This window comes from Aeromonas sp. s7(2024), assembly GCF_040907825.1.
GTDB classification, from domain to species: Bacteria; Pseudomonadota; Gammaproteobacteria; order Enterobacterales; family Aeromonadaceae; genus Aeromonas; species Aeromonas veronii.
On record NZ_JBFOCM010000036.1, the window covers coordinates 1 to 56,046 of the forward strand.

Below are 56,046 nucleotides of genomic sequence, written 5' to 3' on the forward strand. Positions count from 1 at the left end.
CTGATCCCATGCCGAACTCAGAAGTGAAACGCGGTAGCGCCGATGGTAGTGTGGCATTCGCCATGCGAGAGTAGGACACTGCCAGGCACCCAATTAAACAGCGATGTGCACATCACGTCACTGGCTGCGAGGATGACACCTCATAAGAAGCGGCAACCAATTTAGCGCAAGCTAACCGAATGCGGAGCGGTAGTTCAGTCGGTTAGAATACCGGCCTGTCACGCCGGGGGTCGCGGGTTCGAGTCCCGTCCGCTCCGCCACTAATTTGAAGGCCTTCCCGATTGGGAAGGCCTTTTTGCTATGGGCGGTTTGCCCATAAGACCCACAGATTTGCATACCAGAACGAATACAAAAGCCCGGCTTCACGACCGGGCTTTGGTGTTTTTAGCGTGTTAAACAGCCAGTGTTAGCATTTATCTAGAGGAAGAGAACTAAAACCCTGTCATCTCCTCCATTTCCTATCTATATCAAGCCCTTATCTGATGAATTACTGGCCATTTTAACTGGTTTACTTTTGGCCAAACTCTGTTCATGGCGCGTGATTAGGGTTGTATCTCGCTTATAACTCGGTAGAGTAAGGGCATCTTGAGTTTGCCTGTCCCGTGCCGAGTTTGCCGGGTTCCAGGTGTAACTTGGCCAGTTTTTATCAACCTTAAGTCAGTGGTATCGATATGGAACAAGTAAACAAGTCCACCTTCAGCGATGTACTGGAATATGTGCGTATGTCCCGTCGCCAGAACAAACTCAAGCGTGAAATTGCGGATAATGAGAAGAAGATCCGTGACAACCAGAAGCGCGTACTGCTGCTCGACAACCTGAGCGACTACATCAAGCCGGGCATGAGCATTGATGATGTACAGGCGATCATCGCCAACATGCGTGCCGACTATGAAGAGCGCGTGGATGACCACATCATCAAGAACGCCGAGCTCTCCAAAGAGCGTAAAGAGCTGAGCACCAAACTGAAGGGCATGAGCTCTCACAAATAAGCGTTGCGCTTTCGCTTAAGAGACACCGGCCACAGGCCGGTGTTTTGTTATCAGCTCGGATCTCTGCCACTCCTGCAACAATCGGCTCCCCTTTTTAGAATTGCCCTGTTACCATCACCACAAAGCGGTCAATAGTTTCAAGCCATTGACTTGAAAAGACTAAGCTTGAGTGAAACACAATAAATTGCGCAACCATGGTGGGGCTGATATGGGCGCATCAGAACAGACGGATTTGACACAAGTGGCATCTCAAGATTCATCTGTCCAGACCTCGGACGGGAACCCAAAGCGCAAGCGTCGTCCCTGGTGGCGTTGGCTGTTCTGTTTTCTCTTTTTATTGTGCCTGGGGGCGGTGATCGCTCTGGTTGGCTATGAGATGAAAACCTCGAAGCTGCAATCTCAGGAGATCTCCCGCTATGCCGCCAAGCTCACCTATCAGGTCGAGCCTGGCCAGAGCAAGCAGATCGCTTTCCCTGAGGATGGCCCGTTCGACAAGCGGCTCGGCTATGTGCAACTGCCGATGATGCAGGAGCGCCTGCTGCAGCGGGGTTATGAAGTCAGCAAACAGGTGCATTTCTCCGACGCACTCTATGACTACGCCAGTCGTGGCTTCTTCGTGCCCTATACCGAGAAGGTGCAGGCCGGACTGACGCTGCACGATTGCCGCGCTGAGCCCTTCTATCAATTCAAGTATCCGGCCCATCACTATCCGGATTTTGACTCTATTCCACCGCTCGTCATCCAGTCGCTGCTGTTTATCGAGAACCGCGACTTGCTGAGCAACGAAGAGCCGTTGGCCAACCCGGCGGTCGACTGGCCCCGTTTTGCCAAGGCGGCGCTTTCCCAGGTGGGCAAGGCGCTCGATATGCAGGATCAATCTGCCGGTGGCAGTACCTTGGCGACCCAGGTGGAGAAGTATCGCCACTCGCCGGATGGCCTGACCCTGTCGCCGACCGAGAAGATCCGTCAGATGGCCTCTGCCAGCGTGCGGGCCTATCGTCTCGGGCCGGAAACCCTCGAAGCGCGCAAACTGGTCGCCTGGGCCTACCTCAACTCGGTACCGCTCTCGGCTGCGCCGGGATATGGTGAAGTGCATGGTCTGGGAGATGGTCTCTGGGTCTGGTTTGGTGCCAACGTCGATGACGTGAACCGTCTGCTGGATCCCGCCCGCAACCAGAACGCACCGCTGGCCGAGCAGGGGCTTGCCCTGCGTCAGGTTGTCTCGCTGATGATTGCGCACCGCCGTCCCTCTTACTATCTGGCTCAGGGGCGAGAGGCATTGGCTACCCTGACCGACAGCTATCTGCGCCTGTTTGTGCAGGAGGGGATGATCACGCCACCTCTGATGGAGGCGGCGCTCAAGGCCAAGATTACGTTCCGTGACTTCCTGCAGTCCCCGGCTATCACCCGGGTGAACAATAACAAGGGGTTGCAGGTTGCCCGTACTCGCTTGAGCCGCCAGCTCGGGGTGCAGCTCTATGACCTCGACCGGATGGATCTGACCGCCGATACCAGCCTCAACATGCCGTTGCAGAACGCAATCTCCCGTTATCTGCAACAGCTGGCCGACCCGACGTTTGCCGCCCAGGTAGGGCTGTTTGGTGAGCGCCTGCTCTCGCCGGAGAAGACGGGCGATGTGCGCTACAGCTTCACCCTGTTCGAGAAGTCGCCGGAAGGGTTCAAGGTGCGGGTGCAGACCGACAACACCGATCAGCCGTTCGATATCAACGAAGGTTCCAAGCTGGAGTTGGGCTCAACCGCCAAGTTGCGGGTGCTGACCACCTATCTGGAGATCGTGGCCGAGCTGCACGACAACTATGCCGGGATGCCGGTCGAGAATCTGCGTAAATTGGCTGCAGTCTCTCAGGACAACCTCAGCCGCTGGGCCATCTCCTATCTGATGACTGCTCAGGACAAGAGCCTGCCTGTGATGCTGGAAGCAGCGCTGGATCGCAAATACTCCGCCAGCCCCAACGAAGGGTTCTTTACCGGTGGTGGCATGCACACCTTCAACAACTTCCGCCGCGAGGATAACAATCGCATTCCGACGTTGCGTGACTCTCTGCGTGAGTCGATTAACTTGCCCTTTGTGCGGTTGATGCGCGATATCGTGCGCTACAGCCTCTACAAGGAGGGCAACCGTGCCCAGTTGCTCAAGGATGACAAGGATCCCCGTCGTCAGGAGTATCTGGCCAAATTTGCCGACAAAGAGGGCCAGACCTATCTGCTGCGCTTCTGGCGCAAATATCGCGGCAAGACTCCCGAGGAGCAGCTCGATACCTTCCTCGACGGTCTCAAGCCGAGTGCGGTACGTCTGGCGGCGGTTCACCGCTACCTGATGCCGGAAGCCAGCGAAGCCGCATTTGCTGCCTTCCTGGCGGAGCGGTTGCCGCGCGAGAAGCTGAGTGCGAAACGGATCAATCAGCTCTATGTGAGCTATGGCCCGGGCAAGTATTCACTGCCGGATCAGGGCTACATCGCCCGGGTTCACCCGCTGGAGCTGTGGCTGCTGGCCTATCTCAAGGAGTTCGACAAGGCGACCTTTGCCGACGCGGTGGCGGCCAGTCGTGACGAGCGGCAAGAGGTTTACAGCTGGCTGTTCAAGACCCGTCATCGCAGTGCCCGTGACAGCCGGATCCGCACCATGCTGGAGGTTGAAGCCTTCCTCGATATCCATCAGCGCTGGGCCAAGCTCGGTTATCCGTTCGACCATCTGGTGCCTTCGCTGGCGACTGCCTTGGGCAGCTCCGGTGACCGTCCGGCTGCACTGGCCGAGCTGATGGGGATTATTCAGAATGGCGGTGTCCGCTCGCCAACCCTGCGTATCGAGCACCTCTCGTTCGCCAAGGGGACGCCCTTCGAGACCGAGTTTGAGCCGCAGCACACCGAGGGTACCCGGGTGATGCCAGCAGAGGTGGCGGCCGCCCTGCGCAGTGCGCTCTCCAAGGTGGTTGAAGGGGGCACGGCAAGACGTATCGCCGGCGCCTTTACCCTGCCGGATGGCACTGTGCTGCAGATGGGGGGCAAGACCGGAACCGGGGATAACCGGATTGAAACAGTGGGCCGTTATGGCAACGTGACCAGCTCGCTGGCGCGCAACCGCACCGCAACCTTCGTCTTCTATCTGGGTGAGGATCACTTCGGTACCCTGACCGCCTATGTACCGGGTAGCCAGTCTGACAAGTTCCGCTTCACCTCGGCGCTGCCGGTGCAGGTGCTCAAGGGGATGGCTCCCCTGCTGACGCCTTACCTGCAACCGGGTTCCCATACCCAGTGTCTGGCGAACCAGTGATGCGAGCGAATTACCGCTCATCACGCAGATAACTAACCAGAGAAAAAACGGGGAGGCTGACAGCCTCCCCGTTTTTATTTCCTCATCGGGCGCAGCGGCGCTCGATTGCGATCAGGCGTTCAGTACGAACTGTTCGATCACCTGAGCTACACCATCTTCATCGTTGCGGGCAGTGGTGTGCTGGGCGAGAGCCTTGATCTCGTCGGTGGCATTGCCCATCGCAACCCCGAGACCCGCGTACTCGATCATGTGGCGATCGTTGCCCGCATCCCCGACGCAGATAACCTGATCGGCGGTCAGGCCCAGGTGCTCGGCCAGTGCGGCCACGCCTGTTCCCTTGTTGCTCTGCTTGTTCATGAACTCGAGGAAGAAGGGGGCGCTCTGTACCACGGTATAGCGCTCATAGAGCTCTGCAGGCAGTCGCTCGATGGCGCGGGAGAGCTGGGGCGGCTCGTCGATCATCATCACCTTCATGATCTGCTCGTCGGCAGGCAGGGTAGCGAAGTCGATCAGATTGATCGGCATGCCGATCAGGCGAGATTCGTGCTCGGTGTAGGTGCTGACACGGGGACTGATCAGGCCGCGGGTGACCGAGAAACCGTGAACGTTCACCTCCAGCTCGTCAGCCAGTTTGGCGACGGCGCTGGCGTCACTGCCGGTCAGCAGCTGGCTGCGGATGATGCGCTGATCGGCCACCTGCTGCACCAGGGCGCCGTTGTAGCAGATGACGTAGTCATGCTCTGTGGTGAGGCCGAGCTCTTCCAGATAGCGGCTCATCCCTTCCAGCGGGCGGCCGGAGGCCAGCACAACGGTTACCCCTTTGGCGCGCGCGGCACTGATGGCGGCGTGGGTGCGGGGAGTAATCTGGCCCTGCGGGTTGAGCAGGGTGCCATCCATATCCAATGCGATCAGCTTGTACATCTCTCACTACCTGAGTCTGGGTGGCCCGCCCGGTGGGGCCAAGGAAGTGGCGAGTGTAGCGAAAATCGGCGGCGGGATCACGGCCGGTTCAGCGATGGGGCCGTGCCGCTTGAGCTATTTGTGCCCCTCGTAAGGGGTCATCTCCAGGGTTTCATCATGGATGGTCAGGCGGGTAGGGCCTCGGGTGATGGTAACCTTGCGTTTGAAGCTGGCCATCTCGACCTCGATGCCGGAGTAGAGGTGTTGGGTGGCAATGACCTCCATCTGAGCCATCAAGTTTCGCAGCTCCTCCTGGTTGGCGGTGAGCTGCTCATCGAGCTGGGCCAGTTCGGCCAGCTGATGGTCCCGGATCGGTTTGAGCTTGCGCAGGGTATCCGGATTGCGCTTGTCGCCGGGTAGTTGCAGCAACTTCATGACCAGCTCCTTGATTTTCTCCAGCTGTGCCTGACACGCCTGCTGGCGCAGCTTGAGCTGGTGTTCCTGCTCCTTGTGGGTGAAGTAGCCGCCGAGGATCTGCAGCCGGGTATGGTTGGCGGCCTCTGCTCCCAGGCTGGGAGCCATGATCAGGCGATTGGCAATGCTGGTGCCCCCCAGCAGAGTGCCTTTACGCATGTTGCTATCACCCACCTTGATATCTTGTCCGCTGCGGGAGTAGCAGTGGCTGAGCTGGCTCTGGATCTGGATATCCCCCCCTGCTTCCAGTTGGGCATATTGGGCGTAGCTGGCGTGGATCTCCCCTTGCGCATTGAGCTGGCAAAGGTACTCCCCCTGTTCGTTGCGGCGGCCAATGATGCCGTGGCGTACCGTGATGCTGCCCCCAGCTTCGATCCAGCCCCCTTCGATAAAGCCGCCAATCACGATGTCACCGCTGACCCTGATCTTCATGCCCGGGTTGACGTCGCCGCTGACGATTAAGCCCCCTTCAAAATCAATGTGGCCGTGGCGGGCATCCACCTGTTTGACGCTGAGCACCTCGTCCACCTTCATGCCTGCTTTTTCCTGACAGGGCAGGCCAGCCCGACCGGCAATCAGCAGGTCGGGATCGTCGGGGGAGATGAAGGTGCCCTCGCCAGCGCTCATCGGACTGTCTTTGCCATCTTTGGCGGGCAGATCCTGACCGGTCACGGTAAAACCGGGTACCCCGACGGTGGCCGGATGACGGCGCATCAGCGGAGCGCCGGCCTTGACGGTGACGATGGAGCCGAGATCCCGCAGGTCGACCTTGCCATGCCCCAGCTCCTGCGGTTTGAGGATCCGTTCGGCCGGGGTCTCCACCAGCCGCTCATAACGAGTGTCCTGACCATTGACGGCAGGCTGGCCGTTGGCAATCACCAGCTTGAGCTGACTGCCGGGGGCGGCCTCCTTGGCCGACTGGATGGCAGCGGTGAGCAGTTGCTCACTCACCCCCTGTTTGATTTCGCTGATGGCGATCGCCTCTTTCAGCTGTTCCAGCGTCACATACTTGCCCCCCCAGTCGGCAGTGATCTGGGCGATGGCGCTCATGCGATCCTTCTCCACTATTACGGCGAGTCGGGCATCCTGACGCTTGCCGACAGGGATGGGGTTGGCGGGGACAGGGGCGGCAGGGTTGGTGAGCAGGGTATTGAGCAGGCTGATAGCCTGTTTGATCCCCTCGGGCAGCGGCTGATAGCGGCGACAGTTGGAAGCGAGCAGCAGAGCCTGCACATCCTGTTCCGTGACAGGTTTGGTGAGACCGGCGGCAATCCGCAGGCAGACCAGTTCCATATCGCTTGATAGCAGCAACCACTCTTTGCTTAACACCGCATCTCCTTGCTGGATGAGAACGGAACGATCGGCTCGCTCCTCTACTGTCATTTAATCTCTCAATGATTAATAAAGCGAGTCACCAACCCTGAGAGTGGGCAGTATTCAGATATTTCCTCTGAATGGTCAATGAATTGAAGTCAAATCGGTGATGGCGGCCGGATAAATGTGGGCGCTGTTTGGCAATGGAGTGAAAAGGCGGATCGCAGCGCCAGCAACATAGGGTCGCTGGCAGGGGCGGTGGTTATCAGCTGCTCTGGGCTGTTCTGGCCAGGGTGAGGTAATCGCCGAGCACCGGCTCACCCAGCATATGGCGGCGCAGCATGTCGAGGGCGGCAAAGGCGAGGATCTTGCGGCGGCTCTCCGGGTCGGGGTGGCTGACCTTGACCGTCTGACCGATGTGTTTGCCATCGGTGCTGAGCAGCAGTGGCACCCCCTCTGGCCCCTCTAGCCCTATGGTCAGTTGCAGGCCCGCATCGGCGGTCGGCAGTTGCACCAGATCATCGGCCAGTTGCGTACTGAAGTTGGCCTCCAGTCGGGGATGGCCGTGACAAAGCGCCAGCAGGGCGCCGCCACTCTCTCCCTCCAGCAGAGCCAGAGGCTTGCCTTGTAGCAGCGCCAGGATCTGCTGCGCCGGTTCCGTATCTCCGCAGCCAACCAGCCAGGGGTGGATCGTATCCAGCAGCCGGCGCTCTGCACTCTCCATGTCAGCAGTACTGGCGCCGTGGCCGATCAGTTTCAGCTCGATAAGGGGCATGGAGGAGCGGTAACCCAGCTCGATGCTGGCTGGCCAGGGTTCGGCATCCAGCATATCGCTGAGGGCGGATTCCGAGATGCCGAAGGTGTAAAAGCGACGCAGCTCGGTATCGACTTGTGCCCCGGCCAGCTGTTTGAGGCGCGGCAGAATTTGCTCGCGTACCATCTGCTTGAATTCGAACGGCACGCCCGGGGTGAAGAAGAGCTGGCTCTGGCCACTTCGCACCACAAAGCCGCAGGCGGTGCCGACCGGGTTGTCGAGGATTTCGCTCCCCTGCGGCAGCCATGCCTGTTTGGCATTGCTTTGTGCCATGGGGCGACCACGGCTGGCGTAGCGGGCTGTGATGGTAACAAGCCAGTCGGGGAAAAGGGTGAGCGGCTGTTCAAAGGCTTCAGCTGCCGCCTGAGCAGTGAGGTCGTCGGCAGTGGGCCCGAGCCCGCCACACACCAGCACCACCTCGGCGCGGCTGGCACTCTCTTGCAGCACCGTTTTCAGGTCGGCGAGGTTGTCCCCTACCGTCAGGCGACGGCGCACCTGCCAGCCCTGCTCCAGCAGCAGAGCGCTGAGCCAGGCCGCGTTGGTATCCACCACCAGACCCGTCACTATTTCGTCTCCGGTACTGATGATCTCGATACGCATAGCAGGCTCCTTGGATTAAACGGGTGGCAACGGTTGGCCTCGGGCCAACACAATCAGGCTTTGTTGTGCTCGAAGTAGTAGCTGATCCGGGTACGCGGATTGAGGTACTCGAACACGGCGGGCGGCAGCCGTTTGGGGTGGATCACCTTGGCGATCGACAGTTCGGCTTGCTGCAGGTCGATGATGGCCGCTTCCTGACGGGGAATGCGCGGATCGTAGACCAGCACCGAGGGGTAGAGCAGGCGGGAAGCGTTGACCGACATCACCAGCCCCACCTGACCGTTGGAGAGTTGCACCACGCTGCCGGGGGGATAGATCCCCATCAACCGGATCAGCATGCTGAGGTACTCCGGATTGAACTGCGCCTTGCGCTGCTTGTAGAGGCCGCTCAGGGCCGAGTAGGGCACCTTGGCCTGCATGTGGCAGAGGTTATCGTACTCGTTGATCAGCGACACCATCTGGGTCAGCGGATCGAGCTGACCACCCTTGAGCCCTTCCGGCCCGCTGCCATCGAGATATTCATGGTGATGGAGCACGATCCCCTTCGCCTCGGCCGGGAAATCCTTGGCCAGATTGAGCAGATCCAGCCCATAGCGCGGGTGCTGGGCCATCAGATTCTGCTCCGGCTTGGTCAGCGGCTCGGTCTTGCGCAGGATCTGGCTAGGGATCTTCAATTTACCGATGTCGTGGAATAGGGCCCCCATGCCAACCTGACGGATCTCGTCTGCCGTCATGCAGCACTCCTTGGCCAGCAGCATGCTGAGCACGCTCACATTGAGGGAGTGGAAGTAGAGGTTGTTGCCATCCTCGCTGTCGGAGACCAGATGGAGCACCATCTCGTCCACCGAGAGCAGTTGCTCGGTCATGGCGTTGACCAGCTCCTGCGCCTCGCCGATAGCATTGAGGGGGCGGGACTGGATCTTGCTCATCACGCTGCGCACCTGCGCCAGCGACTGCTGGAACTGTTTCTCGCACTGCTGCAGGTTGCGGCGATAGAGTTGCAACTGCTCGATGCGGCGATCCTTCTCCTGCTGCATCTGGGCCTGGCGCTGGGCGGCGTCTGCGCTCTCTTGTTGCTGAGGCTGTACCTGATTGAGGGGCTTGGGCGGAACGTCGCTCTTGTCGGGAATGATGGTGACCAGTTTCAGGCCGAGACGGCGGATCAGCTCGATCTCTTCTTCACTTTTGATCTTGAAGCTGGAAAACAGGAACGGGTGTTCGCGCCACCCCAGTGGCAGGGAGACATAGTTGCCGACTTGCAGTCGATCTACGGAAATCTTGATACCGGTCATTATCTTGGAAGCAGGAGACACACTGAGCCGTATGCTAGTCAAAGGCGGGGGTGAATACAAAAGGTATCTGATGACAGGGCAGGAGCTTTATTATAGGCTTCTGGATGTCCAGACATATTTACCGATGCAGTACAGGGAGTAAGCATGCCGATCAAGATCCCGGATCAGTTACCCGCCGCCGAAGTGCTGGGGCAGGAGAACATCTTCGTGATGACGGAATCCCGGGCCGTCACCCAGAACATCCGCCCGCTGCGGGTGCTCATCCTCAACCTGATGCCAAAGAAGATTGAGACCGAGATCCAGCTGATGCGGATGCTCTCCAACTCGCCGCTGCAGGTGGATGTGGATCTGCTGCGCATCGATGACAGGGAGTCAAAGAACACGCCGCAGGCCCATCTGGAGAACTTCTATCACGACTTCGAACAGGTGCGTGGCAATAACTACGACGGCATGATCATCACAGGGGCGCCGCTCGGGCTGGTGGAGTTCGAGGAGGTGGTCTACTGGCCGCGTATCGTCGAGATCATCGAGTGGTCCCATCAGCATGTCACCTCCACCCTGTTCCTCTGTTGGGCGGTGCAGGCGGCGCTGAAAGCTTTGTATGGCATGGAGAAGCAGACCCACGGCGAGAAGCTCTCCGGGGTTTATCGCCACCATCGCCTCGATGAGCACGAGCCACTGCTGCGCGGTTTCGATGACGAGTTCGTCGCCCCCCACTCCCGTTACGCGGCGTTTGATGGCGATCTGATCCGTGCCCAGACCGACTTGCAGATTTTTGCCGAGTCAGAAGAGGCGGGGGTCTATCTGGCGGCGACCAAGGATTGTCGTCAGGTGTTTGTCACCGGGCACCCGGAGTACGATGCCCTGACGCTGGACGGGGAGTATCAGCGGGATCTGGCGGCAGGGCTCGACCCGGCCATTCCGGTCAACTACTACCCGAATAACGATCCGGGCAAGACCCCGCGCGCCAGCTGGCGCAGCCATGGTCATCTGCTGTTTGCCAACTGGCTCAACTACTACGTTTATCAGCTCACCAGCTATCGGGTGGAAGATATCGGCAAGGTCTTCACCTACGACCAGGGAGGCAAGTAGTCAGTCGCCCTGCGCCAGCCGCTCGGCCAGCTGGTCGAGCCACTGGCGGTGGCAGGCCAGGGTAAACGCCTTGGGTCTGTGGGCCTTGATGGCGGCCATCGCCTCTTGCTGTGGCTGGCCGAGGGTCATCAGCAGCGCGGCGGCGACCAGACCGGTACGACCGCTGCCCCCTTTGCAGTGGATGACCAGATGTTTGCCATCCCCCAGCAGCTCGCGCAGCTGTGGCAGCGCCTGTTGCCAGGCAGCCTCGAAGTCGGTGTCGGGGGCCAGATCATCCTCGATGGGCAGATGGAACCAGCGCATCCCTTCGTGCTCGACCTGCTGGCCGAGCTGCGCCAGTTCGAGTCGGATCAACTCGGCGCTTGTCATCAGGGTCACTACTCCGTGGGCACCGGCCAACCGCAGTTGATCGAGCGCCAGGGTCAGCGGCACCTGCTGGGTGCCGGGGCAGGGGGTCAGCAGCAGCTGACCGTCGACACGGGGAACCTCAAGGCTCCAGAAAGGGTGATACGGGTGCATGGCGGATCCTCGCGTGGTGGCTGCAGGGCTGCGACCGGTGAATGGCGCCAAGGATAGGCGGGGCAGGGGGGATGTCAATGGCCGTTGTGTTTGCCCCGGTTTACGGGCAGAGTCTAAAAAATTGAGCGGTTCAAGGAGTTAAGATGAGAAACCTGGATCAACTGGATTTGGATATCCTGGCCCATCTGTTTCGGGATGCGGGCATGACCAACAAGGATCTGGCCGCGCTGGTGGGCGTTGCCCCCTCCACCTGTCTGGAGCGGGTGCGCAAGTTGCAGCAGGATGGCGTGCTCAAGGGAGCGCACTGCGAAGTGGATTATCAGGCCCTCGGTGGCCATATTCAGGCCATGGTCTCCCTGCAGCTGGCCCGCCACAGCCGCCAGATCATCGATGCCTTCCGCGATGCCATTCTGGCGCTGCCCGAAGTGATCAGTCTGTTCCACATGGGCGGCAAGGATGATTTTCTGGTGCACCTGTGTGTCTCCGATACCGAGCACCTGCGCAACTTCGTTTTTGATCACTTCACCTCCCGTGAGGAGGTGGTGCACCTCGAAACCTCGCTGGTATTCGAGCACAAGTTCAGCCGCTCCCTTCCCTGCTTTCCCCAGCCATAACGGCCTGTGGGCCGACGGTATGGATAGATGGAAAAAACCGCCAGCTGGCGGTTTTTTCCATTCTGCTATCGGCTGAATTAGTACGGGGGGCTCAATTGGCGGCGGTGCGTTCATCCTTGGCCGTCTGATAGAGACTCTTCTGATAGGCCATGCTGCCCCACAGGGCAAGACCAAGCGCATCTTCCTTCAAGGCGTCCGGCTGCGCCGCCAGAGTCAGCTTCTCCCTGGCATTGTCGTAGACATAGCCCTCTGCCGCCCGTTCCGGTTGCAGGATCACCACATCCTTGCCGCGCATCAGGGCGAAGTTCTTGTCGTACTGCATGATGGCGCGCCCCGGCCAGTCGGCGGGCATACGGGTCAGATCCTTGCCGAGCATGGGATAGTCGGCACTGATCCCCATCAGGGAGAGAAGAGTCGGCGCCATGTCGATCTGGCTGACGATGCGTGGATCCTTCTTCGGCGTTATGCCGTCACCCACAATGACGCCGGGGATATGGAAGCGGGGGATGGGTACCAAACTGGCGCCACCGACCCGGCTGTCGTGGTCGGCGATGACCAGAAACAGGGTGTCCTTCCAGTATTCGGACTGTTTCGCCTTCTTGAAGAACTCGCCGATGGCGTAATCCGCATACTTTGCCGCGTTGTTGCGGGTCTGTTTGGGTTGCTCGAACAGTTCGATGCGGTTGTCCGGGAATTCGAACGGATCGTGGTTGCTGGAGCTGAACACCAGACTGAAGAAGGGTTTGCCTTCCTTGTGCAGCGCCTTGAAGGTCTCGTCGGCCTTGGCCATCAGATCCTCGTCGGAGGCGCCCCAGGAGCCCTTGAACACCGGATTGTCGAAATCCTTCTGCTCGACGATGGTGGTGAAGCCGTTGCCGAGGAAAAAGCTGCGCATGTTGTCGAAGTGACTCTCGCCGCCGTAAATAAAGCTGGTGTCGTAGCCCCGCTGTTTGAGCAGATCCGCGATGGTAAAGAAGTTGGTCTGGCTCTTGCCGAGTTTGACCACCGCCTGTGCCGGGGTCGGCGTGAAGCCGGTCAGTACCGCCTCGATACCGCGCACCGATCGGGTGCCGGTGGCGTAGAGCTGCTCGAAGGCCCAACCCTGCTGCGACAGGGCATCGATGTTGGGGGTGAGCGGCAGGCCGCCGAGGGAGCCGACAAACTGGGCGCCCAGACTCTCCTGCAGCAGGATCACCAGATTCTTCGGTTTACCCTGGAAGCTCGCCTGGTTGAAGGTCTGGCTGGGCAGTAGATCGGAGTTGAAATCACTGGCCGGACGACCACTCTCCTTGCGCATGACCTCGAGCACCTTCTGCTCCGTCATCTCACCGTAAAACTGGCCGGCATCCTCCTCGGCGCCCATCTGCTTGATGGCAAAGAAGAGGGAGTAGGCGGAGTTGACGGTGAGCGAGTTGACCAGCGGATCTTCGGCAAAGGCGACCATGGCCGGGTTCAGGGCGCGGTGGCCGAGACTGGAGCGGGCACCGAGAAAACCTATGGCCAGAATGAGCAGGGCGAAGGCCGGACGCAGATACCCGCGGGGGAAGCTGAGGCCACGCACCAGGAGGCCGCTCAGCCACCAACCGCCGGTCAGCACGGCGCCACTGAAGAGTACCGCCAGCAGCAGCTCGGCTTTGCGGCCCGCCCACAGCATGGCGAATACCTCTTTTGGATAGATGAGGTACTCCACATAGAGGCGGTTGGGGCGCACGCCATACTCGGTGACAAACGAGGGGGTGGAGATCTCGAGGAACAGCATCAGCCAGAGTCCGACGGTCAGCCACACTCGCATCAGTTGCAGCCAGCCGCGACCGATGGCATGGGGGCCTGCCAGCAGCAGAGTGAGCATGGCGGGGACACCCCAGACCCAGCAGAGGGTCGCAAAGTCGACCCGGATCCCTTGCAGCAGCATCTCCTGCCAACCGGCCACGGCATCCACCCGTTCCAGTTGCCATATACCGAGGGCAATTCGGCTGAAAGAGAGAGAGAAAAGCGCGAGCGCGCAGAAGATGGCGAAGGGCCAGAACGGGCCGAGTCGCTGTTTTAGATCTGTCATGTTTGTTCCTGAATGAGACTGTAAGCGCCTGTCCACAGACGTTTTTTACTTGTTGTGAGGTTATGACAGATCGAATTGGTTAAGGTTGCATTCAAGTTTGTTAAAAGTCGGCATTAACACATTTATCATCTAAAAATGTGATGTCGCGCCACTAATGAGCACAGCATAATCTGCTGGGTAAAATGTGAGCCGCAGCGTGTATGGATGGAGCGCTGGTGTTTATAATTGCCGCGAATTATCTCAATCGGAGCCGAAGGGATGCCGGTCTTTATCGATGTCGAGTATGTGCGGGGATGGCGCCTGTTTCTGGTGTTATCGGATGGCACCACGGGGGTGCTGGATCTGACCCCCTGGCGAACCCAGCCGCTGTTTGCAAAGCTGGAGAGCGAGCGTCACTGCGCCCGGGTCTTCATCAACCGTCACCACCAGCTGGAGTGGCCTGTTGGCTGCACGCTATCCGCCCATGAGGTCTATCACCTCATCTCTCCCATCGATGAGCGGGAAGCCTTCAGCTAATCCCCATTTTTTGTGAGCCAACGCCAGATTCCTGTTACTGGAATGTTTGCCCGTTTGCCTTTCTGAGCCAACTTGGGTAAAACCTGCGCAACATTTTGCCAACTTGCCTTCGCTTCACCTGACAGAGGCTTGCCGCTTTCGCGCCGCAGGCCTTTTTTGCGGCCAGATGGCAAACCTTTCCCTTGCTGAAAGGTTTGGTTGGTTGAATGAAAATAACAAAACAAACAAATACATAAGGAAAATGTATGGCTTGTCATATGCGCACACCCCTTGCCCTGCTGGTTGGTGGGCTCGCCTGTCACGGCGCTGCCGGTCAGGAATCGGTTCAACAGCTAGACCCTATGGTGGTGGTGGCAACCCGCCCCGCCAGCACCCTGGAGGTAACACTGGATCCCAAGAAGCCCGGTTCCCCCATGCCCGCTGCCGACGGCGCCGGTTATCTGAAGAATGTCACCGGCATGAGCATGGTGCGCAAAGGGGGGCTCGGTGGCGATCCCGTGCTGCGGGGGATGGGGATGTCCCGCCTCAACGTGCAGATGGATGGCGGCATGCTGGCCGGTGGGTGTGGCGGCCGGATGGACCCGCCCACCGCCTATGTGTTCCCCCAATCCTTTGACCGGATCCGGGTGCTGAAGGGGCCGCAATCCCTCGAGCAGGGTGCCACCCTGGCGGGAACCGTACTGTTCGAGCGGGACAGGCCCGAGTTCACCGCACCGGGCCTCAAGGCCGATGCCTCGGCCCTCTATGGCAGCTTTGGCCGTGATGATCAGATGGTGGATATGACGGCGGGCTCGACCGACGGCTATCTGCGCGGTCAGTTCACCCACTCCGATAGCGACGATTACCGCGATGGTCACGGTAACAAGGTGCGATCTTTCTATCGCCGCGAGAACGGCACCGCCCAGCTGGGCTGGACGCCGAGGGAGCACACCTGGCTGGAACTGACCGCCGAGCGCAGCAACGCCCGCGCCGCCTATGCGGACCGCACCATGGATGGCCCCATGTTTGATCGCGAATCCTTCGGGCTGAAGCTCAAGCAGGAGCAGGTCACCACTCACTGGCAGCGCAGCGAGCTGACCCTGTGGGACAACTACATAGACCACATCATGGACAACTTCAGCCTGCGGCCAAACAGCGGCATGAAGATGCTCTCCAACCCGGATCGCCGCAATACCGGCGGGCGCTGGGCCAACGATATCGCCCTGCCTGCCGACTGGCTGCTGACCGCCGGGCTAGACAGCAACCGGGATCAGCATCGCAGTCGGAGTGGGGTCGACTATGCCACCAAGGATCGCCAGCGCACCCTGCGTTTCGAGCAGCAGGGTGGCTTTGCCGAGCTGGGTCGTCAGCAGGGGGCTCACAGCTACAAGGGCGGTTATCGTCAGGATAGGGTAGAGACCACCCGCTATGGCGCCGGTGAACAGACCCTCTACAGCGATACCCTGAGTCTGAACAGCGGGTTTGGCCGCTACGAGTACCAGTGGTCGCCCCGCTGGTCCAGCTATCTGGCCTGGGGGCAGGCAGAGCGGGCGCCGGACTACTGGGAGCGCAGCAAGGACAGTACCCCGTTCACCCTCAACCCGGAGCGCAGTCGCCAGTGGGATGCTGGGTTGGCCCTGCGCAGTCGCGAGCTGGACCTGACCCTCTCCCTCTTTAGCGCCGATATCAAGGACTACCTGCTCTATAACAGCAAGTCGAACCAGGTGCGCAATATCGATGCCCAGACCCGGGGCGGCGAGCTGGAGGGGCGCTGGCAGTTTGCCGAGCAGTGGCGTCTCGATGGTGGTCTGGCGGTGGTCTACGGCGAAAACCAGAGCGACAACAAACCGCTGGCCCAGATGCCGCCCCTCGATGGCAAGCTGGCGCTGGGCTGGCAGCCGGACGAAGCGCTGAGTTTCACCCTGCTGGGGCGCGCCGTGGCGGCGCAGGATCGGGTAGACGTCGGCTCCGGCACGGTCGCCGGTCAGGATCAGGGGGAGACTCCGGGCTTCTTCACCATGAACCTGAGCGGCGCCTGGCAGTTTGCCAAGGGGTGGCAACTCTCGGCCGGGGTGGACAACCTGTTCTACACCTTCTACTACGAGCACCTCTCCAAGTCGGTGCACGCCAGCCAGGCCGGGTTGGGCTATGAGCAGAGCGGCCGCATCCCCGAGCCGGGTCGCTCCTACTGGCTCTCGCTCAACTACCGTTTTGCCTCGGCAGGGGTGCTCTAACCAGTTGAGTCAGATAACGTTTTCAGTCACAGACACCGCTGTGTGAGCATCGCTATCATGGTGAAAAACAGGCGTATCAGACGCCTGCTCTCACAGCGGGAACATAACAATGAAACAGGGAACGTTACGCTATGGCGGCCTGCTCGGGGCTGCCCTGTTACTTGCGGCTTGCGGCGGCAGCGGTAGTTCAGGTGGGGAGAGCGCTCCCCCCGTCGTCAATCCGCCGGTCACCCACCCTCCGGTCGCCACGGCCAGTCGTGCCTGCTATGGCGACGATCAACCCGCCTGCAACCTGCGCATCTATCAGGTGATGGTGGAGTCGTTTGCCGATGGTGACGGCAGTGCCAACTACGGCGTCGGCTATGGCCCCTCCCAGCACAACGGCGATCTGCAGGGGATCATCGACAGTCTCGACCACATCAAGAGTCTCAACGTCAACGCTATCTGGCTCACCCCGGTGTTCGACTCCTGCGCGGGGCAAGGCGGCGATAACAAGCTCGATGCCACCGGCTACTTCGCCTGCGACTTTTTTACCGTGGATCCCAACTTTGGCAGCAATGCCAAGCTCAAACAGCTGGTAGACGGGGCGCACCAGCGCGGCCTCTATGTCTTCCTCGACGGGGTGTTTGGCCACGTCAACAAGGTAGGGGTGAGCAAGCCCTCGCCAGAGGGGCGTCTGCCAGCCCTCACCAGCGGTGGTGCGGGTTATCCCGGCCAGCTGGTGGATTACAGCAAGCCGGAGAGCCTCGCCTACTTCAAGGAGGTAGCCCGCTATTGGGTCGAGCAGTACGGCATCGACGGCTGGCGCCTCGATCAGGCCTATCAGCTTGGGCTGGATGATTGGCGCGCCATTCGCAGCGAGGTGGAGCAGGCCAGCGCAGCGCGCAAGGCGGCAGGGCAGCAGTGGGGCACCCTTGGCTATATGGTGGGCGAGGTGTGGAAGGGGGCTGATGACATTCGCGCCCAGGCTTACGGCAGCAGCGACAATCCGGCGCTCTCCTCGGCCTTTGACTTCCCGTTGCGCTACGGCATCGTGCAGGCGCTGGCGGTGGAGGAGTCTGGCAAGGGCGGGCAGGGGGCCAGCGTGCTCGATGCCAGCTGGAACAAGGTGGAGAACTACCCGAATCACGCCATGCCGAACCTGATGCTGGGCAACCACGATCTGGTGCGTTTTGGCGATCTGCTGGAGCGGGGCAACTTCAAGTCGACCGAGTACTGGCAGCGCCACAAGGCAGCCTTCAGCTTTATGGCGGCCCGCTCCGGCCCCATCACCTTCTACTATGGCGAGGAGTTTGGCGACGAGGTGCCGGGCTTTGCTGCCAAGGTTGGTGGTGACTGTGCGGCGCAGGGCTTGTGCGATGATCATGTGGCCCGCAGCGATGGCAAGGTGCCTGGTGTCACCGGCTTTGTGCCAAGTAGCGAACAGGCTGAGTTGAAAGAGTGGCTCGTCCAGCTGCTGGCGATGCGTGCCGCCCACCCCGCTCTCTATCAGGGGGAGCGAGTCAAACTGGTGGCCGATGGCAGCCTCTATGGCGACATCAAACAGACGGCTGGCGAGCAGATAGTCTACCTGCTCAACCTCTCCACCACGGCGCTCAGCTACAACCTGCCGGCGGGCAAGTTGCGCAGCGGCAGTGCGCTGGTAGACCTGCAAAGCGGCGAGAGTCTGGCCATCGGCGGCAGCAGCGTAACGGTGGAGATACCGCCCTTGAGCGGGCGTTTCCTGCGTCTGCAATAAGTCAGCCGCAGCACGCTTTGATATGAGAGAGGGCCCCATTACGGGGCCCTCTTTGTCATTGTGGGCGACAAAGTCATGGCGGGATTATGCGGTGGTCTGGCCCCGGTTTTCCAGCCGTTGGCGGAAGGCACGGGCCAGTCGCTCGTAGAGATCCTGCGCCTCCTTGTCTTCGATATCGCCGCGGATCCAGGGGTTGTCGACGATCTCCAGCAGCACGCAGTCACGCCCTTGCTGGCGCAAGTCGAGCCCGTAGAGGCCATTGCCGAGCTGATGCACTGCGCGGCGAGCGGTCTGCAGTACCCGCTCCGGCACCTCGTTAAGCGGAAGCGCCTCGATGCGGCTCATGTCGAGGGGGTGCTTGCGGCGGCGAATGCGGTTGCCGGGTTCGGGCCGGTAGCGGCGGCAGGCGAACAGCGGCGAGCCATCGAGAAAGCCGATGCGCCAGTCAAACTCGGCGGGGATCCGGCTCTGCACCAGCAGCAGGGCGGAGCGGCCCAGCCCCTCGTCCAGCAGCCGGGCCAGCTGCTGCTCGTGGCTGGCCATGGCGAGATCGCGCCCCTGCGCGCCGTCGGGTACCTTCACCATCAGCGGCAGGCCGAGCCGCTGCACCAGCTCATCCACATGGTGGCGGCCGCGGCGGGTCACCACCATGGTGGGCGGCATGGGCACGCCGCTGCGCACCATCAGCTCGTAGAGATAGAGTTTGTTGCTGCAGGCGAGGATGGCGCGGGAGCTGTCGATCACCGGCATCTTGAGCTGTTCGGCGCGATGGGCAAATTCGAAGGTGTAGTGGCCGACCGCGGTTTCGGCCCGTAGCCAGAGGGTGTCGAACTCCGGTAGCCGCTCGATGGCCGACGGTGGCAGGATCTCGGCCCGGATGCCTTGAGCGGCAGCAGCACGGATAAAGCGCTCCAGCGCCAGCCCGTCACTGCTGGCGCGGCCGTCATCGGGATCCACCAGAATGGCGAGCTGATAGAGCGGCGCCGCCTGCTCCTCATCACCGGTCCCCACCAGCGCCTGGGCGTGGTGCAGCATCAACTCTTTCTCGCTTGGGCTCAGCGCCAGCGGCGACAGGCTCTGCTGCTGGCGCATGGACCAGCCGTGGCGGCCGCGCTTGAGGGTCAGCTCCTGCAGCGGCAGCTGGCTCAGGCCATAGTAGTAGCGGGCCAGTCCCGCCAGCTCGCTCTGTTCGCACTGGCCGAAGATGGCGCGCACTCTAATCCGATCCTCGCTCTGCTGGGCCAGCCACCCCTGTGCCTTGCGCCACAGCTTGGCCGGTGGCTGCTGGGGTTGCAGTCGGCTGATGGCCTGCAGACCCGGCAGGCAGTGGTGGCCGCGGGCCTGGGCCAGCAGCGAGCAGTAGTAGCCTGCGCTCAAGTGCTCCAGATTGCGGCAGAGGTTGATGATGCGGGGTCGGCCGCCGGTGGTCGGCACGCCATGTTGCAGATAGGTGCGGGCGGTCAGCAGATAATCGGCATGGCAAGGCCAGTCGCCCAGCTCTTCGACGATGACATAGGTACTCATATTTTCGGCTCCACAGATCAGACTGCCTGAACAGGCAGGATCCCCAGTGGGCTTCGATGCACCGACAAGCACGACAATGGCGCGAGGGGAAACAAGAGGTTACAGTGCCTAATATGACGCCTTGGTAACTTGTGATACAAGTCGCATTTTTGGTGCTGAGGATAAATAACCGAACAAGGACTCCCCGTGTTGACCGTACGTGCGGCCCGAACCGATGATCTGGGCGCCATCGTTAATCTGGAACGCTACTGTTTTCCTCCCGAAGTCGCCTTTGGCCGCAGCCGCTGGCACTATCTGCTGGCCCACGCCAAGGGGCGCACCCTGTTGCTGCTGGACGAGAAACATCAGCTGATGGGCTATCTCTGCCTGCTGGAGCACAGAGGCTGGGATCGGCTGGTCATTCAGGCGCTTGCCATCCGCTGGACAGTGCGCCGTCTGGGCTGGGCCCGCCGTCTGCTGGAGCAGGTGATCCGCGAGGGCAAGGCCGCTGGCTGGGGGGCGATTCGCCTCGAAGTGGGGGACGCCAACGAAGAGGCGCTGGCGCTCTATCAGGGATTGGGATTTCGCCCCCAGCAGCGGCTGGCGGACTACTATGGCCGCGACCAGCACGCCCACCGGCTGGTGCTGCCGCTGGTGAGTGACGAGGAGCGTGAGCGGCGCAGAGTGGCTCGCACTCAGGCGCGCAAGCCCTCTGCACAGGCCAACTGTTCATGTTGAACGAGCAGAATAGAGGAGCAGGATGAGCTGCGACAACTGTCTTGCCACCGCCATCAGGGCCAAGCTGGGGCGCTGCCCGGTCTGTGCCATCCAGACCTTCGCCATCGGCCTGGTCGGCTGGCTGGTTTGGTGGTGGTGCGGCGCCGATACCTCGGTCAACGCCCTCACCGGCCTGCTGTTCGCGCTGGGAGGCTCGGGCCTGCTGCTGCTCCATCTGGTGGTATTTGTCTGGCGCAAGGCGACCGGACGTGAATTGAGTGATGAATAAATCAGATTGGTTTCAACAACACAAATAACAATATCGGTTGAGTTAATGGAGGTTCAGATGATTGCAATGGTAACGGGCGCCTCGTCCGGTTTTGGTGAGTCCATCAGCCGCCAGCTGGTGCAGGCGGGCTACAAGGTGATCGGCACCGGTCGCCGCGCCGAGCGGCTCGCTGCGCTGGCTGACGAGCTGGGCGAGCAGTTCCTGCCGCTGGCGTTCGACGTGCAGGACAAGGCGGCCACCCGCGCTGCCATCGACGGGCTGCCAGCCGAGTGGAGCGAGGTGGATCTGCTGGTCAACAACGCCGGTCTGGCGCTGGGTCTGGAGCCAGCCCATAAGGCGGATCTGGAAGATTGGGAGCAGATGATCGCCACCAACATCAGCGGTCTGACCCTGCTCACCCGATTGCTGCTGCCGGGCATGGTGGCGCGCAATCGCGGCCACGTCATCAACATCGGCTCCATCGCCGGTACCTACCCCTATCCGGGCGGCAACGTCTACGGCGCCACCAAGGCGTTCGTGAAGCAGTTCAGCCTCAACCTGCGCGCCGATCTGGCGGGTACCGCCATCCGCGTCACCAACGTGGAGCCGGGCCTGTGCGGCGGCACCGAGTTCTCCAACGTGCGCTTCCACGGTGACGATGCCAAGGCGGCCTCCGTCTATCAGGGGGTGGAGGCGATCCAGCCGGAAGATATCGCCAATACCGTGCTCTGGGTGAGTCAGCAACCGGCCCACGTCAACATCAACAGCATCGAGATCATGCCGGTGGCCCAGACCTTCGGCCCGCTCAATATCAGCCGCCGCTGATTGTTGGATTGGCTGAAACAAAAGAGGCTCCCGTGGGAGCCTCTTTGCGTTGGCGAGCCGGTCACAGGCTCATGATCTTCTTGAACTCCTCCGGCGAATACTTCTTCTCGGTGCGCTTGGTGAGATCCGTCATCAGCTTGTAGCGCAGATCTTTGGCCATCCGATAGGTCTGCTCCAACTGGCCATAGGAGTAGTCGGCGGCCAGCCCGATGGCGGTAGCCTTGTCGCTGGCGTAGGCCTGTTTCAGGCTCTTGTCGAGCAGCTCCACCTCCTTGTAAAGCTTGTTGCTCTCCTTGCTCCAGACGCCGCGCAGCAGCGGCAGGTACTTGTCCGGATCGGCGCTGGCCAGCGCGGTCAGGCTGCGGAACTGCCAGTAGGCGGAATCGTCGGAGTAGCTGTCGCTGCCGGTGCGATAGGGCAGGGGATAGTTTTCCAGGGTGTTGTAGATCGGCACCATCACAGATTCGGCCAGCACGCCGTAGCTCTGCCAGATCAATCCCTGCAGCTCTTTGGGCATCTCCTTGCGCAGCTGGATGACGTGGGATTCCAGCTGGCGATCGACCCGGATCGGCCGCTCCGCCTTGCCCGCGAGCGGCGTGCCCTCATAGGTGGCGCTCAGCAGCCTGGCCACGTCCGGCACGGCGATGGGGGCATCCGGCTTCATAAACAGCGGATATTGCGCCTGCCGGGTCGCTTGTTTGTGGGAGGCCGTCAGCATGTTCTGGCCGAGCCACTCCCGATCCACGTTGTAGGGATCGGCAATCACCCCGAACGCCTTGGCGAAGTTGAACTCTTTCGGGTCGGCGTTATCCAGCAGTTTGTGTTCGCGTACGAACTCCAGCAGCTTGGGCGAGTGCAGCACATCGGCGCTGTCGAGATTGACGCCGTGGATGCGCAGGCCGTTGGCCACCATGGCGTAGCTGTCGTCCGGCACCCGCACCGCAATCCAGTGGTGGCCGGAGCCGATCTCCATCAGCCAGGCCTCGTTCACATCAGCCAGATAGAGGCTGTTGCCCTCACCGGCGCCATATTGCTCCACATAGCGGCCGAGCAGCTCGACCCCCTCTTTGGCCGTCCTGGCCTGCGGCAGGATCAGGGTGGGGATGATGGCTTCAATTACTCCCTTCTCGATCAGCGGATCGGCTTTTTGGGCCTTGTCGTTGACCTCGGCACTGGTGGTGGCCGAGATGGCGACGTTGAACTCGTTGATGCCGCGCTCCTCATAATATTTGCCTGCCGGGTCGCTGGTTGTGGCATCCCAGTCGTGGATGGCGGAGTAGGCGAAAAATGCCTTGGGCATCGGCACTTCCAGCCCGCTGCCCAGCTTCCAGAGTTTGCCCTCGTTCTGCTGCGCGGGCCGGAAGGCGAGGTACTTGTTCCAGTTGTTGACGCCAAAATCCTCGTTTCTGGCGATCATCACGCTGCCATCGGCACTGGCGCCCTTGCCGACGATAAGGCCGGTACAGGCGTCGGCACTGGTGCCAAGCAGGGTGAGCAGGGTGGCAGAGAGAAGACTCAAGGTGTGTTTTTTCATAGGTGTACCCGAAGGATTGCGGTGAGTGAGAGTCAGACGAGGGGATGAGGTGTGGGGAGGCTGCAACTCCGAACTGGCAGCGGAGTGAGCACGGCAGATTGGTCTGCCTGTTATTGGTTTTTCGAACAGATCATCCATGACACGGCTGGCTGGTTGCGATGTGCGCCAAAATTGTATTCCTGAGTGGTTGTTTATTTTGTGATCGAGCTGCGGTTCCTGACTTTTCTCTGGCATCGTGGCGCGTGGACGGCAAAATGTGCCAAAACAGCGTGAGCTGGCAGCAGATGAGTCATGATTCTGACGCCTGCTTGCGAGGGATGCGTGGCGAGATCCGCCATATCTCTGGATTTCGCACTATCTGACAAGTTGGCCTGTAACTTGCTGGTTTAATTGATAATGGTGGGGCATGACGCCCCATGTGACCGGATCAGCCTGTGCCCATTGCCGCAGATGCGCACTGAATTGGAGCCCCCATGGATATCAAACCCTACAGCCAGCAGCTTGCCCAGAGCGCCTCCAACAACCGCGCCCTCGCTACCCTCAACAGTGCCAGTGGCGGCGGTCAGGGTGGTGGCTGGGAGGAGATGGTCAGCCTCTCCACCCAGCGCATGACCGGTCAGGCCCAGCAGGTGCTGACCTACGAACATCTGGCCAAGAACAACAAGTTGCCACCGGCGCTGGATATGAGCTCCGACAAGGGGGGCGTGGTGCAGCAGCTGGTGGACAAGGCGCTCGGTTTCGATCGCAAGAAGTTCAACGAGATCGAAGAGAAGCTCAAGACCATCGCCGATAACAAGAAGCTGACGCCGGAAGAGCGTGCGGAGCAGAGCAAGCCGCTCAACGAACAGCGAGAGGCGATGCTGAAAGAGGCAATGGATCGCCTGACCGGCAAGAAGAGCTCATCCAAAGATGAGGCCAAAACTGCCTGATCCTGCCGCTGTTCTGAGATCTACCCGGTCGGCACCGATGGGCCAGTGTCGACCGCCGATGGGCAAGCTTCTGCCACCTCTTTTGACCTCACCTCCCCACAGGCGCACAATGTCCGCGCATTGAGCCAGTCGAGGAGTCCGCCGTGTACAACTTCCAATATGCCAATCCGACCCGTATCTGTTTCGGCGAGGGGCAGATCGCCAGCCTGCCCGAACTGATCCCGCCCGGCAGCCGGCTGCTGGTGCTCTACGGCGGTGGCAGCATCAAGCAAAACGGCGTCTATGAGCAGCTGACCCGGGCGCTGGAAGGGGTGACGTGGCAGGAGTTTTCCGGCATCGGCGCCAACCCCAGATTCGAGCTGTTGATGGAGGCGGTGGCGCAGGTGAAGCGCGAGCGCATCGACTTCCTGCTGGCGGTCGGTGGCGGCTCGGTAGTGGATGGCACCAAGTTTGTTGCAGCTGCCGCCTGCTACGAGGGGGATGATCCCTGGGATATCTGCGGTAAACAGGCGAGCGTGCACAAGGCGCTGCCGATGGGCTGTGTGCTGACCCTGCCAGCCACCGGCTCCGAGAGCAATCCCACCTCGGTGGTGAGCCGGGGGGATGTGAAGATCTCCTTCAGAAGCTCGCTGGTGCAGCCGCAATTTGCGGTGCTCGATCCGGCGACCACCTACAGTCTGCCGCCTCGCCAGACCGGCAATGGAGTGGTGGATGCCTTCGTCCATATTGCCGAGCAGTACCTCACCTTTCCGGTGGGGGGCGAGGTACAGGATCGGCTGGCGGAAGGTTTGCTGCAGGTGCTGGTGGAGAACGGCCCCAAGGCGCTGGCGGAGCCGACCAACTATCAGGTGCGGGCCAATCTGATGTGGGCGGCCAGTCTGGCGCTCAACGGCCTTATCGGCTGTGGGGTGCCGCAGGATTGGGCCTCTCACGCCATCGGCCATCAGTTGACGGCGCTCTACGGGCTTGATCACGGCCAGAGCTTGGCGGTGGTGCTCCCCTCACTGCTGCGTGAGCGGGCGAGCCAGAAGCAGGACAAGCTGGCTCAGTTTGCCGAACGGGTGTGGCATTCGACCCGCGAGGACAAGGCCCTGCGCATCGAAGAGGCGATTATCCGCACCGAGCAGTTCTTCCAGAAGATGGGATTGGGTACCCGGCTGGCCGACTATGGCCTCAGCGAAAGCTGCATTCCGGCGGTCTGCTCCAACCTCAAGCGGGTGGGACGTACCGCGCTCGGTGAACAACAGGATATCGACCCGGATCGGGTGGCACGCATTCTCGCCCGGGCGCTATAAGCCGGTGCCGGTTTGTTTCCTTGGCTGATTCATTTTCCCAATTAAAGAGGGCCGCTTGTTGCGGCCCTCTTGCATGACGGGTTCGCCGATCACTCGGTGCGCGCCTTGAGATAACCGGCGTAATCCGGGATCTGTACGCTGAACGCCTGCCGCATATGGGGGCTGTCCATGATGAAATCGGCGGTCGCCTCGTTGGTGGCGACCGGGATGTTCCAGACTGCCGCGAGGCGCAGCAGCGCCTTCACGTCCGGATCGTGGGGCACGGCATTGAGGGGATCCCAGAAGAAGATCAGCACATCGATCTTCCCTTCGGCGATCAGGGCGCCGAGCTGCTGGTCGCCCCCCATGGGGCCGGAGAAGAGGCAGGTGATGGGCAGCTGCGCCTTCTTGCCGAGCATGGTGCCGGTGGTGCCGGTCGCATAGAGATGGTGCAGCTTGAGCTCCTCCTTGCGACGCATCACCCAGTTCAGCAGAGGGGTCTTCATATTGTCGTGAGCCACCAGAGCCACCCGTTTGTGAGGCGCCATCTCGCGTGCAATCTGTTCCATGGAAATCGTCCGTAGCATTGTTATTTGCAGAGAGCCGTATCCTAATCGAAAGCGGCGCCCGTTGCCTTGCCGGGCGCCGTAACTGTGATCACTTCGACTGTTCAATCCACTGCTTGTTCTTCTGCTCCAACACCGAGATGGGCAGCATGCCGTATTCCAGCACATGGTGGTGGAACGCCTTGAGGTCAAAGCCTCCGCCCAGTGCCTGCTCTGCCGACTCCCGCATCCGGATCAGCGCCAGCTGGCCTGCCTTGTAGGAGGTCGCCTGACCGGTGTAGGCCATGTAGCGTGGCACCTCGGAACTGATGTCCCCCGCCCCCAGCGCCGAGTTCTCCTTCATGTAGTTGACAGCCTGATCGTGGCTCCAGCCATACCAGTGGATACCGGTATCCACTACCAGCCTCATCGCCCTGAGCATCTCCTCGTTGAGGCGACCGAAGTATTGCAACTGGTTGTTGAAGGCGGATGATCCCTCGACCTTCACGTCTCCCACCGCCGGATCATAGAGGCCCCGTCCCTGATAGAGCCCCATGTCGTGATCCGCCAGGTACTCGGTGTAGAGCGCCCAGCCCTCCGCATAGGAGGTGTAGGAGGCGTTAGCCACGTACTGCGGGAAGTCGGGATCCTTGGCGGCTAGCTCCTGGGCGATGGTGATCTGGAAGTGGTGACCCGGCGCCGCCTCGTGGGCCAGCAGGGTGCTGATGTTCCAGCTCTGCAGACCATAGGGGTAGTATGTGTTGAGGAAGAACTGCCCCTTGCGGCCGGTCTGCGGGTTGCCGTCCTGATACCAGGCCACCCCGCCGTATGGCGCATCTTCATAGGAGACGGGCACCACCTCGTAATCCAGTTTGGGAATGGTACGTTCGGCATCGAAGAAGTCCGGCAGTACCAGTGCAGCCTTGCTCTTGAAGATGTTGTACTCCTGCAGTGCCCGCTCGTGTTCGGCCAGCGCCTGCTGCTGTGGCCCGCTCAGCATCGCCCCGGCTGCATTGTCCGGGTTGAGGCCGGCGGACCAGACCTCTAGCGGGTTCTGATAGAAGAATGCTGGATCGTTCAGATAGCGGAAGAAGGCGTAGATTTGGCCGCTCTGCTTGCTCTGGCTCACGTCGTCGCTGTCACACTTGCCGACGGTATGGCATACCTTGACCATGGCAGCGAAGATTCGCTCTACCTCGCTCAATCCCAGCTCATGTATCTGCTCGGGTGTCATATTGGTGGTGGTGTGCTTCTTCAGCAGCCAGCTATACCAGTCTCGCCCGTTGGTCATGCCACAGAAACCGTCGTCACACTCGCCACTACCCAAGCGCACGGCATAGGCGCCACCATGCTGGTAATCCAGATAGTCGCGCAGCGCCAGATAGCGGGTGTTGATGCTGTCCAACACGGCTTTGTAGTCTGCTCGCAGTGCGGCATCGGCATCCCCCGGCAACTGCTGCCAGCCGAGGTAGGAGCCGGCGATCGCCTCCCCATCCAGCTTGCTGTTGAGCTGGGCCAGCAGCCGGTCTACCAGCTCATCAGGCAAGGTGTTACCCTGAACACTGGCCAGCTCGAACTGGTGTTTCACCTCGGCAAGATAGGCATCATAGGCCTTGAGCCAGGTGAGGTGTTCCTGATACCAGGTCTGCGGGGTCATTGTTGTCTTTGCTCGAGTTGCCATTGCAAGTGCCGGAGCTGTGTCTGTGCGGTCGAGATCCCGTCGCCATGCGCCATCACCCGGCGTGACCCTGTCGGCCGAGCTGTGCTCGAAATAGTCGAAGTCACCGCTGACGGTGCGAGCCGCTTTGCCGCTGGCAGGGGCTGCTCCGACGTCATCTGCCAGATCCACCACGCGGTTGCGGAAGTGATGGATCGGGATCTGGGATTGGGGTAAATCGTATCCTTCAAGATTGATCTGCAAGTCCCAGCGGATCATGTCGTAGAACAGCCGATCCCGCTCACTTAACACCGTGGGATCCAGTGTATTCAGTCGTTGGAGCAGTGAACTGTCGAGTGCCTTTCGCTTGGCGATGCTGGCGGCATCGATGGCAAAACCGTAGGGGTCGAGCGACTGGCTCTCGCGCAGGGCCTCATCCATGGTCTGCATCAGGGATGCTTTGGTGGCTGCGGGGTCTGCAGGTGCGTTCGAGCTGTTGTCATTGCAGGCGGCAAGAGACAGGGCAATGGCGCAGGCTAGCGCGAGCTTGTTGGGTAGGAAGTGCATGATGTAGTCCTTTCACATGTTGTTATTGTATGTCCCTGTGAGGGGCCCCAATAGTGCAACTCCCAAGCGTCTGTTTTTGCGATCTGAATAGCAAAAATACGCTTATTTTTCATGCTGATAAGTGGCGTGAAAAGCTATGCAGCCAGACATTAAAAAACCCGCCTGAGCGGGTTTTTTAACCGTTTTTTCATGCCATAACTATTCAGGATGAACCATGGTGCAGTTGCGACTGCTGGTAGTTCTCCAGCCCGATGCGATCGATAAGGTCTAGCTGGGTCTCCAGCCAGTCCACGTGCTCCTCCTCATCCTCCAGGATCTCCTGGAACAGGTCGCGGCTGATATAGTCCTGCACCGACTCTGCGTAGGCGATGGCTACCTTGAGGTCGGGGATGGCATCCATCTCCAGCGAGAGGTCGCAGCGCAGCATCTCTTCCACCGTTTCACCGATACGCAGCTTGCCCAGATCCTGCAAATTGGGCAGCCCTTCGAGAAACAGTACGCGCTTGACCAGCTCGTCGGCGTGTTTCATCTCATCGATGGACTCGTGATACTCCTTGTGCCCGAGCGCCTTGAGGCCCCAGTCATCGTAGATGCGGGCGTGCAGGAAGTATTGGTTGATGGCAATCAGCTCATTGGCCAGCACCTTGTTGAGGTGGGCAATGATCTTGGGATCTCCTTTCATCGACAGTGCTCCTTGGTTCGTGCCTGAGGCTTCGATCGTTAGAGCTTAGTCCAGAAAAGTGACAACAAGAGGTCTGGCGAGCCAGCTCGCCTGAGAAAAGGGGTGACCCTGTTGGCGGGTCGCATCAGAAAAGAGGTGTCCGGATCAGGCCACTTTGTAGTAGAGCACGGGTTGCTCCTGCTCCATCTTGTCGAGTTCGGCGGCGATGATCTCCATGGTCATACGCACGCATTTGCCACATTGGGCGCCCACCTCGAGCGACTGCTTGAGCTGGCGGAATTCGCTTTTACCTGACTGCACCGCTTTGCGGATCTGGGTATCTGTGATGCCGCGGCACAAACAGACGTACATGATGGTCACCTCTTGTGGAATGAGATGAAATCTAAATGAGAATGGTTCGTAGTGCAAATAACCATTGGTAATAAGATACCCTGCTTGCCACTGTGCAACCCCTTGGGGACAATGCTGGCAACCAGAGGAGATCACCATGCTCAAGAAACTGTTCAGCGCCCTGTTCGGGGGCGAGCCGACCAAGGCGCCGGAAGTCACTCCCACCGAATATGCCGGCTATCTCATCTATCCGGAGCCCATGGCCGAAGGTGGCCAGTATCGGCTGGCGGGCCGCATCACCAAAGAGCTGGATGGGGTGCTGCAGACTCACCGCTTTATCCGCTCCGATCTGTTTGCCAATCCGGCCGATGCCGAGCGTTTCATGGTGCAGAAGGCCCACACCTTTATCGATCAGATGGGAGAGCGCATGTTCGAGCCCCGCAAACCGGCTGACAGCCAGGCTTCATGAGGCCGCAAGAGCTCAACAGCCTGCGCGAGGCGTTGGCCCGCGCCGGTGAGCGGCGCCTGATCTGGCTGGAGGGGGAGGAGGCCGAGTGCATTGCCCGCGCTCAATCCCTGCTCGGCGAGACCGTCTTCTGGCTGGGCACCGGGCCCGAGCATTATGCTCCGCAACCCGCCGCCAAGGCGCCGCAGCGGCTCGGTCAGGAGTGCGACACGCTGGTGTTCAACGCCTTTAGCGGCTTTCACCCCGACGCCTTCGGGGCGCTGGCGGGCACTCTGCGCGCCGGTGGCTTGCTGTTGTTGCTGACGCCGCCCAGAGCGCAGTGGCCTTCATGGCCGGATCCTGATCGGATCCGGCTGGTGGCCCAGCCGGAGGAGGCCGGTCGGGCCGGCCACGGCTTTATCGCCCGGCTGGTACGGTTGCTGGAAGGTGATCCTGCCCTCTCTCTGGATCCGCCGGTTTGCTCGCAGCCGTGGCAACCGATTGGGCCGGAGCGCAGGCTGAGCAGCGATCAGACACGGGCACTGCCCGCCATCCACAAGGTGTTGCACGGCCATCGTCGTCGGCCGCTGGTGCTGAGTGCCGACCGAGGTCGTGGCAAGAGTGCGCTGCTGGGGCTGGCTGCCGCCGAGCTGCTGCGCCAGCAGCCAGGGCTGAACATAGTGGTGACGGCCCCCTCGCAGGCAACGGTAGCGACCCTGTTTGCCCACGCAGCTCGCGGGCTAGATACCACGCCTGAACAGCTGACCGGACTGAGCTACTGCTCGCCGGATCGGCTGGTGCACGAGGCGATGAATCCCGATCTGCTGCTGGTGGATGAAGCGGCCGCCATTCCGACCCCGTTGCTCGAGGCCATGCTGGCCCGCCACAGCCGCATCGTGTTTGCCACCACCGAGCATGGTTACGAGGGGACGGGGCGCGGTTTTCACCTGCGCTTCAAGCGGGTGCTCGATAGCCAGACCCCGGAGTGGCAGGAGATCCACCTCTCTGAGCCCATTCGCTGGAGTGAGCGCGATCCGCTGGAGCCGCTGATTTTCCGCCTGCTCGGTCTCAATGCCGAAGTGGTAACTCCCTTGCCGCCGACTAGCCCGAGCTGGCGTCTGGTCAATCAGGAGGCGCTGGAGAGCGACGAGACGTTGCTCAACCAGCTGTTCGGCTTGCTGGTGCTGGCTCACTACCAGACTACGCCGAGCGATCTCAGATCCCTGCTGGAGAGCCCAGCTCTCGATATCCATCTTCTGGAGCAGGACGAGAGCCTGCTGGGTGTGGCGCTGGTGGTGCGGGAAGGGGAGATAGAGCCCGAGCTGGCCGAGGCGATCTGGGCCGGACGCCGCCGTCCGCGCGGCCATCTGCTGCCCCAGTCGCTGCTGGCCCACGCCGGGTTCAAAACGGCGGGGGGGCGCAGCTACGCCCGAGTGATGCGTATCGCCATCCATCCCGAGCTGCATCGCCACGGTCTGGGGTCGCTGCTGCTTGGCAGGCTTGAAGAACATTATCGTCAGGCGGGGATCGATTACCTCGGTTCTGCCTTTTCGGCCAGCGCCGACCTGCTCCCCTTCTGGCGCAAGGCCGGGCTGGCGGTGCTGCGCATCGGCCTGCTGCGGGATGCTGCCAGCGGCTGCCATGCAGCTCTGCTGCTTAAAGCGCTGAAACCCGAACATGAGACCGAGTTGAATCAGTGGCAGCAGCGTTTTGTACGCCAGCTGCCGACCTTGCTGGCGGGTGAGTTGAAAGGATTGGATCCCGAGTTGGTATGGCAATGCCTGCAAGGCAGTACCGTCACCGTGCCGGAGCTTGGCGAGTTCGAGCGCGACGAGGTTGAGTGCTTTGCCCATCATCACAAGCCGTTTGAACTGAGCCAATGCAGCCTGCAGTTGTGGCTGGCGCGCAATCTGGATGTGTTGGCTTCACTGACTCCTGACGAACGTGCTCTGCTGATTGCCCCCATCTGGCAATACGCAGAGTGGGGGGCGCTGGCCGCGAGGTTGCAACTGGCGGGCAAGCCCGCCGTGATCAAGAGTTTGCGGACGCTGCTGGCACGTCTCTTGAGTTCCTCTACCACTCGATAGGTTTGCCCTGCCAGTCGAGAAAGCTCAGCTCGCCATCCGGTTGCAGCCGGTTCATCAGCTGCACAAGATGCTCGGCTACCAGCTCGGGACTCTGCACATTTCCTGGCGGTACATTGGCGTGAAACGGACGGGAGAGTGGGGTATCCACTGTGCCGGGGTGGAAAGCCAGCAATTTGACGCCTGGGGCCCGCCGGGCCAGCTCGATGGCGGCACACCTGAGCAGCATGTTGAGGGCTGCCTTGGATGCACGATAGCCATACCAGCCGCCCGCTCGGTTGTCGCCAATGCTGCCGACACGAGCGCTGAGAACGGCCAGAGTGCAAGGCTCGCGGCCAAACAGCGGTAACAACTGGCTGATCCAGCGCAGCGGCAGCAAGGCGTTGGTCTGGTAGAGGCGGGTCATGGCATCCAGATTGATTGCTTCGAGCCGCTTCTCTGGCTGGATCTCCCCCTGATGCAGGATGCCGTTGCAGATCACCACCCGATGGGGTCTCGGTGCCAACTCCGCGATGCGGGCCACCACTTCAGTCATCTGCTCATCGCTGTAATCACAACATAGCCAGTGCAGGGCTGGCGAAGAGGCTCCTGCTGGTGCGGGCTGGCGGCTGATGGCAATCACTGGCCCGACACCCGCCGCCAACCAGTGTGTCACCAGAGCCGCTCCGATCCCGCCGCCAGCCCCTATCACGACCACGCTCTCATTCATGAGTCCTCTCCTTGTGACGCTGTGATGGCCTTCTCCATCGCACAACAATTTTCCTGATAGGCTGGTACGAACCCTCCGGCCTAGCGGATCAAGTGGTTATAGCTGCAATATTGACCGGATCAGCGCAGCAGAGTGCATTCCATTCCTATACTGAGAGAAAACCGCAGCGGTCTGCTGCCCGCGCAACCAGAATGAGAGTCACCATGATGTCCAAAGATGGGGAAGAGCGTAAATCTATCCTGACCGAAAGTGGCACCAACGAGCTTGAGATCATCGAGTTTCACCTCAAGAAGCAGCTACCGGACGGCCGTGAAAAAACCGCTTATTACGGGATCAACGTCGCCAAGGTGCGCGAGGTGATCCGGGTGCCGGAGACCACAGATTACCCCAATGCCCAGCGCCATATGGTGGGGGTCTTCTCCCTGCGGGATCGCCTCATCCCGCTGGTGGATCTGGCGGGCTGGCTCGGCATCAAGACCAACCCCGACCCCAGCCACAAGGTGGTGATCGTCACCGACTTCAACAAGATGGCCAACGGTTTTCTGATCGACAGTGTCAGCAGGATCCATCGGGTCTCCTGGGAGGATGTGGAGTCCCCCAGCCAGTTTCTGGAAGCGGGGGAGAACGACTGCGTGGTGGCCGTGGTCAGGCGTGATGGTAACCTCATCATGATCCTCGATTTCGAGAAGATCATCGCCGATATCAACCCCGAGCTCAGCATGGAGAAGTACGACGTCACCCAGGACCGCAAGGTGCTCATCGACGATCGCATGATGGCGCTGCGCCAGGGAAAAACCATTCTGGTGGTGGACGACTCGGCCTTTATCCGCAAGATGATCGAGACCACCCTGCGCACCGCTGGCTACAACGTGATCACGGCCAAGGACGGGGGAGAGGGGCTGGAGATGATGACGGATTTCGATCGTCTGGCCCAGGAGGAGAGAATGCCGGTGACCGGCTTCGTCAATGCGGTGATCACCGATGTGGAGATGCCGCGCATGGATGGTATGCACCTGCTCAAGCGGCTGCGGGATACCCCCTCCTACAAGGAGATGCCCATCGTGATGTTCTCCTCGCTGATGAGCGATGACAACCGCCAGAAAGCGCTGCAACTGGGGGCCAACGATACCATCACCAAGCCCGAGATAGGGCGCATGGTAGGCATGATGGACCATATGCTGCTGGGGATCGCCCCGCCTTCGCCAGCCAACAACATCTGACCTGCCGTTAACTTGCAATTAGCCGGTCGAATTCACTGACCGGTGCCTCAAGCGGCCACTCCTTGCCAAGGAGTGGCCGCGCTGTTTTGGCTGTTTGCTGCGATCCCGACGCCCCTTGTCTCCCGGATATGATTCATGTAATGATAATTATTATCATTTGTTGGTGTGAAGCATATGACAGCAACCTGGGTGAAGGGGTGGGTCGAGTCGACCGAAGGTGGCAGCAGCATGAGTCACTGGAAACAGCAGACCAGAGAGGGCAACCGGCTGTTTGACTGCGGCGAGTATCATCAGGCGCTAGCTCATTATCAGCAGGCGCTCTGGCTGGCTCGTCAGCAATTGGTGCAGTGGCATGACGCCGATGAGGCGGTGGCGGCGCTGGTTGTGGCTCACCACAATCTGGCGGATCTGCTGGTGGCCATGACTCTGCCCGATCGCGCCGCCGACCTGCTCTGCTATGTGCACGACTGCCTGCTGGCGACCTGTCACTCCCCCGCTTGCTCCTCTCGCCTGCGAGAAGCCGCGTTGCGCCATACCCGCACAACCCGTGCCGAGTTGCTGACGTTCGTCCAGCGCCACGGCAGCCACGCCGGGATCATGCGTTCGCTCGGTCACTGCCTGTGTCAGAGCGAGCCCTCATCCCGGCTCCATTAATCCGAACAGAGGTCATCATGAGCCATACCCTGCCAGCCCTGAACTATGCCTACGACGCACTGGAACCCCATATCGATGCCTTGACCATGGAGATCCACCATAGCCGTCATCACCAGACCTATATCAACAACCTCAACGCGGCGCTGGAAGGGGCGCCAGAGCTGGCCGCAATGCCGGTTGAGGATCTGCTGCACCGCTTCGACACCCTGCCAACCGCCCTGCAGGGGGCGGTCCGCAACCATGGCGGCGGCCATGCCAACCACTCCCTGTTCTGGCTGGTGATGAGCCCGCAGGGGGGCGGTGAGCCGGGCGGTGAACTGGCTCTGGCCATCGAGCGGGAATTGGGGGGATTCGATGCCTTCAAGCAGGCCTTCACTCAGGCTGCCCTGAGCCGTTTTGGTAGCGGCTGGGCCTGGTTGGTGGTGGACAAGGCGGGCAGATTGCAGGTGGAGAGCAGTGCCAATCAGGATAGTCCCCTGATGCATGGCCATACCCCGATCCTGGGACTGGATGTGTGGGAGCACGCCTACTATCTCAAGTACCAGAACAAGCGTCCTGACTATATCGAAGCCTTCTATCAGGTGGTGGATTGGGCCGAAGTGGCCCGCCGTTATCAAGCGGCGAGAGGCTGACCTGATCGCTGGGAATGGGTGTACAGGCTCACCGCCACAACCCGCGCTGTAATAACAAGACCCGCCAGTTGGCGGGTCGTCTGTTTATGGTGTGGCTGTGCTGACGCTGGCGGCTGAAGGGGTCATCGGCAATGTGGGCAAGGCCGCGCTGGGCATCTCGGCGGCGGTTTCTGCCGCGGATTTGGCGGGAGTGACCAGCTCAGTGGCTGTCGCTGCGGATAAAGCAGGAGTGACTTGTTCAGTCGCGGCCGAGGCAGATGGAGTAGCCGACTCGGTGGCAACCGCGGCAGAGACTGCCGCTGGCTTGGCCTCATCCACCGCCGGTTTGGGTTGTTTTAGGCAAGGTTGCAGGCTGCCGATGGTACTCAGTGACTGGCAAGGCACAGGCAGACCGATGGGGACCGGAGCCCCGAGGAACTTGGGCCCTTTGTCCAGCACATAGAGGTCGAGCAGCCCCATCAGGCGGGCAAAGACTTCCCGCACCCGGGTGCGGATCCCCTGATAGGCGCTGGGATCCTCGGCATTGAAGCCGACCGCATCGATACCGAAATGGCGAGCGATAAAAATGGCCCGCTCGTTATGAAAGCCCTGGGAGACCACGGTAAAGCGCTCCTGGCCGAACACCTCCTTGGCGCGAACCACTGAGTCGAGGGTGCGGAATCCGGCGAAATCCATATAGATGGCGGAGGCGGGGATGCCCGCCTTGATCAGGGCGCGGCGCATCTGGCGTGGCTCGTTGTACTGCACGGTGGCGTTGTCACCGGAGACGATGATGAAGTCCACCTTGGCATTGTTGTAGAGCTCGGCCGCCGCCTTGATACGGTATTTGAAGTAGTGGTTGGGGCCGCCACCGGAGAGATATTTGGAGGTACCCAGCACCACCGCAACCCGGTTGTAGGGCACCTTGTCTACCTGATCGTAGGTGTAGTGACGGGCATCCGAGACGATCCACTCGCTGTAGCCCAGCAGCATGGCAATCATGGCCAGCAGCAAAACGAGGCAGGCGAGGAGGATCTTGGCAAACTTCTTCATGCGCGGTGCGGTCAGGGTCTGAAGTTGGGAGTGGCTATCGGCATTCTATTACAACTCGGCCGCTGGCGTCAGGCTTGATAACGGGCGGGCACCTCATTCGGGCAGAGGTTGTCGCAGCAGAAGAGGGAGTGCGGGGGAAAAAGCGAGGGGCTGCGGTGGCAGCCCCTCTGGTCGGTGAAGGTTTATCAGTGGGCGGAGTCATTGCCTTTGCAGGCGTCTGACTCCTTGTTTGCTTGCCACCAGGGCAGCAGATCCCGGGCGAGCCACGCCTGATAGGCGTGGCTGTCGTTGGCGATCAGCCGGTCCAGCTCCCCTTCGAAGTCGCTCATCGCCTGCTGTCGATCCGGATTGCGCAGCGCCTGTGCCAGCGCCAGCCAGCTGGCGCCACGACCGGTATCGTTGAGGAAACGGTGCACGGTATAGGACCAGGAGTAGACCATCTCGCCACCCTGGTCGTAGTCAAGGTGGAGGATCGCCGCCAGTGTCGGGCGCTGGTTAGCGGGGCGGTTTGCCACGTTATCCAGACCCCGGGCAAAGCACTGGCCGTGGGCGATGTACTCTGCAATCCCCTCGGCCCACCAGGTAGTGCGGTTGAGCGGATAGTGTCCGAAGCTGCCGTACTGGTTGAAGCGGCCATCCAGATAGTGAACATACTCGTGGCGCAGGTTCCACACCTGGAAGGCAGGGCGTTTCCACTCCGCCTCATAGGCGAAGAAGCGGGCCTGATTGCCGGGGCGAGCCGGATCCCCCTCGATATAGATGCCGCCATTGTCGGTGGAGACGCCAAACAGCGCGCTGCCGTAGCGGCCCCAGTCGGCGGAGGAGTTGAAGATCACCAGCTCCAGCGCTTCGTTGTGATCATCGGCCACCGGTTGCCAGCCAGTCTCCATCTGCTGGTGGAAGCGCTGCTCTTCATCACCCAGCTCGCGGCAGATCCCTTCGGCCTGAGCCTGAGTCAGATCCTGGGCGCGCAGACGCAGGGTGGGTGAGCAGGTGTGCTCGAACGGCAGAATATCTTCCATGCGGATCGGTGTGCAGAGCCCGGCGAACTCACCGCTGACACAAGCCTCGCTGGTGCGATCCGTGTAGGTGAGGTAGTAGCTGGAGAGGGTCAGGGAGACCTCTTCCAGCATGGTAGCCGGATGCTGGCCACCCGGGATCAGCCCCTGCTGGTGCATGATGGCGATGACATCGCGATCCAGCTGTTGGCGATAGGCAATCGCCTTATCCGGGCTGGTGTGATGGAGGTAGCGCATCATCTGGTAGAGACGGCTATGGGCATCGAGGATGTTGTTGAAGATAAACAGATCCCGTGAGCCATCGCGCTGTTTCCAGAGGGCCAGCTCGCTCAGGCCTAGTTGCAGCAGGCTCTGGCGCAATGCCGCCTCCTGTTGCAGCACAGCTGCGCTGAAGTCTGCCTGCTGACCGTAAGAGGCGCTCTGATCGACCAGATTGAGCAGCTCGAACAGGCCATCGGCCCAGGGTTTGTGGCCATTGATCTGCGCCGCATGTTGCACCGCATAGCCGAGCGCCTGGTTGAGCTGGGCCAGCATGGGGGCGGCACTCTGGCGGAAGGCGGCTTGCCCAAGTTGTCCCTGCGCCGCTACGCTCCAGGCTTCCAGCACTGTGCCAGCCTGATCCTGTGGTTCGGCACCCAGCAGCAATGGGTGGTTGAGCAGATCAATCATCACCCCGGCCAGTGCCCGGGCGGCCTGATCACTCTCCTTGCCAACGCCGCCATGGTAGTTATGGGCGCGCACATAGTAGAGCAGCTTGTCCATTGCCGGATGGGTCGGCTGGTTGGCCGCCATCAGGGCACGCATGCCGCGCACCACCGCCATCAGCTTGGCGTCATCGTGGCCGTAATCCGCCTGCCAGGCAGGACTGTTCTGGCCGCTCACGTCGGCTACCAGTTTGGCGGCATCGCTATCGAGCAGATCCACATCGGGCTGCTCGGGCTCGGAGCAGAGACGACCGTTGGCGCGGCGGCACTCCAGCTGCTCCTCCTTGCTGGCCAGCACGATGGGGCGATTGAGCACCCGGCTCTCCTGCCACTCTTTGCTCTCTGGCAGGGGTTGCCACTCGCCGCCGGCGACCGGGTATTGGTAGCCGCTATCTTGCAACGTTACCTGAACCTCGCTGCCAGCGGGGATCACCTGACGACAGATGCGATAGCGGATGGTGTTGCTCCCCTCCTTGCGCTCCTGCGGCTCATCACACTCCTGCTGAGGCGTGAGCTGATCCAGCAGCCACTGATAGCGGCGCCAGACGTGGATCTCGCTGACCTGAGCAGCAGCCTGACTACCTGCCACCGGTTGCAGACGAAAGAAGATCTGCTCCAACCGGCCATCCCGCTCACTCGGGGTCTCTTCAAGTACCTGCAACTGCTGCCAATCCTGCGGCTGATAGTGCCACTCCGACCCTGCGCAGCGGCCTTGTGCGTTGAGTTCGCAGCGATCCAGCTCCCTTTCGCTCTGACCCAGGATGATGGCTTGCGGCAGCGGCAGACGATCCTGCCGCTGGGCGGTCGGCGTGCCCGCCAGCTGCTCCCAGCGACCCTGCTTGAGGCCATAACCAAAGTCATAACTGCTGGCGGGAATGAGCTTGCCCGCCGGAATCCGATCTTCACAGCGCATGAAGCGGATCTGCCAGCCCGCATCTACCTTGAGCTGCGGCTCGCCACACTGTTGCTCGGCCAGTGCGGCGAGATCGCTACTCTGCCAGTCGAAGCGACGGTAGACCCTAAGCTGCTGGTAAGGAGCATTGCTGCTGCGCGCCTTGAGCTCGTAGGTGATCTCGGTGATGCGAGCGGCCAGTTGCCGGCTCGATTCGCCAGTCAGCTGATACTGTCGCCAGTCATTGGGGGAGTAGTTGGCTTGCGCCGAGGATGTAGCCAAAAGCAGGGGGCCTGCCAGCAGCAGCCACCCGGTACCTGAACGGTTCATTTTTATCCCTTTGTTCTTGTTTGTGTATTGTCTTGCGAGTAATCGCAAGGCAATTTAAACAGTTCCAAAGGGATATCAATTGCCAATTAAAAATCAGATAAATCAATAAGATGGTGACTTTTTGAGTCTGATCGAATTATCGTGGGTTGGCGCCGCAGTAAGGACTCACATGTTTCTTTTTTGTTTTCAAAGAAGATCGGTAAAATGTGAGTCCGATCTCATTCAGCTTGTCGTGCCCGAGTGGTCTGTTGTCGGGCAACCTTGCCCAGCAGTTGGCGAGAGGGTTTGAGATTGCCGCCAAGATCGGGCCAGGGGAGCCAGTGGTCGGGCACCATAAAGCCGGGCAGGGTGGCACGGATCCAGGCAGCCATTTCGGAGTCGGGAACCGGCTCGCCGTGCCAGTCGATAAAGGCGGCGGGGCGTTGCCCCCACTCGTCGCTCGGTACCGGCACCACCAGCGCCTGGGCGACAGCGGGATGATCTACCAGTCGCTGCTCGATGGTTTCGGGCTGGATGTTTTCGCCACCCGAGATGAAGAGGTTATCGAGCCGTCCCTCTACCAGCAGCTCCCCTGCCGCAGTGAACCTCCCCTTGTCGCGAGTATGAAACCAGCCTTCGTCATCGAGCGGCAGTTCCAGCTCGCCATCTCGGTAGTAACCGGCAAACAGGGTGGCGCCGCGCACGCAGATCTCCTGCTCCCTGATGCACACTTCCCGTCCCGGTAGCGGTTTGCCAACTACGCCTGTATCGCCGGGTATAGCGGTGCAGACCTGACTGCCCATCTCGGAGAGACCATAACTCACCTTGGGTTCGAGCCCCATGGCGCAGAGGCGGCTCACCAGCGGTTGCGGGATGGCGGCACCGCCGAGCAGCAACTCGCGCAGGCGGGTACGGGCGGGATCAAAACCCTCTGCCAGCAGGCGCCAGAGCTGGGTTGGCACCAACGAGAGGTGAGTGATGGGCTGGCACTCCAGCCGCTCCTTGAGGGAGCGTTCACGTTGATCCAGCACCAACGTGGCGCCCGCCAGAAAGACCCGAAACAGGATGGCGTAGCCGCCCACATGGAACAGCGGCAGGGAGAGTAGCCAGCCGCAGGCCTCATCGAGGGGAATGAGGGTGGCAGAGCCGCGTGCCGAGGCCAGGTGGTTGCAGAGCCGGTGCACCACCGCTTTCGGCGTGCCGCTGGAGCCCGAGGTGAGGATCATATTGTTAAGCTGGGTCGATTCCAGCGGCCATGTTTCCTCGCTTGCCGGCAGTTCGTGCGTGAAGTCGAGGCACAAGGGTTGCCAGTTGCCTGCCGGGATCTCCCCTGCCGACCAGAAGGCATCGGCATCGAGTTGCACCGCCAGCTCGCGCTGCTTTTCGAGAGGAAAGGCGGGGTTGAGCGGGCAGAACACCACGCCGCTGCGCACGCAGGCCCACGCCAGCAGCACATCTTCCAGCGCCCCGCGCACCACCGCTGTCAGATGATCGCCACGACGCACTCCGGCTTGTTCCAGCTGTTGGCACAGGCTGTTGAGGCGGGCATCGAGCTGGCGATAACTGAGGGGGGAGACTGCGTGGATGGCAATGCGGTTCGGGGCTGTGATTGCCCGGTGGCGTACCGGGCAAGGTGTCTGTTCGGATGAGCGGGAGGGGTCAATCACGGTAATACAGTTGCTCCAGTCGGCTCAGATCTGGTTTGCCATCCTCCCCCAGCAGATTGCCCGCCATCCAGCGGCGGGTATCCAGCCCCGGCGCCTGTTCCGGCGCCCACTCGCCTGCCAGATGAAAGAGCTGGTTCAGGCCCAGATCCGATTCGAAGCAGGAGGAGATGATCACCTTGAGCCGCAGTTCGCGGGCGCGGGCGATCAGCGCTTCGCAGTTGGCCAGCGAACCGAGCAGGGTAGGCTTGAGCACCAGCGCGCGCAGTTGCGGGATCGGCTCCCACGGCTTGCCCTGCGCCAGCAGTTCGTCCAGCGCCACCGGCATGCCGGTGCGGTTGGCGACAAAGGCGATGTCGGCAAAGTCGGCGCAGGGGTCTTCCAGATACTCGATGCGATTCGGGTCGAGGTGGCCACAGAAGGTCCACGCCTCCTCGCGAGTCCAGCCCTGGTTGGCGTCCAGCACCAGCTTGAGGGAGGGGAGGCGATCGCACAGCAGGCGGATCAGCGCCAGCTCGTCACGCATCGGGTAGCGCGCCACCTTCAGCTTGGCCTTGCCGGGCGTGCGGTGCAGCCACTCTTTCCAGTTGCGCAGCAGCTCCTGGGGGGAGCCTTGAATGAGGGGATAGGGCTCCGGCAGCGGGTTGCGCTGCTCGGGCCATGTCCGGCGCGCGCAGTCGAGGCCAAATTGCACCGACGGCAGCACGGGGTTCGGGGTGTCGCCGGCGGCCAGTGCTGCCAGCGTGGCGAGGGCTTCTGCCTCTGCCTGTTGCAGGCTCTCTTTCGAGAAGCCGGGCAGGGGGGCAATTTCCCCCCAGCCGTCGTTGATGTGCACCAACAGCCCCTCTCGCGCCACCTCCACCTTGCCGTGAAAGGTCAGTGGCTGGGTAAAAGGCAGTTGATAGCGATACAGGGCTAGTGTCATCAGGGGTTCCGCTTGTATTTGGAGAAGTCGGGGCGACGCTTTTCGTTGAAGGCGTTGCGGCCTTCCTGACCCTCTTCGGTCATGTAGAACAGCATGGTGGCATTGCCCGCCAGCTCCTGCAAGCCCGCCTGACCATCACAGTCAGCGTTGAGCGCCGCTTTCAGGCAACGCAGCGCCATCGGGCTGTTTTGCAGCATTTCGCGGCACCAGCGCACGGTTTCACGCTCCAGATCCGCCAGCGGCACAACGGTGTTGACCAGACCCATGTCGAGGGCTTGCCGGGCATCGTACATGCGGCAGAGGAACCAGATTTCGCGGGCCTTCTTCTGGCCGACGATACGAGCCATGTAAGAGGCGCCCCAACCGCCGTCGAAGGAGCCCACTTTCGGGCCGGTCTGGCCAAACTGGGCGTTGTCGGCGGCGATGGTCAGGTCACACATCATGTGCAGCACGTGGCCACCACCGACCGCGTAACCGGCCACCATGGCAACCACAGGTTTCGGGCAGGTGCGGATGTCGCGCTGGAAGTCGAGCACGTTGAGGTGGTGAGTCCCCTCGTCATCCCGGTATCCACCGTAGTCGCCACGGATCTTCTGGTCGCCGCCGGCGCAGAAGGCTTTCTCGCCAAAACCGGTCAGGATGATGGTGCCGATCTGATCGTCATAACGGGCATCGGCCAGCGCCTGCAGCATCTCTTTGACGGTACGGGGACGGAAGGCGTTGCGCACCTGGGGACGGTTGATGGTGATCTTGGCAATGCCATCGTTGGACTTGTGATAGAGGATGTCCTCGTAACCGGCGGAGCAATCCTGCCACTCAACCGGAGCGTACAGTTCCGCTTCCGTCATTGCTTCAATCATGGTTTTTTCCTTCTGATCTGGGAGAGTGCAGTTGAGCACCGAGTTGAACACTGAGTTGAGCAATCCCGGCATGTTGAACAGGTGCATACAGTTCAGCTTCCGTCATTGCTTCAATCATGACTCGTCTCTTCTTGTTGGTTGACCCACTCCGCGAGGAGTCGGGCAAAGTTATCAGGCTGATGGGCGTGCAGATTATGGCCGCCATCCAGCACCAAGTGGTTGATTCTGCGATCCTGGTTCGCCAGCTGGCAAGCCAGCTGATGGAATTTGTGATCCCGCTTGCCACTCACATAAGTAACCGGCAGCTGGCTCGCCATGAGCCAGGGGGCGAGATCCGGCTGCTTGCCTAGCGAGGTGGCGCGCAGCATGGTGGCGATGCCCTGACCGTCGTTGCCAAGGCGGCGGGCGATCTGGCGGGCCCGGGCCGCATCGTCAAGATCGGCAAACACCCCTTGCCGGTACCAGTCTGCCAGCACGTCAGCCAGGGGCTCCTGCTCGAAGCGCCGCGCCCACTGTTCATCGTGCTGGATGCGGGCGGCCCGTTCACTGGCCGGTAACCCCGGGTGGCAGTTCTCCAGCAACAGCCCCCGCAGCCCGGCGGGCTCGCGGCTGGCGTGATAGAGGGCCAGTCGTCCGCCCAGCGAGTAACCGACCAGCAGGTAGCGTTCAATGTTGCGGCTTGCCAGCTCGGCTACCAGCCACTGGTGGTTCTGCTCAAAGTCGCTGACGTTGAGATCGCGATACTGGCCGTGACCCGGCAGATCGAGGGCGATGCAGCGGATGGCGGGCAGCCGGTCGATCACCGGTTGCCAGTCGCCGCTATCCCCCAGCAGGCCGTGCAGCAACACCAGCGGCACATTGGCATCTTTATTTGCCACGGATGGCGGCCCCCAGCGCCTTGAGATCATCGGCTACCTGCTCGCTCGGTACCCGGATCTCGATCAAGGTAACGCCATGTTGGAGGGCGGCGCTGTAATCGTGCTCGAACTCGGGCAGGGTGGTCGGCGCCCGATAGCCGAGGCCAAACATGGCGGCAGCATGTTCAAAACTGAGGCCGTGGGGCAGCCGGTAGTAGCTCTCCAGCAGCTCCCCTTCGGTGGGCACCGGCAACATACGAAAGATGCTGCCGCCATTGTTGTTGAGCAGGATCACCACCAGCGGTCGACTCGCCTTGCTGAGCAGGGCGAGGCTATTGAGATCGTGCAGGGCGCTGAGATCCCCAAGCAGCAGGGTGGTGGGCTCATCGCTACCCAGCTCGATCGATTGGGCAAACCCGTAGGCGGTGGCGATCAGGCCATCGATGCCGGAGGCGCCACGGTTGGTCATCACCCGGCTCGGCCCCTTGCCCGTTTCGCCGAGCATATCCATCAGTCGGGCCGGCATGCTGTTGCCGACAAACAGTTGCCCTTCGATCAGGCGGTTGAGGCGATGGCAGACCCCGAGCTCGGAGAAGTGCTCGCAGGCAGCGGCGATCTGCTGGCTGGCGTTGTGTTGCAGCTCGGCCAATGTGTGCCAGGGGGCTTGTGTGGTGACCGGATGGGCCGCAGCAAAGGCGCTGGCACTGCAGAGCAGCCGGTTGCGCAGCCGGTAGTCGGGATCGAGCCGCGCCGGTTGCGGATCCACCAGCCAGTAATCCTGCCATGAATGGTGTTTTATGAACTGGCCAAGCCGCTTGGAGACAAGCCGCGCGCCAAATTGCAGCAGCACCTCGGCGCGGCCCAACTCGGCGACAAATTCAGGGTCGTTGAGCGCCAGATCCATATGGATGAGGTTGCGGCTATCGAAACGGATCTGGCTCTGCAGATCTGCCAGCAGCGGCCAGCCGAGTTGCTCCGCCAGCGCGGCGGCGGTCTGTGCCTGCTTCGGGTCGGTAATGCGGCCAGCTACAACGATGCCGCGCTGTTGCCGAAAGGTTTCCCACTCCGCCTGAGGTGGGCAGGTCGGCTCGTTTTGCTGCCACGGGCTCCATGGCTTGTGCGAGCCGAGCCAGTCACCGAGGGGGGCCAGATAGTCGGAGAAATCCTGATAGTGCTCCCCCGGGTAAAGGGGCTCCGGGTACATGCAGTTGAAGTGCACCACCCCGGGGGTGAGCACCTGCTTGGCCAAGGCTTGGTCCACCGAACTCAGCACAAACGCCGCCGGAATGGTCGGGGTGGGGCTCGGCAGGTTCTGCTGATAGACGGGGTAGCGGCCGAAGATCCCTTGCTGGTCGATCGCCTGATTGGCGCCGTTGTCGATAAGTTCGTGAGGACGATCGGCGGAGAGAATAATCAGCGGCACGCCGGTGAGCTGGGCCTCTGCCACGGCGGGCCAGAGGTTGGCTACCGCGGTGCCCGAGGTCATGATCACCGCCACCGGCCGGTTGCTCCCCTTGGCCAACCCCAGTGCCATAAAGCCGAGGCCGCGCTCGTCAAAGTGCAGGTGACGACGAAAGCCCTGATGGGCCGCGGCTGCCATGGTCAGCGGCGCGGAGCGGGAGCCGGGGGCCAGCGCGATATCGCGCACCCCGAGGCGAAAGAGCTCCTCCAGCAAGAGGGAGGACCAGACGTGGTTGAAGGTGGCGTGCTGGCTCGAAAACGGTGTGCAGGCAAACTCTTCGCTGGCAGGCTCTTTACGGGTGGGCATAGGGGCTCTCGTAGCGTGAAAAGGGTGAATGACTATCCCAGCTGGGAGAGCACATTGGCGATCTTGTTGTCGAGCTCGGCCCACTCTGCGACAGGCTCGGAACCGGCGACAATGCCGGCACCGGCAAACAGGGTGACGCTGCCCGGCTGAATGCGGGCGCTGCGAATGGCGACCGAGAACTCCGAGGTCTCCCGACTCAGCATGCCGCAGGCACCGGCGTACCAGCCCCGATCGTAGGGCTCGAATTCGCGGATAAAGGCGAGCGCTGCCTCGCGCGGAGCGCCGCCCACCGCCGGCGTCGGGTGGAGGGCGTCGAGCAACTGCCAGTCGCAGACCCCGGGCTTGAGCTCGGCTTCGATATCGCACTTGAGGTGTTGCAGCAGGCGCAGTTTGAGAATGCGTGGCTCGGTCAGGGTGGCATCGTGGGTCAGTGGTGCCAGTCGGCTGAGGATGTCGGCATGTACCAGCCGGTTCTCCAGCCGGTTCTTGCTGTCGGCCAGCAGCTCGGCGGCCAGTTGGGCATCCACCTCTTCATCGCCGGAGCGGCGGATGGTGCCCGCCAGTGCCTCGGTAAAGAGGTGGCGATCTTCCCGGCGGTAGAGCCGCTCGGGGGAGCAGGCGATAAAGGCCTGCTCGGGGGAGAATTGAAAACCGAAGTGGAAACAGTCCTGGGCGTGGCGGGCCCACTGGTCGAGCATGGCCCAGGGATTGATATCCGCATCGTGGTTCGGACTGGTCAGCACGCTCTCCCGCGACAGCACCACCTTGGGGGTGTGCGCCTGAAAATCGGGGGCGGTGACGCGCTCCACCAGCGTCTGCCACTGGGCGGGGCCGGGGCAATCCTGTCGCTGCCAGGGCTGCTTTTGCAGGGCTGGCAGCGGGGCTTCCGGGCGCAGGGCATCGAGGGCGGCTTCGGCCGCCTGCAGTTCGGCCTCGAGATTGTTTTCATCCAGCCAGAGGTTGAGGCAGAGGCTGACGCATTCGCCACGGCGCACCAGCTCGATGCGGGGCAGCACGAAACGGCAGGGGCCAAACCCTTGCCAGCCGGACTGGGCCGGATCGAACGCCAGCCCGCCATAGTAGCGAGGGCTGTCGTCATGATGCTGGTTGGCTGTGTTAGTGCACACCTGCTTGATGGCGTGCGGTTCGGTCAGTTCATGGATGGCGCCCAGCGCGACATACTCGGGACGAGCCTCTCCACGGGCCTGCCAGTAGATGCGGGGATAGAGGGTTTGCGCCGCGAGCCAGCCCAGAAAGGAGCGGATTTCGATCGCTACTCGCAACCGTACGAAGCCGCTGACGTTGCTGTGACGCAGGGCGTCCAGTTGTTGCTTGATATGGGTCTGAGCCAACATGGATTCTTGTCTGAGCCGGGTAGTAACGAGCGATCCGGTAGCTGGATGCCGTAGGTTTATGCCAAAGGGCGATGATTTCCTATATATTATCTGCCCATTCGTCCATGTAAATCGCCCGCGGGAGCTTCACTCTCCGGGGCCAAGTATACCCAAATCCGGTTCGATAACCCTTAACACGATCAATATCCGATTGTTTGGCCATCACAAAATGACAAATACCTTCTCTGTTTGGTTGCTGGCGGCGCGTTTGCGAACATTGCCGCTCGCCTGCTCTTCCATCCTGCTGGGCTCGGGGCTGGCTGCCAGTCGTGGTGCCTTCGATGGCACCATCATGGCGCTCTCGCTGCTGACCGCCATCCTGCTGCAGATCCTCTCCAATCTGGCCAACGATTACGGCGATGCGGTCTCCGGCGCCGACAACGGCGAGCGGATCGGCCCGCAGCGGGCGGTGGTCTCCGGTCTTATCACCAAAAAGCAGATGTGCGTGGCGATGGGGCTGACTGCGCTGGCGGCGGTGGCCAGTGGCCTGCTGCTGCTGGGCTGTGCCTTCGGCGGCCAGTGGCTGCAGATTTTGGCATTTGTGGTGCTGGGTGGCGCGGCCATTGTTGCGGCGGTGACCTACACCGTGGGCAAGACCCCTTACGGCTATCGCGGGTTTGGCGATATTTCGGTGTTCCTCTTCTTCGGCCTGCTCGGGGTGCTCGGCTCCTACTACCTCTTCACCAAGACGCTGGAGTGGGATCTGCTATTGCCCGCCACCGCCTGTGGCCTGCTGGCCACCGCCGTGCTCAATATCAACAATGTGCGCGACATCGAGACCGACGCCGCCAGCGGCAAGATCACCCTGGCGGTGCGCCTTGGCCGCAACCGCGCCATCGCCTATCACTGGGTGTTGCTGGGGGCGGCGCTGCTGGCAACCATCGCCTTTATCCTGATCCAGCCCGCCAGTTTCTGGCCGTGGATCTTCCTGCCCGCCATGAAGCCTCTCAGCGATGCGGCCCGCACCTTGCGCGAAAGTTACGATGGCGAGGTGCTGACCGGCGCCCTCAAGAAGACCGCCATCAGCGCCTTTCTGTTCAGCCTGCTGCTCTCCATCGGGTTGGCGCTCTCCTGACAGCTGGTCGCAGCTCGCCAAGGCGAACAATAAAAAGGGCTCCCGAGATGGGAGCCCTTTTTGATCGTTATCGAGGCAGCTCAGCTGGCCTTGGCCAGCGCCGGAGTCCGGCGGGAGAAGAGCAGGGTATCCAGCAGCCAGATGGCGACCAGCGAGGCGCCCACCAGCGGGAAGGCAATGCCCAGCAGGATCAGCAGGGCGATGGCACCGCGCATCGGCGGGAGTTTGGTAGGCAGCGGCGGTGCGGCGAGACGGCCCTGCGGACGGCGGCACCACCAGATCCACAGACCGCTCACGGCGCTGGCCAGCACCATCAGGCAGATAAGCAGCATGGCGAGCTGGTGGGGCCAGCCGTAGAGCTTGCCCATGTGCAGCATGACGCCACTCTCCACCGTTTTGGCGACCGGGCCGTAATCCTGCCAGCGCACATCGGCCAGCACCTTGCCACTGTATTGATCGATATGCAGGGTGGCATCGTTGCGCGGATCATCGGCAAAGATCGCGATGGTATAGACACCGGTGGCGCCGACCGGCGGGGTAATGCTGTAACCCGGTTGGACTCCCCGCTCATGGGCGATCTCGACCACCCGTTGCAGCGGGATCCGCTGGCTGGCCATCACCACTCCCTCGTGCTCGCCGTGGTTCATGGCGCCGTGATCGTGCCCCTCATCGACCGGCTGCGAGCTGGGCATAGGGGTGTTCTCCACCGCCCAGGGGACGGTCTGCTCGTGGGCCTGATTGAGGCTGCGAGCCAGCGGTGCCGATTTGGGCACCTCGTTCCACATGGCGGCGGGGAAGCGGTTCCAGACCGCGGCAAACTGATCGCCCCAGAAACCGGTCCAGGTCATGCCGCTCAACAGCAATAGCAGCAGGAAACCGGCTCCCCAGAAGCCGACCACGGCGTGCAGATCCCGCCACCAGAGGCGGCCACGCTGGTTCACTCTGGGCCAGAGGATGCCGCCCATCCCGGGCCCCTTGCGTGGCCACCAGAGGTAGAGACCGCTCAGCAGCAGTACCAGCCCCCAGCCTGCGGCCAGTTCGATCAGCCGATCCCCCGTGGTGCCGAGCAGCAGGTCGGCGTGCAGGGAGCGGGCTACCGCTTGCAGATTCCACTTGTTGTCCATTGTGCCGAGCAGGGCGCCGCTGGCGGGATCTATAAACAGAGTCAGCTCGCGATCCCCCTGATTGACGATGAACTGGGCGCTGGCATCCGGGCTGGCTGGCGGCAGGTATTTGCGCAGGCTGGCGTCTGGCATGGTCATCATCGCCTTGGCCAGCAGCTGGTCGGCACTCAGGGTCTGGCTGGCGGGGGCGACCTTCATCAGCTCGGGGTACATCAGGTTGTCGAGCTGGGGTTTGAACAGATAGACGATCCCGGTCAGTGACAGCAGGATCAGGAAAGGGGCGACAAAGAGACCTGCGTAGAAGTGCCAGCGCCAGATCCGTTGGTAATGACTCGAGTCCCTGTTTTTCATTGCACATCCTTGTTGGGGGGAAAACCTTTCGGCTGGTGGAATGTTTGTGGCGGCGCGGATAATAGCAGTAACGTTTCGTTAACTGCAATCACACATCTTGAGATCGATTCGGTGCGGGATGTGGGTAACATGAGGTGCCGACGGTTTGCTGGATAGGATGAGCACGCTTTGGGAAAAGCCTGTTTGCTGCTGGACTTTTCCTTATAAATTATTACCTTGTGGTAACAATTTGCAGGCGATGGTGGTAACGGAATGGGAGCAGTCATGCAGCCACATGGGCAATTCGACATGGAGCGCAGGGGCCAGATGCTGATCTGCCGCCCGAGTGGCCCCTTCAATCTGGCTGGTGCCATGGCCTATGAGGCGCGCTTTCGTCACGAACTGGCCGGTCTGATGGATGGCCCCTGGGGAATTGTCGAGGTCGCGACCGAGTTTGAAGCAGCCGGGCCCGAGGTGCTGGCACGTTTTCGTCGCCAGTTTGGCTGGTGTGCCGAGAGTGGCTGTCAGTTTCTGGCGGTGGTCTTCGTGGGGGGCTTCAAGCGCTATCTGGCGGATAACATCTTCAAGGGATTACCCTTTCGGGCGGTACGTTACTTCGAGCAGGAGGCAGCGGCCATCCAGTGGCTGGGGGAGCAGCTCAACACCGCTCCCTGTGAACCTGCGAGCGCTTGACCACCCGTATCCTGACTGGCCTTGGCTCAATCCAGCTTGATAAACCACTTGTCCCGCTCGTCAACGCAGTCGGGCTCACCCATTTCGAATTCGCGGCAGATCAGCGGTCGCACCTCGTAGATACGGCACATCATGGTGTTGCGGTCGAGGGCGGCGCACCAGCCATCGTCGAGCCGGCGCATGACCGGTATCTCGCCTTCCCGTTCCAGTACATAACGGTCCGGCACGCCGGTATCGGTAAAGAGCATCACTTCGAGGCGGCAGCAGCAGGCTTCGCAGTTCTGGCAGCTCACATCGGTTTGGATTGCTTGGGTCATGGTGCCTGTCTTGCCGCATGGCGGCATCGGAGATATGAAACAGGCGCCTGTCAGGCGCCTGTGGTCTGGCTAACGGCTTGCAAAGAACCTTAGCCCAGTTTGCGGGCGCGGTAGCTGCGACCCTTGATCTTGCCTTCCTGCAACCGCTTGAGGGCGGCGCTCGCCACGCTGCGCTTCACGGCGACGTAGGAGTACTGCTCGGAGATCTGGATCTTGCCGACATCGGCGCCGGCAATGCCGCCTTCACCGGTCAGGGCACCCAGAATGTCACCGGCCCGCACCTTGGTCTTGCGGCCTGCATCGATGGAGAGGGTCACCATCTGCGGGGCGATCGGCTTGATGTCGCGGCCGATGCTGTCGAGATCACCCAGCGGCATCGGAGCCTGCTGGTACTCTTCGATAAAGTTGACGCGCTGGGCCTCGTTCGGCTGATAGAGACTCAGAGCCAGACCCTGCTGGCCGGCACGACCGGTACGACCGATGCGGTGCACGTGCACTTCCGGATCATAGGTCAGCTCGTAGTTGATGACGGCGCCCAGCTCCTTGATATCGAGGCCACGGGCCGCCACGTCGGTGGCCACCAGAATGGTGGCGCTGCCGTTGGCAAAGCGCACCAGCACCTGATCCCGCTCGCGCTGTTCCAGATCGCCGTTCAGCGCCAGCGCCGAGAAGCCCTTGGCAGCCAGATGGTCGGCCACGTCGTTACAGGCGCGCTTGGTGTTGCAGAACACCACGCAGGAGCTTGGCTGGTAGTGGCTCAGCAACCAGGTGAGGGCGTCGAGGCGCTGGCCGGCAGGCACTTCGTAAAGCTTCTGTTCGATGGCGCTCCCCTCGTGCAGGGACTCCACGCTCACCTCGACCGGATTGCGCTGCACGCCGCGGCTCATCTGGGCGATCCCTTCCGGATAGGTCGCGGAGAAGAGCAGGGTCTGACGCTGCTGGGGGGCATAGCTGATGACCCGGTTGATATCTTCGCCAAAGCCCATGTCCAGCATGCGATCCGCTTCATCCAGCACCAGCGTCTTGAGGCCGGAGAGCTCCAGTGTGCCCTGCTCCAGATGCTTGAGAATACGACCCGGGGTGCCGACGGCGATGTGGGCACCAAAGCTCAGGGTGGCGGACTGCGGTGCGGTCGGGGTGCCGCCGCACAGGGTCACCAGCTTGACGTTGGGCAGGGCGCGCGCCAGACGACGGATCTCCTGAGCCACCTGGTCCGCCAGTTCGCGGGTCGGGCAGAGCACCAGCGCCTGCACTTCCAGGCGGTTGACGTTGAGCTTGGCCAGCAGGCCGAGGCCGAAGGCGGCGGTTTTGCCGCTGCCGGTTTTTGCCTTGGCGATCAGGTCTTTGCCATCGAGCACCAGGGGCAGGCTCTGGGCCTGGATCGGGGTCATCTGCAGGTAACCCAGGCTGGTAAGGTTCTCTTGCAGGGCGGGGGAGAGATTGAGGCTGCTAAATTCGCTGTTGTTCACAAAAGGACTCTATTTCGGAGAAAACGGGGATGCGCGAGCGCTAAGGCCGCGCATCATACCAGAATGTGGCACCGGATGTGGCGGATTTTTGAACGGCTTGTCACGAGGGGACATGAAAGGTTCATTTGTTGCCAAACCGATCGCGGGCGAGCACTGACAATGTAATAAGGACTATTTTTCAAACACACATCTAATTATTTATCGAGGATAAACGTTTTCTATTTTCGGTATTTTAATATAATGACTGGAAAATATTATGCGAGCAGTTACTGCGCTACAAGGAATGTTGCGAAAATGCTGATTAAATATTTTCAAAGAATATGAAAACGGCGCCACCACTACTCAACATTATGTTTTAAAAGGATTTATGTTATCTGTGTTGCACGATTAATATTAGTTCATTGCACAATTAATTTAAAAACGTTTGTATTATCCTGCCTCCATAATATTGCGCGGGATTGTGATGGCTATCTGATTTTTAAATGTGCAAATGTCTATGATGGCGCCGGTCAAAAATTACAATTTACTCAGGTGCTACAGGTATGGAATACGTTCACTTTGTGCTCGGACTGGTGATGGTCCTCGCTCTCTCTCTGCTGGCTAACCGCCACAACTGGAAACAGATCAAGCTGCGTTATATCGGCCAACTGCTGGTGGTCGAACTGGCGCTGGCCTGGTTCATGCTGAACTCGGAAGTGGGTCTGGCGGTGGTGGGGGGCTTTGCCGCCGGCTTCACCAAGTTGATGGAGTTTGCCAAACAGGGTACCGACTTCGTGTTCGGTGGTCTGGTCAACGAAGGGGCCTTCTCCTTCTTCCTGATGGTGCTGATGCCCATCGTCTTCATCTCCGTGCTGATCGGTATTCTGCAGTACATCCGCCTGCTGCCGCTGGTGATCCGCGGTATCGGTACCGTGCTGGCCAAGATCAACGGCATGGGCAAGCTGGAGTCTTTCAATGCCATCAGCTCGATGATCGTCGGCCAGTCCGAGAACTTCATCGCCCTCAAGAACATCCTGCCGCACCTGAACGAGAAGCAGATGTACACCCTGGCTGCGACGGCCATGTCTACCGTCTCCATGTCCATCGTCGGTGCCTACATGCAGCTGATCGAGCCGCGCTATGTGGTTGCCGCGCTGGTGCTCAACATGTTCAGTACCTTCGTGGTGCTGTCGCTGATCAACCCCTACGAGCCGGATAACTCCGTGACCGACATCAAGGCCATTGCCGAAGGTGACGAGCACCACACGCCGAAGAAAGAGAACTTCTTCGAGATGCTGGGCGAGTACATCATGGCCGGTTTCACCGTTGCCGTGATCGTGGGTGCCATGCTGGTGGGCTTCATCGCTCTGATCGCCCTCATCAACTACCTGTTCGAGATGGCATTTGGCGTGAACTTCCAGTTCGTCATGGGCTACCTCTTCTACCCGATCGCCTGGATCCTGGGCATCCCGAGTGGTGAAGCGCTGCAAGCTGGCTCCATCATGGCGACCAAGCTGGTGACCAACGAGTTTGTGGCGATGATGGATCTGGGCAAGGTGGCTGCCGAGCTCTCTCCGCGCACCGTCGGTATCCTCTCCATCTTCATGGTCTCCTTCGCCAACTTCAGCTCCATCGGCATCATCGCCGGTGCGGTAAAAGCGCTGAACGAAGAGAAGGGCAACATGGTTTCCCGCTTCGGCCTGAAGCTGGTCTACGGTTCTACCCTGGTCAGCCTGCTCTCTGCTGTTATCGCTGGCATCATGATCTGATCCTCTAGTGGTTCGCACCACTGCTTGGGCCCCTGACCTCGTCAGGGGCTTTTTTGTTTCTGGCTCACAGCCGCCAGCCGCACCACCAGCCGGCGACCAGCAAGGTGAGGGTGCAAAAGCCGGTTTCGATGGCACCGCCGCTGCGCAGCGGCCAGCCCGGCAGGCGGTAACGGCGCTTGATGGGCCAGAAGAGCGGAATGCCCGCCGGGGTGAGCCAGTCCCCCAGCAGATGGCTGAGGTAGCCGACGATCAGCGCATCCTTGACCCCCATGGGCAGGGTGTCCGGCGGCAGGCTCTGGTTCAGCCCCCAGACAGCGGCGGCGACCGCCAGCAGACTGTGGGTGAAGCCGCGATGGCCGAACAGCCGCGACAGAGGTTTCGAGATCCACGGCAGGCGCTGCCCCAGCACCGATTTGGGGTGGTCGAGGTCGGGCAACAGGGCGCTGGCCAGCGCGGCAGGGATTGTCTGCCACAGGCTGGCATCGGCCAGCGCCGGAGTGAGCTGTAGTTTGTGGGCGATCAGGGTGCAGGTAACGGAGAAGAGCAGGTGCCCTTGGGCGGTCATGATGATTACGGCGTGGACAAGATGGCGGCGCATCTTACCAGCCTGACGGTTGTGGTCAGCTCTTATTTTAAAAATCAGGATGTTACGGCGAAAAAGCGCCCATATTGGGCGCCTTTAGGGTCTCTTTACAGCTTGCCTTTGACCAGCCACTTGTCGAGGGCATTGGCAAAACGCTGCTTGTCAGCGGCATTGAAGGGGGCCGGGCCGCCGGTCTGCACGCCAGCCGAGCGCAGCTCTTCCATAAAGTTGCGCATGCCGAGCCGCGCCTTGATGGTCTCGCGGGTGTAGATCTCGCCGCGAGGATTGAGCGCCTCGCCGCCGGCATCGATCACCCAGGAGGCGAGGGGGATGTCACCGGTGATCACCAGATCGCCGGGCTGAACCTGCTGGGCGATGACATGATCTGCCACATCGAATCCCTTTTCCACCTGCTGGGTTTTGATGAAGGGCGAGGGGGGCACCCGCAGTCCCTGATTGGCCACCAGGGTGGTTACCACCTGGGCGCGGTGGGCGGCGCGGTAGAGGATCTCCTTGACCGGAATGGGGCAGGCATCGGCATCAACCCAGATAGGCATGGCATGGTTTCCTGTAGTCAAACGGACGACAAAATGGCAGCGCGCATGGTAGCACAATCCCCCCGAGGCTGGCTCGGGGCTGAGTCGGCCCCGCCTTTCGTGTAAGCTGGGGGCTGCATGTGACACGAGAAGGAGACGAGATGGATCGGGTGCCCGGTGAAGTGATTTATGCCCTGACCCTGGATGGCAAGGGTGGCATGGCGCCGCTGACGGCGGGAAGTGAAGTCCCGGCGGCGCATCCCGGCTGGCTGCATCTGGATTACGGCAATCCCGATTCGGCGCGCTGGCTGTTGCAGACCCCCTTGCTCAGCGAGGCGGCCAGGGAGTCGCTGCTCGGCCAGAGCAATCGTCCCAAGCTGGTGCGGATGGGGGAGACGGTGCTGCTGATCCTGCGCGGCATCAACCACAACAAGGATCACAGGCCCGAAGAGATGGTGGCGCTGCGCATCTTCATCACCCCGGATCTCATCATCAGCAGCCGTCGTCGTCCGCTGCTCTCCGAGCAGGATGTGTTCAACCAGCTCAAACTGGGTGGTGGCGCCGATACCCCGGCCGACTGGCTGGTGGAGATCTGCGATGCCCTGACCGATCGGGCGGGGGAGTTTGTCGAGGAACTGCACGACAAGATCCTCGATCTGGAGGAGATGGTGCTGATGCGCGACATGCCCGCCAATGGCCGCTTGGCGCTGATCCGCAAGCAGCTCATCATGATCCGCCGCTACCTTTCCCCCCAGCGGGATCTGGTGGCACGGCTGGCCAACGAGAAGATCAGCTGGCTGGATGAGGATGACCGCCGTCGTCTGCTCGATATCGCCGACCGGCTGCGGCGCTGGCTCGATGACCTCGATGCCGGGGTGGCTCGCACCGCCGTGCTGGCAGACGAGATCAACAATCTGATGGCGGAGGCGACCAACCGCCGCGCCTACCAGATGTCGGTGATGGCGCTGCTCTTTTTACCTGCCAGCTTCCTGACCGGTCTGTTTGGCATCAACCTCGGCGGTATCCCCGGTGCCGAGAATCCGACCGCCTTCTGGGTCTTCTGCGGTTCGCTGGTGGCGCTGGCAAGCGGGCTGGCTATCTGGCTCAAGCATCGGCGCTGGTGGTAAGGAGGCATAACCCATGTGGCAATCAATTGGCCTGACCCTGCTGCTGTTGCTGGGTCATACCCTGATCCGGCGGCTTATTCACAAGAGTCTGCTGGCGCTCGGTCAGAGCAGGCAGGTGAGCGAGAACCGGGTGCTCTACGTGGCCCATGTGTTCCACTTCCTGCTCGGCTGCGCCACCTTGCTGGTGCTGGCCGGGGTGTGGGGGCTCGACTTCTCCCGACTGGTGGTGCTCGCCTCCTCCTTCTTTGCAGTATTGGGGGTCGCCATGGTCGCCCAGTGGTCGATCCTCTCCAACATCACCGCCAGCATCACCATCTTCTTCGCCTTCCCCTACAAGATTGGCGACCGGATCCGCATCCTCGACAAGGATGATTCGGTCACCGGCGTCATCACCGAGATTGGCCTCTTCTATGTGCGGGTGCGTGATGACAACGGCGATCTGGTCACCTATCCGGCCAACCTGATCCTGCAAAAGCCGGTCAGAAAGCTGGAGGGCAAGGTGGCGGAACCGCTGCAACCGGAATAAGAAAGAGGCTCCCTCGGGAGCCTTTTTACTGTGCGGTGGGTGGCGCTAGCGTTCGAAGAAGCGGTAGAGGTGCTCCACCTGAACCGGGCAGTCGGC

General features: G+C 61.1%; 51 protein-coding genes and 1 tRNA gene (1 of these 52 only partly in view). 23 read left to right on the forward strand and 29 right to left on the reverse strand.

What is annotated here, in order from left to right; all coding sequences use genetic code 11:
• Nucleotides 1-183: 183 nt before the first annotated feature.
• The 3 genes from AB5Y73_RS15725 to AB5Y73_RS15735 all read left to right on the forward strand — a co-directional run bounded on the left by AB5Y73_RS15725 (nt 184) and on the right by AB5Y73_RS15735 (nt 4,281).
• Nucleotides 184-260: transfer RNA gene (locus AB5Y73_RS15725), tRNA-Asp, on the forward strand.
• Nucleotides 261-671: 411 nt separating this feature from the next.
• Nucleotides 672-989 carry a PTS system regulator TmaR gene (tmaR, locus tag AB5Y73_RS15730; protein WP_005336024.1) on the forward strand — a complete coding sequence of 106 codons (318 nt, stop codon included), beginning with the start codon at nt 672-674 and terminating at the stop codon, nt 987-989.
• Between the two features lie 208 nt (nt 990-1,197).
• Nucleotides 1,198-4,281, forward strand: coding sequence for a transglycosylase domain-containing protein (locus tag AB5Y73_RS15735; RefSeq protein WP_107682855.1), 3,084 nt, complete (start codon nt 1,198-1,200; stop codon nt 4,279-4,281).
• A gap of 111 nt (nt 4,282-4,392) precedes the next feature.
• Here AB5Y73_RS15735 and yidA read toward each other — a convergent pair whose 3' ends face one another.
• The 4 genes from yidA to AB5Y73_RS15755 form a co-directional block, all read right to left on the reverse strand.
• Nucleotides 4,393-5,202, reverse strand: a complete 810-nt coding sequence (yidA, locus tag AB5Y73_RS15740) for a sugar-phosphatase (protein WP_042056408.1) — start codon at nt 5,200-5,202, stop codon at nt 4,393-4,395.
• Nucleotides 5,203-5,316: 114 nt separating this feature from the next.
• Nucleotides 5,317-6,984: a DUF342 domain-containing protein gene (locus tag AB5Y73_RS15745; protein WP_021231653.1), complete on the reverse strand. Its 1,668-nt coding sequence runs from the start codon at nt 6,982-6,984 to the stop codon at nt 5,317-5,319.
• Nucleotides 6,985-7,234: 250 nt separating this feature from the next.
• Nucleotides 7,235-8,383, reverse strand: coding sequence for a CinA family nicotinamide mononucleotide deamidase-related protein (locus tag AB5Y73_RS15750; RefSeq protein ID WP_107682854.1), 1,149 nt, complete (start codon nt 8,381-8,383; stop codon nt 7,235-7,237).
• 53 nt (nt 8,384-8,436) lie between these two features.
• Complete coding sequence (locus AB5Y73_RS15755; protein ID WP_005336014.1) at nt 8,437-9,675, reverse strand: DUF3391 domain-containing protein; 1,239 nt, start codon at nt 9,673-9,675, stop codon at nt 8,437-8,439.
• 144 nt (nt 9,676-9,819) lie between these two features.
• Here AB5Y73_RS15755 and metA point away from each other — a divergent pair, with 144 nt between their 5' ends.
• Entirely contained in the window at nt 9,820-10,767 is a 948-nt protein-coding gene (gene metA, locus AB5Y73_RS15760) for a homoserine O-succinyltransferase (protein ID WP_019446225.1), read from the forward strand.
• Here the strand turns inward: metA and AB5Y73_RS15765 are convergent, their stop codons facing one another.
• Nucleotides 10,768-11,286 carry a cyclin-dependent kinase inhibitor 3 family protein gene (locus AB5Y73_RS15765; RefSeq protein WP_040067125.1) on the reverse strand — a complete coding sequence of 173 codons (519 nt, stop codon included), beginning with the start codon at nt 11,284-11,286 and terminating at the stop codon, nt 10,768-10,770.
• A gap of 143 nt (nt 11,287-11,429) precedes the next feature.
• Here AB5Y73_RS15765 and AB5Y73_RS15770 point away from each other — a divergent pair, with 143 nt between their 5' ends.
• Nucleotides 11,430-11,900: an Lrp/AsnC family transcriptional regulator gene (locus AB5Y73_RS15770; RefSeq protein WP_005336001.1), complete on the forward strand. Its 471-nt coding sequence runs from the start codon at nt 11,430-11,432 to the stop codon at nt 11,898-11,900.
• Nucleotides 11,901-11,991: 91 nt separating this feature from the next.
• On the opposite strand, the gene AB5Y73_RS15775 is transcribed toward AB5Y73_RS15770, so the two are convergent.
• The gene (locus AB5Y73_RS15775) at nt 11,992-13,956 is read right to left on the reverse strand and encodes an LTA synthase family protein (RefSeq protein ID WP_181497053.1); all 1,965 of its coding nucleotides are present in this window, start codon (nt 13,954-13,956) and stop codon (nt 11,992-11,994) included.
• Nucleotides 13,957-14,214: 258 nt separating this feature from the next.
• On the opposite strand from AB5Y73_RS15775, the gene AB5Y73_RS15780 reads away from it, so the two are divergent.
• Complete coding sequence (locus tag AB5Y73_RS15780; protein WP_005335997.1) at nt 14,215-14,472, forward strand: DUF2442 domain-containing protein; 258 nt, start codon at nt 14,215-14,217, stop codon at nt 14,470-14,472.
• Here the strand turns inward: AB5Y73_RS15780 and AB5Y73_RS15785 are convergent.
• The gene (locus AB5Y73_RS15785; protein ID WP_124928440.1) at nt 14,469-14,729 is read right to left on the reverse strand and encodes a hypothetical protein; all 261 of its coding nucleotides are present in this window, start codon (nt 14,727-14,729) and stop codon (nt 14,469-14,471) included. The two genes, AB5Y73_RS15780 and AB5Y73_RS15785, sit on opposite strands and share 4 nt — an antisense overlap.
• On the opposite strand from AB5Y73_RS15785, the gene AB5Y73_RS15790 reads away from it, so the two are divergent.
• Nucleotides 14,718-16,685 (forward strand): TonB-dependent copper receptor, encoded by a 1,968-nt coding sequence (locus AB5Y73_RS15790; RefSeq protein WP_181497054.1) that lies wholly within the window; start codon nt 14,718-14,720, stop codon nt 16,683-16,685. The two genes, AB5Y73_RS15785 and AB5Y73_RS15790, sit on opposite strands and share 12 nt — an antisense overlap.
• A gap of 109 nt (nt 16,686-16,794) precedes the next feature.
• Nucleotides 16,795-18,423 (forward strand): alpha-amylase family protein, encoded by a 1,629-nt coding sequence (locus AB5Y73_RS15795; protein ID WP_107682850.1) that lies wholly within the window; start codon nt 16,795-16,797, stop codon nt 18,421-18,423.
• An 84-nt stretch (nt 18,424-18,507) separates the two neighbouring features.
• On the opposite strand, the gene AB5Y73_RS15800 is transcribed toward AB5Y73_RS15795, so the two are convergent.
• Nucleotides 18,508-19,947: a RimK family protein gene (locus AB5Y73_RS15800; protein WP_107682849.1), complete on the reverse strand. Its 1,440-nt coding sequence runs from the start codon at nt 19,945-19,947 to the stop codon at nt 18,508-18,510.
• Nucleotides 19,948-20,133: 186 nt separating this feature from the next.
• On the opposite strand from AB5Y73_RS15800, the gene AB5Y73_RS15805 reads away from it, so the two are divergent.
• The 3 genes from AB5Y73_RS15805 to AB5Y73_RS15815 are packed head-to-tail and all read left to right on the forward strand — an operon-like array spanning nt 20,134 to nt 21,736.
• Entirely contained in the window at nt 20,134-20,664 is a 531-nt protein-coding gene (locus AB5Y73_RS15805; RefSeq protein ID WP_107682848.1) for a GNAT family N-acetyltransferase, read from the forward strand.
• A 22-nt stretch (nt 20,665-20,686) separates the two neighbouring features.
• The gene (locus tag AB5Y73_RS15810; protein ID WP_107682847.1) at nt 20,687-20,932 is read left to right on the forward strand and encodes a DUF3624 domain-containing protein; all 246 of its coding nucleotides are present in this window, start codon (nt 20,687-20,689) and stop codon (nt 20,930-20,932) included.
• 57 nt (nt 20,933-20,989) lie between these two features.
• Complete coding sequence (locus tag AB5Y73_RS15815; RefSeq protein ID WP_069526948.1) at nt 20,990-21,736, forward strand: SDR family oxidoreductase; 747 nt, start codon at nt 20,990-20,992, stop codon at nt 21,734-21,736.
• 61 nt (nt 21,737-21,797) lie between these two features.
• Here the strand turns inward: AB5Y73_RS15815 and AB5Y73_RS15820 are convergent, their stop codons facing one another.
• Complete coding sequence (locus tag AB5Y73_RS15820) at nt 21,798-23,270, reverse strand: C69 family dipeptidase (protein ID WP_107682846.1); 1,473 nt, start codon at nt 23,268-23,270, stop codon at nt 21,798-21,800.
• Nucleotides 23,271-23,743: 473 nt separating this feature from the next.
• On the opposite strand from AB5Y73_RS15820, the gene AB5Y73_RS15825 reads away from it, so the two are divergent.
• Both AB5Y73_RS15825 and AB5Y73_RS15830 read left to right on the forward strand, forming a co-directional pair.
• On the forward strand, nt 23,744-24,199 hold the full coding sequence (locus AB5Y73_RS15825) for a hypothetical protein (protein ID WP_107682845.1): 456 nt from the start codon (nt 23,744-23,746) through the stop codon (nt 24,197-24,199).
• A gap of 143 nt (nt 24,200-24,342) precedes the next feature.
• Nucleotides 24,343-25,494 carry an iron-containing alcohol dehydrogenase gene (locus AB5Y73_RS15830; protein WP_162515192.1) on the forward strand — a complete coding sequence of 384 codons (1,152 nt, stop codon included), beginning with the start codon at nt 24,343-24,345 and terminating at the stop codon, nt 25,492-25,494.
• Nucleotides 25,495-25,583: 89 nt separating this feature from the next.
• Here AB5Y73_RS15830 and AB5Y73_RS15835 read toward each other — a convergent pair whose 3' ends face one another.
• The 4 genes from AB5Y73_RS15835 to AB5Y73_RS15850 all read right to left on the reverse strand — a co-directional run bounded on the left by AB5Y73_RS15835 (nt 25,584) and on the right by AB5Y73_RS15850 (nt 29,275).
• Nucleotides 25,584-26,042 carry a methylglyoxal synthase gene (locus tag AB5Y73_RS15835; RefSeq protein WP_005363178.1) on the reverse strand — a complete coding sequence of 153 codons (459 nt, stop codon included), beginning with the start codon at nt 26,040-26,042 and terminating at the stop codon, nt 25,584-25,586.
• Between the two features lie 88 nt (nt 26,043-26,130).
• Nucleotides 26,131-28,242: a DUF885 family protein gene (locus tag AB5Y73_RS15840; RefSeq protein WP_107682842.1), complete on the reverse strand. Its 2,112-nt coding sequence runs from the start codon at nt 28,240-28,242 to the stop codon at nt 26,131-26,133.
• Between the two features lie 202 nt (nt 28,243-28,444).
• Nucleotides 28,445-28,924, reverse strand: coding sequence for a bacterioferritin (gene bfr, locus AB5Y73_RS15845; protein WP_005335967.1), 480 nt, complete (start codon nt 28,922-28,924; stop codon nt 28,445-28,447).
• A gap of 144 nt (nt 28,925-29,068) precedes the next feature.
• A complete protein-coding gene (locus AB5Y73_RS15850; RefSeq protein WP_107682841.1) occupies nt 29,069-29,275 on the reverse strand; it encodes a bacterioferritin-associated ferredoxin in 207 nt (68 codons plus the stop codon).
• A gap of 136 nt (nt 29,276-29,411) precedes the next feature.
• Between AB5Y73_RS15850 and AB5Y73_RS15855 the strand changes: the two genes are divergently transcribed.
• Nucleotides 29,412-29,723 (forward strand): HlyU family transcriptional regulator, encoded by a 312-nt coding sequence (locus tag AB5Y73_RS15855; protein WP_107682840.1) that lies wholly within the window; start codon nt 29,412-29,414, stop codon nt 29,721-29,723.
• Nucleotides 29,720-31,786, forward strand: coding sequence for a tRNA(Met) cytidine acetyltransferase TmcA (locus AB5Y73_RS15860; RefSeq protein ID WP_107682839.1), 2,067 nt, complete (start codon nt 29,720-29,722; stop codon nt 31,784-31,786). Before AB5Y73_RS15855 ends, AB5Y73_RS15860 begins: the two co-directional genes overlap by 4 nt.
• On the opposite strand, the gene AB5Y73_RS15865 is transcribed toward AB5Y73_RS15860, so the two are convergent.
• Nucleotides 31,773-32,492 carry an SDR family NAD(P)-dependent oxidoreductase gene (locus tag AB5Y73_RS15865; RefSeq protein WP_107682838.1) on the reverse strand — a complete coding sequence of 240 codons (720 nt, stop codon included), beginning with the start codon at nt 32,490-32,492 and terminating at the stop codon, nt 31,773-31,775. The genes AB5Y73_RS15860 and AB5Y73_RS15865 overlap by 14 nt on opposite strands.
• Before the next feature lie 203 nt (nt 32,493-32,695).
• Between AB5Y73_RS15865 and AB5Y73_RS15870 the strand changes: the two genes are divergently transcribed.
• From AB5Y73_RS15870 to AB5Y73_RS15880, 3 genes are all read left to right on the forward strand, one after another.
• Complete coding sequence (locus AB5Y73_RS15870; protein ID WP_005335957.1) at nt 32,696-33,712, forward strand: chemotaxis protein; 1,017 nt, start codon at nt 32,696-32,698, stop codon at nt 33,710-33,712.
• 174 nt (nt 33,713-33,886) lie between these two features.
• Nucleotides 33,887-34,366, forward strand: coding sequence for a hypothetical protein (locus AB5Y73_RS15875; protein ID WP_005354955.1), 480 nt, complete (start codon nt 33,887-33,889; stop codon nt 34,364-34,366).
• Nucleotides 34,367-34,383: 17 nt separating this feature from the next.
• Nucleotides 34,384-34,998, forward strand: a complete 615-nt coding sequence (locus AB5Y73_RS15880) for a superoxide dismutase (protein ID WP_107682837.1) — start codon at nt 34,384-34,386, stop codon at nt 34,996-34,998.
• Nucleotides 34,999-35,082: 84 nt separating this feature from the next.
• Here the strand turns inward: AB5Y73_RS15880 and AB5Y73_RS15885 are convergent, their stop codons facing one another.
• From AB5Y73_RS15885 to AB5Y73_RS15925, 9 genes are all read right to left on the reverse strand, one after another.
• A complete protein-coding gene (locus AB5Y73_RS15885) occupies nt 35,083-36,030 on the reverse strand; it encodes a vancomycin high temperature exclusion protein (protein WP_118854544.1) in 948 nt (315 codons plus the stop codon).
• Nucleotides 36,031-36,215: 185 nt separating this feature from the next.
• Nucleotides 36,216-38,975, reverse strand: coding sequence for a collagenase (locus tag AB5Y73_RS15890; protein ID WP_107682835.1), 2,760 nt, complete (start codon nt 38,973-38,975; stop codon nt 36,216-36,218).
• A 218-nt stretch (nt 38,976-39,193) separates the two neighbouring features.
• On the reverse strand, nt 39,194-40,621 hold the full coding sequence (gene menE / locus AB5Y73_RS15895; protein ID WP_181497055.1) for an o-succinylbenzoate--CoA ligase: 1,428 nt from the start codon (nt 40,619-40,621) through the stop codon (nt 39,194-39,196).
• The gene (gene menC, locus AB5Y73_RS15900) at nt 40,614-41,543 is read right to left on the reverse strand and encodes an o-succinylbenzoate synthase (protein ID WP_181497056.1); all 930 of its coding nucleotides are present in this window, start codon (nt 41,541-41,543) and stop codon (nt 40,614-40,616) included. The genes menE and menC overlap by 8 nt, the downstream gene beginning before the upstream one ends.
• Nucleotides 41,543-42,391: a 1,4-dihydroxy-2-naphthoyl-CoA synthase gene (gene menB / locus AB5Y73_RS15905; RefSeq protein WP_206525820.1), complete on the reverse strand. Its 849-nt coding sequence runs from the start codon at nt 42,389-42,391 to the stop codon at nt 41,543-41,545. Before menB ends, menC begins: the two co-directional genes overlap by 1 nt.
• 4 nt (nt 42,392-42,395) lie before the next feature.
• Complete coding sequence (locus AB5Y73_RS15910) at nt 42,396-42,521, reverse strand: hypothetical protein (RefSeq protein ID WP_258224330.1); 126 nt, start codon at nt 42,519-42,521, stop codon at nt 42,396-42,398.
• Nucleotides 42,514-43,311, reverse strand: a complete 798-nt coding sequence (gene menH / locus AB5Y73_RS15915; RefSeq protein ID WP_181497057.1) for a 2-succinyl-6-hydroxy-2,4-cyclohexadiene-1-carboxylate synthase — start codon at nt 43,309-43,311, stop codon at nt 42,514-42,516. Before menH ends, AB5Y73_RS15910 begins: the two co-directional genes overlap by 8 nt.
• Nucleotides 43,271-45,028, reverse strand: coding sequence for a 2-succinyl-5-enolpyruvyl-6-hydroxy-3-cyclohexene-1-carboxylic-acid synthase (menD, locus tag AB5Y73_RS15920; protein ID WP_181497058.1), 1,758 nt, complete (start codon nt 45,026-45,028; stop codon nt 43,271-43,273). Before menD ends, menH begins: the two co-directional genes overlap by 41 nt.
• A 32-nt stretch (nt 45,029-45,060) precedes the next feature.
• Entirely contained in the window at nt 45,061-46,383 is a 1,323-nt protein-coding gene (locus AB5Y73_RS15925) for an isochorismate synthase MenF (RefSeq protein WP_181497059.1), read from the reverse strand.
• Between the two features lie 208 nt (nt 46,384-46,591).
• On the opposite strand from AB5Y73_RS15925, the gene AB5Y73_RS15930 reads away from it, so the two are divergent.
• Complete coding sequence (locus AB5Y73_RS15930; RefSeq protein WP_026034945.1) at nt 46,592-47,497, forward strand: 1,4-dihydroxy-2-naphthoate polyprenyltransferase; 906 nt, start codon at nt 46,592-46,594, stop codon at nt 47,495-47,497.
• A gap of 80 nt (nt 47,498-47,577) precedes the next feature.
• Here AB5Y73_RS15930 and AB5Y73_RS15935 read toward each other — a convergent pair whose 3' ends face one another.
• Nucleotides 47,578-48,972 (reverse strand): PepSY domain-containing protein, encoded by a 1,395-nt coding sequence (locus tag AB5Y73_RS15935; RefSeq protein WP_151285853.1) that lies wholly within the window; start codon nt 48,970-48,972, stop codon nt 47,578-47,580.
• Between the two features lie 264 nt (nt 48,973-49,236).
• Here AB5Y73_RS15935 and AB5Y73_RS15940 point away from each other — a divergent pair, with 264 nt between their 5' ends.
• On the forward strand, nt 49,237-49,644 hold the full coding sequence (locus AB5Y73_RS15940) for a hypothetical protein (RefSeq protein WP_005335923.1): 408 nt from the start codon (nt 49,237-49,239) through the stop codon (nt 49,642-49,644).
• A 26-nt stretch (nt 49,645-49,670) separates the two neighbouring features.
• On the opposite strand, the gene AB5Y73_RS15945 is transcribed toward AB5Y73_RS15940, so the two are convergent.
• Together AB5Y73_RS15945 and dbpA are read right to left on the reverse strand one after the other, a co-directional pair.
• Nucleotides 49,671-49,961: a YkgJ family cysteine cluster protein gene (locus AB5Y73_RS15945; RefSeq protein WP_005363120.1), complete on the reverse strand. Its 291-nt coding sequence runs from the start codon at nt 49,959-49,961 to the stop codon at nt 49,671-49,673.
• 89 nt (nt 49,962-50,050) lie between these two features.
• Nucleotides 50,051-51,430 (reverse strand): ATP-dependent RNA helicase DbpA, encoded by a 1,380-nt coding sequence (gene dbpA / locus AB5Y73_RS15950; protein WP_005335919.1) that lies wholly within the window; start codon nt 51,428-51,430, stop codon nt 50,051-50,053.
• Nucleotides 51,431-51,972: 542 nt separating this feature from the next.
• Between dbpA and AB5Y73_RS15955 the strand changes: the two genes are divergently transcribed.
• A complete protein-coding gene (locus tag AB5Y73_RS15955; protein WP_005363118.1) occupies nt 51,973-53,178 on the forward strand; it encodes a NupC/NupG family nucleoside CNT transporter in 1,206 nt (401 codons plus the stop codon).
• A 64-nt stretch (nt 53,179-53,242) separates the two neighbouring features.
• Here AB5Y73_RS15955 and AB5Y73_RS15960 read toward each other — a convergent pair whose 3' ends face one another.
• Nucleotides 53,243-53,743 (reverse strand): metal-dependent hydrolase, encoded by a 501-nt coding sequence (locus AB5Y73_RS15960; RefSeq protein ID WP_041234360.1) that lies wholly within the window; start codon nt 53,741-53,743, stop codon nt 53,243-53,245.
• Between the two features lie 125 nt (nt 53,744-53,868).
• Nucleotides 53,869-54,318 (reverse strand): YaiI/YqxD family protein, encoded by a 450-nt coding sequence (locus AB5Y73_RS15965; RefSeq protein WP_005335916.1) that lies wholly within the window; start codon nt 54,316-54,318, stop codon nt 53,869-53,871.
• A gap of 140 nt (nt 54,319-54,458) precedes the next feature.
• Between AB5Y73_RS15965 and zntB the strand changes: the two genes are divergently transcribed.
• Entirely contained in the window at nt 54,459-55,424 is a 966-nt protein-coding gene (gene zntB, locus AB5Y73_RS15970) for a zinc transporter ZntB (protein WP_005341467.1), read from the forward strand.
• A gap of 13 nt (nt 55,425-55,437) precedes the next feature.
• Nucleotides 55,438-55,950, forward strand: coding sequence for a mechanosensitive ion channel domain-containing protein (locus tag AB5Y73_RS15975; RefSeq protein ID WP_005354921.1), 513 nt, complete (start codon nt 55,438-55,440; stop codon nt 55,948-55,950).
• Nucleotides 55,951-55,995: 45 nt separating this feature from the next.
• On the opposite strand, the gene AB5Y73_RS15980 is transcribed toward AB5Y73_RS15975, so the two are convergent.
• Nucleotides 55,996-56,046, reverse strand: the 3' portion of a protein-coding gene (locus tag AB5Y73_RS15980) for a hypothetical protein (RefSeq protein ID WP_151287460.1). 198 nt of this gene lie beyond the right edge of the window; 51 of the gene's 249 nt are visible here — the last part of the coding sequence; its start codon lies off the right edge, out of view — the gene reads right to left on this strand; it ends in the stop codon at nt 55,996-55,998.

Bases quoted from the DNA above. Each gene is read 5' to 3' on its own strand.
- tmaR (WP_005336024.1), top strand. From the start codon at position 672: ATGGAACAAGTAAACAAGTCCACCTTCAGCGATGTACTGGAATATGTG.
- AB5Y73_RS15735 (WP_107682855.1), top strand. From the start codon at position 1,198: ATGGGCGCATCAGAACAGACGGATTTGACACAAGTGGCATCTCAAGAT.
- yidA (WP_042056408.1), bottom strand. From the start codon at position 5,202: ATGTACAAGCTGATCGCATTGGATATGGATGGCACCCTGCTCAACCCG.
- AB5Y73_RS15750 (WP_107682854.1), bottom strand. From the start codon at position 8,383: ATGCGTATCGAGATCATCAGTACCGGAGACGAAATAGTGACGGGTCTG.
- AB5Y73_RS15755 (WP_005336014.1), bottom strand. From the start codon at position 9,675: ATGACCGGTATCAAGATTTCCGTAGATCGACTGCAAGTCGGCAACTAT.
- metA (WP_019446225.1), top strand. From the start codon at position 9,820: ATGCCGATCAAGATCCCGGATCAGTTACCCGCCGCCGAAGTGCTGGGG.
- AB5Y73_RS15765 (WP_040067125.1), bottom strand. From the start codon at position 11,286: ATGCACCCGTATCACCCTTTCTGGAGCCTTGAGGTTCCCCGTGTCGAC.
- AB5Y73_RS15770 (WP_005336001.1), top strand. From the start codon at position 11,430: ATGAGAAACCTGGATCAACTGGATTTGGATATCCTGGCCCATCTGTTT.
- AB5Y73_RS15775 (WP_181497053.1), bottom strand. From the start codon at position 13,956: ATGACAGATCTAAAACAGCGACTCGGCCCGTTCTGGCCCTTCGCCATC.
- AB5Y73_RS15780 (WP_005335997.1), top strand. From the start codon at position 14,215: ATGCCGGTCTTTATCGATGTCGAGTATGTGCGGGGATGGCGCCTGTTT.
- AB5Y73_RS15790 (WP_181497054.1), top strand. From the start codon at position 14,718: ATGGCTTGTCATATGCGCACACCCCTTGCCCTGCTGGTTGGTGGGCTC.
- AB5Y73_RS15785 (WP_124928440.1), bottom strand. From the start codon at position 14,729: ATGACAAGCCATACATTTTCCTTATGTATTTGTTTGTTTTGTTATTTT.
- AB5Y73_RS15795 (WP_107682850.1), top strand. From the start codon at position 16,795: ATGAAACAGGGAACGTTACGCTATGGCGGCCTGCTCGGGGCTGCCCTG.
- AB5Y73_RS15800 (WP_107682849.1), bottom strand. From the start codon at position 19,947: ATGAGTACCTATGTCATCGTCGAAGAGCTGGGCGACTGGCCTTGCCAT.
- AB5Y73_RS15810 (WP_107682847.1), top strand. From the start codon at position 20,687: ATGAGCTGCGACAACTGTCTTGCCACCGCCATCAGGGCCAAGCTGGGG.
- AB5Y73_RS15815 (WP_069526948.1), top strand. From the start codon at position 20,990: ATGATTGCAATGGTAACGGGCGCCTCGTCCGGTTTTGGTGAGTCCATC.
- AB5Y73_RS15820 (WP_107682846.1), bottom strand. From the start codon at position 23,270: ATGAAAAAACACACCTTGAGTCTTCTCTCTGCCACCCTGCTCACCCTG.
- AB5Y73_RS15825 (WP_107682845.1), top strand. From the start codon at position 23,744: ATGGATATCAAACCCTACAGCCAGCAGCTTGCCCAGAGCGCCTCCAAC.
- AB5Y73_RS15835 (WP_005363178.1), bottom strand. From the start codon at position 26,042: ATGGAACAGATTGCACGCGAGATGGCGCCTCACAAACGGGTGGCTCTG.
- AB5Y73_RS15840 (WP_107682842.1), bottom strand. From the start codon at position 28,242: ATGCACTTCCTACCCAACAAGCTCGCGCTAGCCTGCGCCATTGCCCTG.
- bfr (WP_005335967.1), bottom strand. From the start codon at position 28,924: ATGAAAGGAGATCCCAAGATCATTGCCCACCTCAACAAGGTGCTGGCC.
- AB5Y73_RS15850 (WP_107682841.1), bottom strand. From the start codon at position 29,275: ATGTACGTCTGTTTGTGCCGCGGCATCACAGATACCCAGATCCGCAAA.
- AB5Y73_RS15855 (WP_107682840.1), top strand. From the start codon at position 29,412: ATGCTCAAGAAACTGTTCAGCGCCCTGTTCGGGGGCGAGCCGACCAAG.
- AB5Y73_RS15860 (WP_107682839.1), top strand. From the start codon at position 29,720: ATGAGGCCGCAAGAGCTCAACAGCCTGCGCGAGGCGTTGGCCCGCGCC.
- AB5Y73_RS15865 (WP_107682838.1), bottom strand. From the start codon at position 32,492: ATGAATGAGAGCGTGGTCGTGATAGGGGCTGGCGGCGGGATCGGAGCG.
- AB5Y73_RS15870 (WP_005335957.1), top strand. From the start codon at position 32,696: ATGATGTCCAAAGATGGGGAAGAGCGTAAATCTATCCTGACCGAAAGT.
- AB5Y73_RS15875 (WP_005354955.1), top strand. From the start codon at position 33,887: ATGACAGCAACCTGGGTGAAGGGGTGGGTCGAGTCGACCGAAGGTGGC.
- AB5Y73_RS15880 (WP_107682837.1), top strand. From the start codon at position 34,384: ATGAGCCATACCCTGCCAGCCCTGAACTATGCCTACGACGCACTGGAA.
- AB5Y73_RS15885 (WP_118854544.1), bottom strand. From the start codon at position 36,030: ATGAAGAAGTTTGCCAAGATCCTCCTCGCCTGCCTCGTTTTGCTGCTG.
- AB5Y73_RS15890 (WP_107682835.1), bottom strand. From the start codon at position 38,975: ATGAACCGTTCAGGTACCGGGTGGCTGCTGCTGGCAGGCCCCCTGCTT.
- menC (WP_181497056.1), bottom strand. From the start codon at position 41,543: ATGACACTAGCCCTGTATCGCTATCAACTGCCTTTTACCCAGCCACTG.
- menB (WP_206525820.1), bottom strand. From the start codon at position 42,391: ATGACGGAAGCGGAACTGTACGCTCCGGTTGAGTGGCAGGATTGCTCC.
- AB5Y73_RS15910 (WP_258224330.1), bottom strand. From the start codon at position 42,521: ATGATTGAAGCAATGACGGAAGCTGAACTGTATGCACCTGTTCAACAT.
- menH (WP_181497057.1), bottom strand. From the start codon at position 43,311: ATGATCTCAAGGCGCTGGGGGCCGCCATCCGTGGCAAATAAAGATGCC.
- menD (WP_181497058.1), bottom strand. From the start codon at position 45,028: ATGCCCACCCGTAAAGAGCCTGCCAGCGAAGAGTTTGCCTGCACACCG.
- AB5Y73_RS15925 (WP_181497059.1), bottom strand. From the start codon at position 46,383: ATGTTGGCTCAGACCCATATCAAGCAACAACTGGACGCCCTGCGTCAC.
- AB5Y73_RS15930 (WP_026034945.1), top strand. From the start codon at position 46,592: ATGACAAATACCTTCTCTGTTTGGTTGCTGGCGGCGCGTTTGCGAACA.
- AB5Y73_RS15935 (WP_151285853.1), bottom strand. From the start codon at position 48,972: ATGAAAAACAGGGACTCGAGTCATTACCAACGGATCTGGCGCTGGCAC.
- AB5Y73_RS15940 (WP_005335923.1), top strand. From the start codon at position 49,237: ATGCAGCCACATGGGCAATTCGACATGGAGCGCAGGGGCCAGATGCTG.
- AB5Y73_RS15945 (WP_005363120.1), bottom strand. From the start codon at position 49,961: ATGACCCAAGCAATCCAAACCGATGTGAGCTGCCAGAACTGCGAAGCC.
- AB5Y73_RS15955 (WP_005363118.1), top strand. From the start codon at position 51,973: ATGGAATACGTTCACTTTGTGCTCGGACTGGTGATGGTCCTCGCTCTC.
- AB5Y73_RS15960 (WP_041234360.1), bottom strand. From the start codon at position 53,743: ATGACCGCCCAAGGGCACCTGCTCTTCTCCGTTACCTGCACCCTGATC.
- AB5Y73_RS15965 (WP_005335916.1), bottom strand. From the start codon at position 54,318: ATGCCTATCTGGGTTGATGCCGATGCCTGCCCCATTCCGGTCAAGGAG.
- zntB (WP_005341467.1), top strand. From the start codon at position 54,459: ATGGATCGGGTGCCCGGTGAAGTGATTTATGCCCTGACCCTGGATGGC.
- AB5Y73_RS15975 (WP_005354921.1), top strand. From the start codon at position 55,438: ATGTGGCAATCAATTGGCCTGACCCTGCTGCTGTTGCTGGGTCATACC.